The organism is Flavobacterium terrisoli (genome assembly GCF_030167905.1).
GTDB lineage: Bacteria > Bacteroidota > Bacteroidia > Flavobacteriales > Flavobacteriaceae > Flavobacterium > Flavobacterium terrisoli.
Map to the genome: position 1 here is coordinate 115,343 of NZ_JARGNA010000004.1, position 57,671 is coordinate 173,013.

57 protein-coding genes and 1 tRNA gene (2 of these 58 running past the window's edge) are annotated in these 57,671 nt (G+C 37.5%); 34 read left to right on the plus strand and 24 right to left on the minus strand.

Features of this window, described 5'->3' with window-relative positions:
* Positions 1-29: the 3' portion of a hypothetical protein gene (locus P1K33_RS06285; protein ID WP_284652061.1), read on the plus strand. 202 nt of this gene lie to the left of the window's left edge; 29 of the gene's 231 nt are visible here — the last part of the coding sequence; its start codon lies beyond the left edge, outside the window; the stop codon is at positions 27-29.
* On the opposite strand, the gene P1K33_RS06290 is transcribed toward P1K33_RS06285, so the two are convergent.
* From P1K33_RS06290 to rlmD, 3 genes are all read right to left on the minus strand, one after another.
* The gene (locus tag P1K33_RS06290) at positions 30-794 is read right to left on the minus strand and encodes a DUF6048 family protein (RefSeq protein ID WP_284652062.1); all 765 of its coding nucleotides are present in this window, start codon (positions 792-794) and stop codon (positions 30-32) included.
* Complete coding sequence (locus P1K33_RS06295; protein WP_284652063.1) at positions 766-1,263, minus strand: DUF6452 family protein; 498 nt, start codon at positions 1,261-1,263, stop codon at positions 766-768. Before P1K33_RS06295 ends, P1K33_RS06290 begins: the two co-directional genes overlap by 29 nt.
* Positions 1,264-1,338: 75 nt before the next feature.
* The gene (gene rlmD / locus P1K33_RS06300) at positions 1,339-2,757 is read right to left on the minus strand and encodes a 23S rRNA (uracil(1939)-C(5))-methyltransferase RlmD (RefSeq protein WP_284652064.1); all 1,419 of its coding nucleotides are present in this window, start codon (positions 2,755-2,757) and stop codon (positions 1,339-1,341) included.
* A gap of 76 nt (positions 2,758-2,833) precedes the next feature.
* Between rlmD and P1K33_RS06305 the strand changes: the two genes are divergently transcribed.
* The 6 genes from P1K33_RS06305 to P1K33_RS06330 all read left to right on the plus strand — a co-directional run bounded on the left by P1K33_RS06305 (position 2,834) and on the right by P1K33_RS06330 (position 6,868).
* Complete coding sequence (locus tag P1K33_RS06305; protein ID WP_284652065.1) at positions 2,834-3,382, plus strand: DUF1697 domain-containing protein; 549 nt, start codon at positions 2,834-2,836, stop codon at positions 3,380-3,382.
* Between the two features lie 29 nt (positions 3,383-3,411).
* Positions 3,412-4,113 (plus strand): DUF1003 domain-containing protein, encoded by a 702-nt coding sequence (locus P1K33_RS06310; RefSeq protein WP_284652066.1) that lies wholly within the window; start codon positions 3,412-3,414, stop codon positions 4,111-4,113.
* A gap of 112 nt (positions 4,114-4,225) precedes the next feature.
* Entirely contained in the window at positions 4,226-5,470 is a 1,245-nt protein-coding gene (gene rocD / locus P1K33_RS06315) for an ornithine--oxo-acid transaminase (RefSeq protein WP_284652067.1), read from the plus strand.
* Between the two features lie 132 nt (positions 5,471-5,602).
* Positions 5,603-6,082, plus strand: coding sequence for a DUF5362 family protein (locus P1K33_RS06320; RefSeq protein ID WP_284652068.1), 480 nt, complete (start codon positions 5,603-5,605; stop codon positions 6,080-6,082).
* A 62-nt stretch (positions 6,083-6,144) separates the two neighbouring features.
* A complete protein-coding gene (locus tag P1K33_RS06325; protein ID WP_284652069.1) occupies positions 6,145-6,336 on the plus strand; it encodes a hypothetical protein in 192 nt (63 codons plus the stop codon).
* Complete coding sequence (locus tag P1K33_RS06330) at positions 6,326-6,868, plus strand: DUF8465 domain-containing protein (RefSeq protein WP_284652070.1); 543 nt, start codon at positions 6,326-6,328, stop codon at positions 6,866-6,868. The genes P1K33_RS06325 and P1K33_RS06330 overlap by 11 nt, the downstream gene beginning before the upstream one ends.
* An 81-nt stretch (positions 6,869-6,949) precedes the next feature.
* On the opposite strand, the gene P1K33_RS06335 is transcribed toward P1K33_RS06330, so the two are convergent.
* Positions 6,950-7,321 (minus strand): hypothetical protein, encoded by a 372-nt coding sequence (locus P1K33_RS06335; RefSeq protein ID WP_284652071.1) that lies wholly within the window; start codon positions 7,319-7,321, stop codon positions 6,950-6,952.
* A 302-nt stretch (positions 7,322-7,623) separates the two neighbouring features.
* Here P1K33_RS06335 and P1K33_RS06340 point away from each other — a divergent pair, with 302 nt between their 5' ends.
* The 4 genes from P1K33_RS06340 to P1K33_RS06355 all read left to right on the plus strand — a co-directional run bounded on the left by P1K33_RS06340 (position 7,624) and on the right by P1K33_RS06355 (position 10,456).
* Positions 7,624-7,956 (plus strand): ribonuclease Z, encoded by a 333-nt coding sequence (locus P1K33_RS06340; protein WP_284652072.1) that lies wholly within the window; start codon positions 7,624-7,626, stop codon positions 7,954-7,956.
* A 6-nt stretch (positions 7,957-7,962) separates the two neighbouring features.
* Entirely contained in the window at positions 7,963-8,871 is a 909-nt protein-coding gene (locus tag P1K33_RS06345; RefSeq protein WP_284652073.1) for a ribonuclease Z, read from the plus strand.
* A 121-nt stretch (positions 8,872-8,992) separates the two neighbouring features.
* Positions 8,993-9,637: a pyridoxamine 5'-phosphate oxidase gene (gene pdxH / locus P1K33_RS06350; RefSeq protein ID WP_284652074.1), complete on the plus strand. Its 645-nt coding sequence runs from the start codon at positions 8,993-8,995 to the stop codon at positions 9,635-9,637.
* Positions 9,638-9,961: 324 nt separating this feature from the next.
* Positions 9,962-10,456 (plus strand): CAP domain-containing protein, encoded by a 495-nt coding sequence (locus P1K33_RS06355; protein ID WP_284652075.1) that lies wholly within the window; start codon positions 9,962-9,964, stop codon positions 10,454-10,456.
* An 87-nt stretch (positions 10,457-10,543) separates the two neighbouring features.
* On the opposite strand, the gene fumC is transcribed toward P1K33_RS06355, so the two are convergent.
* On the minus strand, positions 10,544-11,929 hold the full coding sequence (gene fumC / locus P1K33_RS06360; RefSeq protein WP_284652076.1) for a class II fumarate hydratase: 1,386 nt from the start codon (positions 11,927-11,929) through the stop codon (positions 10,544-10,546).
* 260 nt (positions 11,930-12,189) lie between these two features.
* Here fumC and P1K33_RS06365 point away from each other — a divergent pair, with 260 nt between their 5' ends.
* Complete coding sequence (locus tag P1K33_RS06365) at positions 12,190-12,363, plus strand: hypothetical protein (protein ID WP_171223207.1); 174 nt, start codon at positions 12,190-12,192, stop codon at positions 12,361-12,363.
* A gap of 55 nt (positions 12,364-12,418) precedes the next feature.
* Here the strand turns inward: P1K33_RS06365 and P1K33_RS06370 are convergent, their stop codons facing one another.
* Both P1K33_RS06370 and arsC read right to left on the minus strand, forming a co-directional pair.
* The gene (locus P1K33_RS06370; RefSeq protein WP_284652077.1) at positions 12,419-14,875 is read right to left on the minus strand and encodes a TonB-dependent receptor; all 2,457 of its coding nucleotides are present in this window, start codon (positions 14,873-14,875) and stop codon (positions 12,419-12,421) included.
* Positions 14,876-14,966: 91 nt separating this feature from the next.
* On the minus strand, positions 14,967-15,308 hold the full coding sequence (gene arsC, locus P1K33_RS06375; RefSeq protein ID WP_284652078.1) for an arsenate reductase (glutaredoxin): 342 nt from the start codon (positions 15,306-15,308) through the stop codon (positions 14,967-14,969).
* 72 nt (positions 15,309-15,380) lie between these two features.
* Here arsC and P1K33_RS06380 point away from each other — a divergent pair, with 72 nt between their 5' ends.
* Together P1K33_RS06380 and P1K33_RS06385 are read left to right on the plus strand one after the other, a co-directional pair.
* Positions 15,381-16,340 (plus strand): CPBP family intramembrane glutamic endopeptidase, encoded by a 960-nt coding sequence (locus tag P1K33_RS06380; RefSeq protein WP_284652079.1) that lies wholly within the window; start codon positions 15,381-15,383, stop codon positions 16,338-16,340.
* Positions 16,333-17,373 carry an AMP-binding protein gene (locus P1K33_RS06385; RefSeq protein WP_284652081.1) on the plus strand — a complete coding sequence of 347 codons (1,041 nt, stop codon included), beginning with the start codon at positions 16,333-16,335 and terminating at the stop codon, positions 17,371-17,373. Before P1K33_RS06380 ends, P1K33_RS06385 begins: the two co-directional genes overlap by 8 nt.
* Before the next feature lie 65 nt (positions 17,374-17,438).
* Here the strand turns inward: P1K33_RS06385 and P1K33_RS06390 are convergent, their stop codons facing one another.
* The 5 genes from P1K33_RS06390 to P1K33_RS06410 all read right to left on the minus strand — a co-directional run bounded on the left by P1K33_RS06390 (position 17,439) and on the right by P1K33_RS06410 (position 23,369).
* Positions 17,439-17,864 carry a DoxX family protein gene (locus P1K33_RS06390; RefSeq protein ID WP_284652082.1) on the minus strand — a complete coding sequence of 142 codons (426 nt, stop codon included), beginning with the start codon at positions 17,862-17,864 and terminating at the stop codon, positions 17,439-17,441.
* Positions 17,865-17,945: 81 nt separating this feature from the next.
* The gene (locus tag P1K33_RS06395) at positions 17,946-19,562 is read right to left on the minus strand and encodes a M1 family metallopeptidase (RefSeq protein WP_284652083.1); all 1,617 of its coding nucleotides are present in this window, start codon (positions 19,560-19,562) and stop codon (positions 17,946-17,948) included.
* A gap of 49 nt (positions 19,563-19,611) precedes the next feature.
* Positions 19,612-21,258 carry an RluA family pseudouridine synthase gene (locus P1K33_RS06400; protein ID WP_284652084.1) on the minus strand — a complete coding sequence of 549 codons (1,647 nt, stop codon included), beginning with the start codon at positions 21,256-21,258 and terminating at the stop codon, positions 19,612-19,614.
* A 40-nt stretch (positions 21,259-21,298) separates the two neighbouring features.
* The gene (locus P1K33_RS06405; protein ID WP_284652085.1) at positions 21,299-21,730 is read right to left on the minus strand and encodes a hypothetical protein; all 432 of its coding nucleotides are present in this window, start codon (positions 21,728-21,730) and stop codon (positions 21,299-21,301) included.
* A gap of 10 nt (positions 21,731-21,740) precedes the next feature.
* Positions 21,741-23,369 carry an acyl-CoA carboxylase subunit beta gene (locus P1K33_RS06410; protein ID WP_284652086.1) on the minus strand — a complete coding sequence of 543 codons (1,629 nt, stop codon included), beginning with the start codon at positions 23,367-23,369 and terminating at the stop codon, positions 21,741-21,743.
* Positions 23,370-23,560: 191 nt separating this feature from the next.
* Here P1K33_RS06410 and P1K33_RS06415 point away from each other — a divergent pair, with 191 nt between their 5' ends.
* The 4 genes from P1K33_RS06415 to P1K33_RS06430 all read left to right on the plus strand — a co-directional run bounded on the left by P1K33_RS06415 (position 23,561) and on the right by P1K33_RS06430 (position 27,765).
* Positions 23,561-24,205, plus strand: coding sequence for a DUF47 domain-containing protein (locus P1K33_RS06415; RefSeq protein WP_284652087.1), 645 nt, complete (start codon positions 23,561-23,563; stop codon positions 24,203-24,205).
* Positions 24,206-24,230: 25 nt separating this feature from the next.
* Positions 24,231-25,562, plus strand: coding sequence for an inorganic phosphate transporter (locus tag P1K33_RS06420; protein WP_284652088.1), 1,332 nt, complete (start codon positions 24,231-24,233; stop codon positions 25,560-25,562).
* Between the two features lie 127 nt (positions 25,563-25,689).
* Positions 25,690-26,913 carry a porin gene (locus P1K33_RS06425; RefSeq protein ID WP_284652089.1) on the plus strand — a complete coding sequence of 408 codons (1,224 nt, stop codon included), beginning with the start codon at positions 25,690-25,692 and terminating at the stop codon, positions 26,911-26,913.
* Positions 26,914-26,982: 69 nt separating this feature from the next.
* Positions 26,983-27,765, plus strand: a complete 783-nt coding sequence (locus tag P1K33_RS06430) for a dienelactone hydrolase family protein (RefSeq protein WP_284652090.1) — start codon at positions 26,983-26,985, stop codon at positions 27,763-27,765.
* A 187-nt stretch (positions 27,766-27,952) separates the two neighbouring features.
* Here the strand turns inward: P1K33_RS06430 and lpxD are convergent, their stop codons facing one another.
* On the minus strand, positions 27,953-28,951 hold the full coding sequence (gene lpxD, locus P1K33_RS06435) for a UDP-3-O-(3-hydroxymyristoyl)glucosamine N-acyltransferase (RefSeq protein WP_284652091.1): 999 nt from the start codon (positions 28,949-28,951) through the stop codon (positions 27,953-27,955).
* A gap of 80 nt (positions 28,952-29,031) precedes the next feature.
* Positions 29,032-30,130, minus strand: a protein-coding gene (gene prfB, locus P1K33_RS06440; RefSeq protein ID WP_284652092.1) for a peptide chain release factor 2 whose coding sequence is annotated in 2 segments (ribosomal slippage) — positions 29,032-30,066 and positions 30,068-30,130 — 1,098 coding nt in all. Because the reading frame shifts where the segments join, the coding sequence is not laid out codon by codon here.
* A 200-nt stretch (positions 30,131-30,330) separates the two neighbouring features.
* Here prfB and P1K33_RS06445 point away from each other — a divergent pair.
* From P1K33_RS06445 to capA, 3 genes are all read left to right on the plus strand, one after another.
* Positions 30,331-31,356, plus strand: coding sequence for a threonine aldolase family protein (locus P1K33_RS06445; protein ID WP_284652093.1), 1,026 nt, complete (start codon positions 30,331-30,333; stop codon positions 31,354-31,356).
* Positions 31,357-31,541: 185 nt separating this feature from the next.
* Entirely contained in the window at positions 31,542-33,605 is a 2,064-nt protein-coding gene (locus tag P1K33_RS06450) for a S9 family peptidase (protein WP_284652094.1), read from the plus strand.
* A gap of 80 nt (positions 33,606-33,685) precedes the next feature.
* Positions 33,686-34,726 (plus strand): cysteate synthase, encoded by a 1,041-nt coding sequence (gene capA, locus P1K33_RS06455; protein WP_284652095.1) that lies wholly within the window; start codon positions 33,686-33,688, stop codon positions 34,724-34,726.
* A gap of 52 nt (positions 34,727-34,778) precedes the next feature.
* Here the strand turns inward: capA and P1K33_RS06460 are convergent, their stop codons facing one another.
* The 5 genes from P1K33_RS06460 to fahA all read right to left on the minus strand — a co-directional run bounded on the left by P1K33_RS06460 (position 34,779) and on the right by fahA (position 40,607).
* Positions 34,779-35,198, minus strand: coding sequence for a hypothetical protein (locus P1K33_RS06460; protein ID WP_284652096.1), 420 nt, complete (start codon positions 35,196-35,198; stop codon positions 34,779-34,781).
* Between the two features lie 104 nt (positions 35,199-35,302).
* Positions 35,303-36,016: a YebC/PmpR family DNA-binding transcriptional regulator gene (locus P1K33_RS06465; RefSeq protein WP_284652097.1), complete on the minus strand. Its 714-nt coding sequence runs from the start codon at positions 36,014-36,016 to the stop codon at positions 35,303-35,305.
* Between the two features lie 110 nt (positions 36,017-36,126).
* The gene (locus P1K33_RS06470; protein ID WP_284652098.1) at positions 36,127-38,151 is read right to left on the minus strand and encodes a S41 family peptidase; all 2,025 of its coding nucleotides are present in this window, start codon (positions 38,149-38,151) and stop codon (positions 36,127-36,129) included.
* Between the two features lie 5 nt (positions 38,152-38,156).
* Positions 38,157-39,239 carry a glycine cleavage system aminomethyltransferase GcvT gene (gcvT, locus tag P1K33_RS06475; protein ID WP_284652099.1) on the minus strand — a complete coding sequence of 361 codons (1,083 nt, stop codon included), beginning with the start codon at positions 39,237-39,239 and terminating at the stop codon, positions 38,157-38,159.
* Positions 39,240-39,323: 84 nt separating this feature from the next.
* Positions 39,324-40,607: a fumarylacetoacetase gene (gene fahA, locus P1K33_RS06480; protein WP_284652300.1), complete on the minus strand. Its 1,284-nt coding sequence runs from the start codon at positions 40,605-40,607 to the stop codon at positions 39,324-39,326.
* 109 nt (positions 40,608-40,716) lie between these two features.
* Here fahA and glyA point away from each other — a divergent pair, with 109 nt between their 5' ends.
* Complete coding sequence (gene glyA, locus P1K33_RS06485; protein ID WP_284652100.1) at positions 40,717-41,991, plus strand: serine hydroxymethyltransferase; 1,275 nt, start codon at positions 40,717-40,719, stop codon at positions 41,989-41,991.
* Positions 41,992-42,045: 54 nt separating this feature from the next.
* Here the strand turns inward: glyA and P1K33_RS06490 are convergent, their stop codons facing one another.
* Positions 42,046-42,618 (minus strand): pentapeptide repeat-containing protein, encoded by a 573-nt coding sequence (locus P1K33_RS06490; RefSeq protein ID WP_284652101.1) that lies wholly within the window; start codon positions 42,616-42,618, stop codon positions 42,046-42,048.
* Between the two features lie 147 nt (positions 42,619-42,765).
* Between P1K33_RS06490 and P1K33_RS06495 the strand changes: the two genes are divergently transcribed.
* From P1K33_RS06495 to P1K33_RS06505, 3 genes are all read left to right on the plus strand, one after another.
* Positions 42,766-43,806 (plus strand): GMP reductase, encoded by a 1,041-nt coding sequence (locus P1K33_RS06495; RefSeq protein WP_284652102.1) that lies wholly within the window; start codon positions 42,766-42,768, stop codon positions 43,804-43,806.
* Between the two features lie 5 nt (positions 43,807-43,811).
* On the plus strand, positions 43,812-45,221 hold the full coding sequence (locus tag P1K33_RS06500) for an MATE family efflux transporter (RefSeq protein WP_284652103.1): 1,410 nt from the start codon (positions 43,812-43,814) through the stop codon (positions 45,219-45,221).
* An 81-nt stretch (positions 45,222-45,302) separates the two neighbouring features.
* Positions 45,303-45,376 (plus strand) — tRNA-Arg (locus tag P1K33_RS06505).
* A 133-nt stretch (positions 45,377-45,509) separates the two neighbouring features.
* Here P1K33_RS06505 and P1K33_RS06510 read toward each other — a convergent pair.
* Positions 45,510-45,743: a helix-turn-helix domain-containing protein gene (locus P1K33_RS06510; RefSeq protein ID WP_284652104.1), complete on the minus strand. Its 234-nt coding sequence runs from the start codon at positions 45,741-45,743 to the stop codon at positions 45,510-45,512.
* Between the two features lie 98 nt (positions 45,744-45,841).
* On the opposite strand from P1K33_RS06510, the gene P1K33_RS06515 reads away from it, so the two are divergent.
* The 9 genes from P1K33_RS06515 (at position 45,842) to P1K33_RS06555 (ending at position 54,447) form a co-directional block, all read left to right on the plus strand.
* Positions 45,842-46,195, plus strand: coding sequence for a hypothetical protein (locus P1K33_RS06515; protein ID WP_284652105.1), 354 nt, complete (start codon positions 45,842-45,844; stop codon positions 46,193-46,195).
* 6 nt (positions 46,196-46,201) lie between these two features.
* Complete coding sequence (locus P1K33_RS06520) at positions 46,202-46,813, plus strand: hypothetical protein (RefSeq protein WP_284652106.1); 612 nt, start codon at positions 46,202-46,204, stop codon at positions 46,811-46,813.
* Between the two features lie 158 nt (positions 46,814-46,971).
* Positions 46,972-48,141 (plus strand): site-specific integrase, encoded by a 1,170-nt coding sequence (locus tag P1K33_RS06525; RefSeq protein ID WP_284652107.1) that lies wholly within the window; start codon positions 46,972-46,974, stop codon positions 48,139-48,141.
* Between the two features lie 3 nt (positions 48,142-48,144).
* Complete coding sequence (locus P1K33_RS06530) at positions 48,145-48,453, plus strand: helix-turn-helix transcriptional regulator (RefSeq protein ID WP_284652108.1); 309 nt, start codon at positions 48,145-48,147, stop codon at positions 48,451-48,453.
* Positions 48,446-49,402, plus strand: coding sequence for a phage/plasmid replication domain-containing protein (locus P1K33_RS06535; RefSeq protein WP_284652109.1), 957 nt, complete (start codon positions 48,446-48,448; stop codon positions 49,400-49,402). The genes P1K33_RS06530 and P1K33_RS06535 overlap by 8 nt, the downstream gene beginning before the upstream one ends.
* A 575-nt stretch (positions 49,403-49,977) precedes the next feature.
* Positions 49,978-50,208, plus strand: a complete 231-nt coding sequence (locus tag P1K33_RS06540) for a DUF2188 domain-containing protein (protein ID WP_284652110.1) — start codon at positions 49,978-49,980, stop codon at positions 50,206-50,208.
* 20 nt (positions 50,209-50,228) lie between these two features.
* The gene (locus P1K33_RS06545) at positions 50,229-51,314 is read left to right on the plus strand and encodes a nucleotidyltransferase-like protein (RefSeq protein ID WP_284652111.1); all 1,086 of its coding nucleotides are present in this window, start codon (positions 50,229-50,231) and stop codon (positions 51,312-51,314) included.
* A gap of 1 nt (position 51,315) precedes the next feature.
* Entirely contained in the window at positions 51,316-52,236 is a 921-nt protein-coding gene (cap12, locus tag P1K33_RS06550; protein WP_284652113.1) for a CBASS system CD-NTase-associated NAD(+) hydrolase Cap12, read from the plus strand.
* A 306-nt stretch (positions 52,237-52,542) separates the two neighbouring features.
* The gene (locus P1K33_RS06555) at positions 52,543-54,447 is read left to right on the plus strand and encodes an ATP-dependent helicase (protein WP_284652114.1); all 1,905 of its coding nucleotides are present in this window, start codon (positions 52,543-52,545) and stop codon (positions 54,445-54,447) included.
* 320 nt (positions 54,448-54,767) lie between these two features.
* On the opposite strand, the gene P1K33_RS06560 is transcribed toward P1K33_RS06555, so the two are convergent.
* The 3 genes from P1K33_RS06560 to P1K33_RS06570 form a co-directional block, all read right to left on the minus strand.
* Entirely contained in the window at positions 54,768-54,908 is a 141-nt protein-coding gene (locus P1K33_RS06560) for an SsrA-binding protein (protein ID WP_284652115.1), read from the minus strand.
* Positions 54,909-54,994: 86 nt separating this feature from the next.
* Complete coding sequence (locus P1K33_RS06565) at positions 54,995-55,876, minus strand: hypothetical protein (protein ID WP_284652116.1); 882 nt, start codon at positions 55,874-55,876, stop codon at positions 54,995-54,997.
* Positions 55,877-55,977: 101 nt separating this feature from the next.
* Positions 55,978-57,671: the 3' portion of a M56 family metallopeptidase gene (locus P1K33_RS06570; protein ID WP_284652117.1), read on the minus strand. 187 nt of this gene lie beyond the right edge of the window; 1,694 of the gene's 1,881 nt are visible here — the last part of the coding sequence; the start codon falls outside the window, past its right edge; its stop codon occupies positions 55,978-55,980.

Genomic DNA, 57,671 nt, shown 5'->3' on the forward strand with positions numbered 1-57,671 from the left:
TTTTTATAAAAGGAGTGAAGCAGCTTTAATTAGTTCTTCTTAGTTGCTTTTGCCTTTTTATCTGCTTTGGCTTTAGCCTTAACAGTGGATTTGTACAACGGAATAAAATAGGAAACCGTATAGTTAAATCCAACCCCGAAATCACCATTGTAGGTTCGGTTGAAACCCGGGATATAAAGGTTTTCAAAGTTATCTGGTTGCTTTTGCGTTATCATTCGATTCAATCGAAGGCTGAAACCCACAAAAACATTGTTGAATACTTCGGCTTTCATACCGGCTACGACTTCAATCCATTGCGCTGATAATCCGTTGTAAGGACGGTTAGGATAAACCGTTGGTGCCTCGCCAAAATATTGATTGTTAGGATCATAAAGCTGATAACTATTTAGCCTTTGGCTAAAACTGCTCACACCATAGCGCAATCCAATGGAAATGATATTTTCCATATCCAGCCAATTCTGATAACTGTTATAATCAAAACCTGCTTTTAGGTAAGTTCCTTTGGTGGTAAAATTCACCTGATCATCGTCAACCGTTTTGTCTTCGTTCCCGATTTCTGCAGCCAAATAATATTTGCGCGTTAACCGATAATCGCCAACCAATTCCAGTCCACGATAGTCTTCTTCGTAAAACGAACGGGTAAGCTTGAATAAATCAACACCAACACGTAAGCCATAACGCTCCATTTTGGGAGGAATGCTGTCTTTCTTAGCGGTCGTTTGTTGCTGTGCATTGCTTGTCAATGACAGCAATACCAGGGCTATACTAAAAGTAAATTTTGATATGTACTTCATTTTCAGTGTCAATGTTAGTGGTTTGTATGCTGATCGATTCTATCCATTCTAAATCAGGTGTGGCAGCATCGGTATGGACAACGCCACCCGGAGAGTTCAATTCAAAAATGGTTTTGAAACCACAAGCCCTGGAAACATAAACTTCATTACGTGCATAATTGAATTCTAAAAAATCTTGATTAGTTGCTGATGTAGTGCTGTTATTTGTCAAACTGTATTTGGTAGTTTCTGCATTAGTCTTAAGCGGTAGGTATATTTTACTTACGCCGGTAAAAACTCCTAAGTCTATTCCACCTACTGATCCTTCACCATTTACTTTTAAGTTGGTTACATTTTTTAAATCGGCCGGGTTTGAGGCATTGTAAAATTCCAAAACCAAGCGTGGCGTGGTATCATCCACACAAATATCGTCTTTCTCACAACCGGAGAATGAAATGGCGATTAATAACAGTAACAGTATTTTTTTCATAGGTTTATATCTTTCAATTATGCTTGCCAACGCGCCGCCTGGCCTCTTCGCTAAAACAGTCCACAGGACTGTTTTTTAACGCTCGCGCCTCTCCAAAAGTACAACATTTTCCACGTGATGGGTTTGCGGAAACATATCCACAGGACGCACTCGCGTTACTTTGTATTGTTCATCCATCAAAGCTAAGTCGCGGGCTTGTGTCGCAGAGTTACAGCTGACATACACCACTTTCTCCGGTGCGATTTTCAGGATTTGTTCTACGACATCTTTGTGCATTCCGTCACGCGGCGGATCGGTGATAATCACATCCGGATGGCCGTGTTGCGCAATGAACTCATCGTTGAATACGTTTTTCATGTCGCCCACATAGAACTCACAATTGGTGATGCTGTTGCGTTTGGCATTTTCCTTTGCGTCAAAAATAGCTTCAGGAACGGCTTCCACACCAATTACTTTTTTGGCCTGTTTGGAAACGAATTGGGCAATGGTTCCGGTTCCGGTATATAAATCGTAAACCGTTTCATTTCCGGTTAATCCGGCAAATTCACGGGTGATTTTGTATAATTCGTAGGCTTGATCTGAATTGGTTTGATAAAACGATTTGGCATTGATGCTAAAGTGCAAGCCTTCCATTTCTTCCAAAATATAATCTCTGCCTTTGAACAACTTAATGTCCTGGTCATACAAAGTATCGTTGGCTTTACCATTAATCACATATTGTAGAGACGTAATTTGCGGAAACGTTGCGTGGATGTGGTTCAATAACAATTCGCGTTGGGCTTTGTTTTCTTTGTAAAACTGAATCAAGACCATAATTTCTCCGGTAGAAGCGGTGCGAATCATCAACGTACGCAACAAACCTTCGTGGTTTCTGGCATTGAAGAACTCCAATTCGTTTTCATTGGCAAAACGCTTGATTTCATTACGAATCGCATTCGATGGATCTTCCTGTAAATGACATTTTTCAATGTCTAATATTTTGTCCCACATTCTTGGAATATGGAAACCCAAAGCATTTTTGTTGTCAAATTCCACACCCGACTGGATTTCAGCATCGGTCATCCAACGTGTGTCGGAGAAGCCGAATTCCATTTTGTTGCGGTAAAAGAATTGCTTTTCCGAACCTAAAATCGGTTCAAAGGCTGGCAATTCAATTTTACCAATGCGTTTCAGGTTATTGAAAACTTCCTGGTTTTTGTAAAACAACTGTTTGTTATAATTCATATTCTGCCATTTGCAACCGCCGCAGGCACCAAAGTGCTGGCAAACCGGTTCCACACGGTCTTTGGAATACTCATGAAATTTAATGGCTTTGCCTTCAAAATAGGCTTTTCTTTTCTTAAGCGTTTGCACATCAACCACATCGCCGGGAACGACATTGGGTATAAAAATGACTTGGCCTTCAGGTGCTTTAGCGACCGATACGCCTTTGGCACCGGCATCTAAAACGGTAATCTTTTCAAAAATGACTTTGTTGGTTTGTTTTCTTCCCATAGCGCAAAAATAAACTATTGGTTAAAACTTAAATGGGATTTAAGAAAAAAATATAAATTAGTAGAAAAATATCAAGATGCACACTCACTTAGCCCTTCTCCGCGGTATCAATGTCTCCGGACACAAAATGATTAACATGGTCGCTTTGAAAAAAGCGCTCGAAGGCATTGGCTTTACCAATGTGGTGACCTATATCCAATCGGGGAATGTGTTTGTGGATACCGAAGAAGAAAGTCCGGGGAAAGTTGGTTTCCTCATTAAGCAGGAGATTTTCAAGGAGTTTGGTCATGACGTTCCGGTGATTGTCATTGGTAAGGAAGATTTGGCTGCTTGTTTGGAGCGCAATCTATTCCTCAACGAAGAAGGCGTCGATTTGAAAAAGCTTTATGTTTCCTTTATCTCTTCGGAACTGCCGGAAAATATGATTACCCAACTCAACTTAAATTTTATCAAACCCGACGAAATCCAGCTCGATGGCAAACGAATCTATCTCAAATATGACATCTCTCCCGCCAAAACCAGACTGGACAACAAATGGATAGAAAAGAGCATGAACGTGGTTTCTACCACACGCAATTGGAATACCGTTAATACTTTGCTCAAAATGTTTGAAGAGCGCGAATAGTCGTAAATTAGCTGATAAATAAAACCTGCATGAATTCAAAAGCCACTTTTAAAAGCGTTATTTCAGGAGAAGAATTTCCGGAACACGAGAGAGTTTGGGGAAAATCAATCCGCACCGGAATTTTTGATTTAATCAAGAAAGACCATCCCGATTTTACCAATGACGGTTGCATTGCCAATAGCGAACTCAACGTATATCGGGAGAAATACATTGCCCAGTTCCTGCAATCGGAAGTCGGCGAGTTGACCGATTTGCATAAAAACGTAATCAAGTCATTGACAGCGGATAAGTCTTTTGTTTCTAAAGTAGAAGACGAACCCGATAACCGTACTTTCGGGCAAATGATAGCCGATAAAGTAGCCGATTTTGGCGGAAGCTGGACGTTTATCATTTCGTTCTTTATTTTTATTATGATTTGGATTGGTTTCAATGTGTATCTTTTGATGAACAAAGGTTTTGATCCGTATCCTTTTATTTTATTGAATTTGATTTTGTCCTGTTTGGCAGCTCTGCAAGCGCCAGTCATTATGATGAGCCAAAACCGCCAGGAAGAAAAAGACCGCGAACGGGCGAAGAAGGATTATATGATTAACCTTAAATCGGAACTCGAAATCAGGATGCTTGATGAGAAACTCGATCACTTAATCATGCACCAACAACAGGAACTGATTGAGATTCAGAAAGTGCAGATTGAAATGATGAATGATATCTTGGAAAAGATTAAAAAATAATTCGCAATTAAATTATACTTTTGCCAAATACATGGATGATTTCTCTCCAAAAGAAGGAATAACGGTTTAAATAATTAATCTGCAGTGAGAGTAGATTAAAATTCAAATTACAATGTCAGTTTTAGAAAAATTAACTTCAGCAGATGCCATTGCATTAGAAAACAAGTATGGAGCCCACAATTATCACCCATTACCAGTCGTACTCAACAGAGGAGAAGGAGTTTACGTTTGGGATGTGGAAGGCAAAAAATATTATGATTTCCTTTCGGCTTATTCTGCCGTAAACCAAGGCCATTGCCACCCGAAAATTGTTGGTGCCATGATGGAACAGGCACAAACATTAACCCTTACTTCGCGTGCTTTTTACAATGATAAATTAGGTGTTTATGAAGAGTTCATTACCAAGTATTTTGGTTTTGATAAAGTATTGCCGATGAATACCGGTGCCGAAGCAGTGGAAACCGCTTTGAAATTGTGTAGAAAATGGGCTTATGAGAAAAAAGGTATTCATGAAAATGAAGCACAGATTATTGTTTGTGAGGGTAACTTCCACGGAAGAACGACTACGATTATTTCGTTTTCCAATGATGAAAATGCGCGTAAAAACTTCGGTCCATATACAGCCGGATTTATCAAAATAGCATACGATGATTTAGACGCGTTGGAGAAAGCAATCACGTCATCCAAAAATATTGCCGGTTTCTTAGTGGAACCAATTCAGGGTGAGGCAGGCGTTTATGTACCAAGCGAAGGTTATTTGGCGAAAGCCAAAGCTTTGTGTGAGGACCACAACGTATTGTTCATTGCAGACGAAGTGCAAACAGGCATTGCCCGCACAGGTCAGTTACTAGCCGTGCATCATGAGAATGTGCAGCCCGATATTTTAATCTTAGGAAAAGCCATTTCAGGTGGTGTTTATCCGGTTTCTGCGGTTTTAGCCAATGATGCCATCATGAATGTAATCAAACCGGGACAACACGGTTCTACCTTTGGCGGAAATCCAGTGGCAGCGGCTGTTGCCATTGCAGCTTTGGAAGTGGTAAAAGACGAAAAACTGGCCGAAAATGCAGAGCGATTAGGACAACTTTTCCGTTCGGAATTGGCCAAATACATCGAAACCTCAAACGTAGCTACTGTAGTCCGCGGAAAAGGATTGCTTAATGCTGTGGTCATCAATGACACGGAAGAAAGTGAAACGGCCTGGAATATCTGTATGAAATTGGCAGAGAATGGTTTGTTAGCCAAACCAACACATGGCAACATTATTCGTTTTGCACCGCCATTAGTGATGAATGAAGAACAATTGTTAGATTGTGTTTCCATCATTATCAAGACTTTAAAGCAATTTGAAAAGTAATCAATTAACCAATTTATAAACCAACCTTTGATATTAAGAGGAGGAAGCCCAGTGGGCTTAAGGTACACGAGCTTTAGCTCGTAAAAAGCAGTATAAACCAAAAATTAATTTATAAACCAACCTTTTTTATTTATGGAAGACCAGGAAAAATTATCTTTAAATCATTTGGCTATTGAATCCTTACGAGTAAGCGGCAAGTGGTGTATGTTTTTAGCTATTGTAGGTTTTATTTTTATAGCATTAATGGTAGTAGCAGGAATCGGCATTACTGCTATTATGAGTGCCATGCCTACCGAATTACCAAACGATCCTTACAATCAAATGGGAATGCAAAATCCTGTCTTGGGCATGGGAGCTTGGTTTGGGGCAATATACATCATATTTGCTCTTGTTTATTTCTTTCCGGTTTACTACTTATTTAATTATGCCAAAGGAATCAAGCAAGCGTTGGATTTTCAAAATGCTGATACTTTAGCCAAAGCTCTGGAAAGTTTAAAGTCACACCATAAATTTTTGGGTATTTTCACCATTGTTATGATTGCGCTTTACATTGTTTTTATCATTGGATTTGCGGCCTTTGCTGCTTCCTTTGCCAGTAGCATGAGAATGTAAAAACTTTAAAATATAATTACTTTAAAACCGGCTATTCCAGTCGGTTTTTTTATTTTTGACAAATGAAAAAGCTAATCCTTCCTTTTATGATTGTGGCGATTATTGTTGGCTTGTATGAGCAAAGCAAAGCGCAGCCCAATCTCTATATTATGATTATCGCGATTGTCATCTTTATGTATGGCATGATGCGTCTGATGGCCAAAACACCAAGCAAACATTCAGAAACTGAAGAAGACAAAGAAGATGATAACTAAAGGCGATAAGGTTTCGGTATTGGATGATGCTATCGATGGCATAGTGGTTGAAATCAATGGCAACGAAGTAACGATTGAAACTACCGATGGTTTTAATCTTACGTTTAAAAGCCACGAACTGATTAAGATTGGAACCGGCAGCGATATGAATTTCAGCTTTAATAAAAGTCAGGTTATATCAGAAAAGGAAGTTTCCAAACCTAACTATACCAATACCGAGAAAAAGGCCAAAAAAGAAATTCCCGTTCCGGAGTTTGATTTGCACATCGAAAAATTGGTCAAAAGCCACAAATCGATGAGCAACTACGATATCCTGACGATACAAACCGAAACGGCCAAACGCCATATCGAATTTGCCATTCGAAACAGAATCCCTAAAATCGTATTCATTCACGGTGTAGGCGAAGGGATTTTAAAATCGGAACTCGACTTTATGCTCGGGCGATATGATAACATAAGCTTTCAGGATGCCAATTATCAGAAATACGGTTCAGGCGCAACAGAAGTTTATTTCAAGCAAAACTCAAAATAAAAAAAGTCCCGACTGGGTACCGGGACTTTTTCTTTAAAACTAACCAATTATATTTAATCCAAACTTAAACTCAAATTTTGATTAGGCAACACTGCTTTCTGAACTACTAACTTTTTTCAAAAGCGATCTGATTAAAACGCTGTTAGTATTGATACCAGAGTTGATTAAGGCTTTTTTGCTGAAGCTAACATTTGACTTGCTATCAGAAGAAGTTTTGTTAGTTCCCATAAACCATACTGCGAAATCCATTGAAGCAACTGTTTTCTCAGTAGCGATAACAATTGAATCATTTTTAGAAACTGAAACCTCAGTTGAAGTAGTATTTGCTACAGTAGTAGTTTTAACTTCCTGACCGAAAACACCATTGCTTGATAAAACCAATAATACGAATAAAACAAATAATCTAACGTTCGTTACATTTTTTTGAGCTACTGTGTTATTTGTTGTTGTCATAATAAGTGTTTTAGTTTCGTTGTTATTTCTTTGTCAAAACTACTTCAAGAGTATTCCCGACTGAAATTTTTTCGATAACTAACCTCAAAAGTCGTTTAATCGACAAAATCAATGAATTCAAGGGTTTTCAGCGTTTTTATCGTGCAGTTAATCTATAAAATGTTAAAAAAACGTGTATTTCACCGATGAAAAACCAAAAATTTCTATGAACTGCACACTCAAAATGACAAACCTTTGTTCAAATGCCAAAAAATGGCAAAATCTTCCTAAATTAGCTTCGTATTAAATTATTTACTTCACTAATGAAAGTCGAACAAAAAGGGCATACTACTATTATTAAAGACACCAATGGGGAAACTGCAGCGTTTTTAGACGTGCTGACCCGTGAGTATAACAGTTATAAGAATGACAATCTCATTTTGGATTTGTCCTATGACAAGAATCTAAAAATGGAAGATGTAAAATCCTTTACTGAATTAATCAAGCTCCACAAAAAACAAAAGAAATCAATAGTATTAGTGTCTGGCAGCATCAACTTTAATGCAGTGCCTAAGAGCATCACATTGGTACCAACCATACTGGAAGCGCATGATATTATCGAGATGGAAGAAATTGAGCGCGATTTAGGATTTTAAACCACTATGAAATTAACCATATTGGGTTGCTATGCAGCCACGCCACGAACCATAACCAATCCAACCGCACAAGTCCTGGAAATCCGCAACCGGATGTTCCTGATCGATTGCGGTGAAGGAACACAGGTGCAGCTGCGTAAAAACAAACTCAAGTTTTCCAAAATCAACCATATCTTCATTTCGCATTTGCACGGCGACCATTTCTATGGATTGGTCGGGTTGATATCTACCTTTATGTTATTGAACCGCCAAACCGATTTGCACGTCTACGGCCCGAAAGGGATTAAAGAGATTATCTTGTTACAGTTGCGTTATTCTAATTCGTTTACCGGTTACAATCTGTATTTCCATGAATTGGAATCCAAAGAAAGCGAAGTGGTGTTTGAAGATGAAAAAGTAATCGTCAAAACCATTCCGCTCAAACACCGCATTTATACCAATGGTTATCTGTTTCAGGAAAAACCCAAAGAACGCAAGCTTAATATAGAAGCTGTAGAATCTTATGATATCGACATGGTTTATTACCGAAAGATAAAATATGGAGGCGATATTACTTTGGATGATGGCAGAATCATTTCCAATGTCGAATTGACTTTTGACCCGGAGCCGACAAAAAGTTATGCTTTTTGCAGCGATACGATGTATGACGAAAGCATTATTCCTATAATTCAGGATGTTGATGTTTTGTACCACGAAACCACTTTCCTCGAATCGGAAGCTGACAAAGCCGAGAAAACGATGCACAGCACCGCCAAGGAAGCCGCTAAAATCGCCAAGCTGGCCAATGTGAAACAATTACTACTTGGGCACTACAGCACGCGTTACAGCAGCATTGAATTGTTCAAGACAGAAGCGGAAACCATTTTCCCGAATGTGCTTTTGGCCGATGATGGGAAAGTATTTGACTTTGATTAATTTTTGAAGCAGTTCCCGCTTTCCGCGCTACACGGTAGCTTGCTTCAATCGGGGCTAAAAGTAATCCTTATTTATATTCTAAAAAACTTAGTAACTTTACCACATACAAGCATACTATATAATGAAAGATCTAAGCAACTACCGAAAATCCTATGAAAAGAGCGAACTTCTGGAAACCAATATTCCCGAAGATCCTATCAATCTTTTCCACAAATGGTTCTACGAGATGGAAGAATTTGGTGGGGTAGAAGAAGTCAATGCCATGACAGTTGCCACAATCGGTTTGGATGGATTTCCAAAGAGTAGAGTAGTGCTGCTGAAAAAATTCAATGAAGAAGGTTTTATTTTCTATACGAATTACAATTCCGAAAAAGGAAAAGCCATACTCCATAATCCTCATGTTTGTTTGTCTTTCTTTTGGCACAGTATGGAACGCCAAGTGATCATTAAAGGCATAGCCGAAAAAACTTCTGAAATCATCTCGGATAATTATTTTGATTCCCGACCGGATGGCAGCAAGCTGGGAGCAATTGTTTCCTCACAAAGCGAAACCATTCCATCGAGGGAATACTTAGACAACAAACTAAAAGAGCTGGAAAAGGGATTTGAAGGCAAGCCAATCCCCAGACCGGATTATTGGGGTGGATTTTTAGTGCGCCCAACAGAAGTTGAATTCTGGCAGGGAAGACCGAATCGTTTGCACGATAGAATCAGATATAAGCTAAAAGAGGAATATGATTGGCAGATTGATAGGCTTTCTCCTTAAATAATATAAATAATGTTGAAAATTATGTAAACCACTCTTAGGAGTGGTTTTTTAGTTTTGTCCACAGACGATGTAAATCATCGATGAAATGCATTTAAGTAGGAAAATATCTTATAATAAGCATAAAAAAATGCATTTTATCGATTTTATTTGTGTTTTAATCGATGATTGCACTAATATTGTCTAACCAAATCAAACAATACGTTCTTAAAAATAAAATCTATAAAGTGTTTGCCCCACATCTACTTTATTAAAAACTGTCAATAATTAATCAAATAAAGTGTTTGCCCCACATCTACTTTATTAAAAACTTAACCTACTACTATGAAAGCAAAAATGTTTAGAGCATTGTTGCCGTTAGCAATCGTGTTCACTATGGTATCTTGTTCTTCTGACACAGAAGAATCTACTTCAGACAAGCAAGTTGTAACTACCTACAATTACAACGAAACAGAGTTAAAATTAGTAACGCTAATTAACAACTACCGTCAAAGTATCGGACTAAATACCCTTGAAGTGATCAATCATATCTCTTACAAATCGGAAGAGCATAACTTATATATGATTGATAACAATGTGTTCAACCACGATTATTTCCAACAACGTTCTGATAATTTGATCAGAGTATTAGGAGCGGAAAGAGTAGGCGAGAATATCGCTTATAACTATTTGACTGCTGAGAGTGTATTTGCGGCCTGGTTAAACAGCCCATCACACAAAGCAAACATTGAAGGTGACTACACGCACTTAGGAATATCAGTTACAACAAATCCGGACACCGGAAGAAAATATTACACTAACATGTTTATGAGAAAATAGTTTGATTATTGTTTTGTTTGATTTTGACAGATCTAAAAAACCCGTTTCCCCAAACGGGTTTTTTTAGTTTATATCCTGCCTAAAACTTTAAACCATATCCTCGGGTTTTACCCAGGCATCAAAGTCTTCTGCCGAAACATAGCCTAAACGAATGGCTTCTTCTTTTAAAGTCGTTCCGTTTTTATGTGCGGTTTGGGCAATTTCAGCGGCTTTGTAATAGCCGATTTTGGTATTTAGTGCCGTAACCAGCATCAATGAATTATCAACCAACTCTTTAATTCGTTTATAGTTGGGCTCAATGCCTTGTGCGCAATGTTCGTCAAAAGAAAGACAGGCATCACCAATCAATCGGGCTGATTGTAAAAAGTTGGCTGCCATTACCGGTTTAAAAACATTCAATTCATAATGGCCCTGCATACCGCCAACGGAAATCGCCACATCGTTGCCGATGACCTGAGCGCAAACCATCGTCAAAGCTTCGCATTGTGTAGGATTTACTTTTCCGGGCATGATAGAAGAACCGGGTTCATTTTCAGGAATCAGGATTTCCCCAATTCCGGAACGCGGACCGGAAGCCAGCATTCTGATATCGTTGGCAATTTTATTTAAGGAAACGGCCAATTGCTTTAATGCACCATGGGCTTCAACAATGGCGTCATGAGAAGCCAAAGCTTCAAATTTATTGGGTGCTGTTACAAAAGGATGGCCGGTAAATTGGGCAATGTATTCGGCTACTTTGACATCATAACCGGCTGGTGTGTTCAATCCTGTGCCGACGGCGGTTCCGCCTAAGGCGACTTCTGATAGATGGTCCAATGTATTTTTCAATGCTTTTAAGCCGTAGTTCAATTGGGCTACATAACCGGAAAGTTCTTGCCCCAAAGTCAATGGCGTAGCATCCATCAGGTGTGTTCTTCCGATTTTCACGACTTTGTTGTAGGCTTTCGCTTTGGTTTCTAAAGTATCGCGCAGTTTTTCCACTCCGGGAATGGTGGTTTCCACGACAGCTTTATAGCAGGCAATGTGCATTCCGGTTGGAAAAGTATCATTGGACGATTGCGATTTATTGACATCATCATTGGCCTTTACCACCGGTTCACCTTCGCCGATTTTGAACCCGGCTAAAACTTGCGCTCGATTGGCAATCACTTCGTTGACATTCATATTGCTTTGTGTACCCGAACCGGTTTGCCAAATGACTAGCGGAAATTGGTCGTCCAACTTTCCGGCTAAGATTTCGTCACACACCTGGGCAATGGCATCGCGCTTTTCGGTAGAAAGCACACCTAAATCACAATTGGCATAAGCAGCGGCTTTTTTTAAATAAGCAAAACCTTCAATAATTTCTTTGGGCATGGATGCCGCCGGACCGATTTTGAAATTATTTCGGGAACGTTCGGTTTGCGCGCCCCAATATTTATCGGCAGGCACTTGAACCTCTCCCATTGTATCTTTTTCTATTCTAAATTCCATATTTAAAGGATAAATTATTAGTAATGTGAAGCCTAGCCCGGATGGTAGTGAAAATCCTTTTTGTTGCTTAGTAGAAAATTCCCTTCGACTGCGCTCAGGGTGACAAAGCAATAAAAAGATTGTAACGGACAGCCGGAAATAGCTCCTTAAAATTACGGCAAAAAATGTGGATAAACTATTTAATAAAAAAGGTTTTGTTTTTTGGTAGGCTTAATTATTACTCATACATTTGCGTATAATTCAAAAAAATTCCGGAAAACATGTTTGAATTTCAACAGTATTTAGGTTTCTTAGCTTTCTTGACCATCTTAACGATTGGTTTTTGGCTGATGATTTTCTTAATCACTTTCATCGTTCCTTATTGGATTTTTGGTGGTGTTAAAGAATTATTGGCAGAAAGAAAAGCACAAAAAGAAGCCGAACAAACAGCCTAGTTCTGTACTAGATGTTCCATAAAAAAGCCCCGAATTTCGGGGCTTTTTTAATTTATTATCCTGGGAAATCTCCACCGTCATCTTGTTGACCGTTACGTGGTTTTCTTTCTTTTTCGTTTTTCTGTACGTTGAAACGATAGGTAAACGAGAAGTTAACTTGTCTCACTCTCCATTGCATTTCGCCATAAGAATCGACTTGACCCGGAAGGTATGTTTCAGAAATTCTTTTTCTGGAATTGAATACATCGCTCACGTTTAGCGCTATTGTTCCTTTGTCTTTTAGAATATCTTTGCTGAAGGCCAGGTTCATTCCGAAGTTTCCTAAGCTTTTTCCTTGTGCTTGTTTTTGCTCACCATTATAAGTAGCGTTGGTTTGCCAATCTATTTTATAAGGCAACGATATTTTTGAACTGATTCTGGTAAACCAAGAGTTGGCACTAAAGTCAAAATTTTGTGTAACCGGATTGTTATTTGAATCGGTATAAGTGTAATCACCATCGGTTTCATTGTAATAGAAGTTGAAATTACCGTTTATTTTCCACCATTTGTAAGGCGAATAGTTTAGGGTAAATTCAAATCCAACCCTGTATTCTGTTGATAAATTGATTGGTGAACTGATGATTACCGGAATGCCGTTTTGAAATTCGCCGTTTGGTCTTCTAACAAATTGAAACACATCGGTGGTTTTGTTTCCGTAAAGCGAAGTATTGAATGTTAGTTTGTCCCAACGTTTGATATAACCCAAATCGATGGCGTCGGTAAAGGCCGGATTTAAATCGGGATTTCCCTGAAAGATGTTTACGTTACTCGATAAATTGTTGAATGGATTCAATTGTCTTCCTCTTGGTCTTTGAATTCTTCGGCTATAGCTGATAGAAGCACTGGTTTGGTCACCAATTTCATAAGTAAAAAAGGCACTCGGGAAAAAGTTATTGTATTTTTTATTGTTGAAATCAGCGGTTGCCAATTGGTTTACGTCAATATTGGAATCTTCCCAACGCACACCAAAAAGGAAAGAGAACTTGCTCAATTTGAAACCATAATTGGTATATAATGCATTTACTTTTTCTTTGTACTCCAGCGTATTGGTAAATTCGGGCGCAGGAACACCGTCGTTGATTACGCTGTAATCAGTAACGTTTTTAAGAAAATCACCTTTATAACCCATTTCAAACTGGCTTCCTTTTCCGATTGGGTAAACGTAATCTGCCTGAATTAAATTTCTGTTTTGCTTTTGGATATTGGTCGTTTCATCTAAACCAACAGTAGCTGAATTGGTTGCTTCATCCGTAATCAAAGCGAAATTTTTATCTGAATTGTCAGAGAACGAGCCGTCTATGGTTAGCTTGTGACCTTCTTTTTTGAAGTTTTTGGTGAAATTGGTTGAATATTCAATGTTCTTGCTTTTGCTGTCTTCATAGTTAATACGATTACGGGTGTAATCATAAACATAGTTTTGGTCATAATATTTTTGCAATACATTGTCGGTATTATCGCCAAGACTTCTTCTGTAATTTACGGTCTGTGTCCAGGTCAATGATTTGGTCAAAAACCAGTCTATACCAAAGTTTCCATTGTATGATTCATTCAAACGTTCGTTTTCACGGGTTTCGTTCATATAATTTCTGGTGCTGTTATCAGCGTTTAAATATCTTGAATTGGTCAATGCATTACCGGGACTGTTTCTGTTGCTGTAGCCTTGCGTAGTGAAGAGGTTAAATTCCTTTTCTTTATAATTGATGGTTCCGCTCAAACTGTTGTTTTTTGGATCTCCAACCGCACCAATAAAAGTTCCATTGATTCCTCTGTTTTTTCCTTTTTTGAGGATGATATTTAATAAACCGCCACCGCCTTCAGCATCATAACGCGCTGATGGATTGGTGATTACTTCCACTTTGTCGATAGCATCTGCCGGAATCAAGCGCAAAGCTTCAGTGATATTAATCGCATTGGATGGTCTTCCATCAATTAAGATTCTCACGTTCTCATTACCACGAAGGCTCACATTTCCTTCCACATCCACAGAAACCGAAGGAATATTGTCTAATACATCGCTGACCGTTCCGCCTTTTACCATTAAATCCTGTCCAACATTATAGACTTTTTTATCAAGCTTAATTTCAACGGTTGTTTTTTCGGCTCTTACGACTACTTCATTCAGTTGTGTGGCGTCTTCTTCCAAAGCGATAGTTCCAAGATTGGTACTCTCAGTCAATTGTTTGGCCTTAATTTCTGTAGGTTTAAAAGAAATAAATTCGATGATGATATCAAATTCACCAGTACTTGCATCAACAGTGAAGTTTCCTTTATTGTCTGTGATTCCGCCAAAAATCTGTTTTGGGTTCTTGGTGTTTTTTAAAGTAATCGTCGCATATTCAAGCGGCATCTTACTCGTTTTCTCAATAACATTACCTGTAATAATGATTTTGGCGCGTTCCGGTCTTTGTTGGGCAAATGTTATAATTGAGCAACAAAGCAAAAGTAACGTTGAGATAATCTTGATTTTTTTCATGTATAAGGTTTTAATCCATGCCTAAGAATGCAAAAGTACGCTTTGGTTTAAGCGTGATTTCACAAATCTTTGTTAAAAATGTGTGGGTTATTTAAATGAATTTGCCCAATTTTTCAAGGTCTCTGCCAATGACAGCTTGGTTTCCTTTTATAACTATCGGGCGTTCAATGAGAATGGGATATTTTACCAACGCGTTGATGATTTGAACATTAGACATTTTTTTCTCTTTGAAAAGCTCTATCCAAACCGTTTCTTTTTGACGCACCAATGCTATGGGTTTGATTCCCAGTTTCTGAATTAAATCTTTTAATTCTTCTTTTGATAATGGATCCTGAATGTAATTCCTGATTTCAAATTGGGCTTTAGAATCATCAAGAAAAGCCAGGCAATCTCTCGATTTTCCGCATCTTGGATTGTGGAGTATCTGCAACATATTTTTTTTGCAAAGTAATAGATATTAATAGAAAAAACTTAATTTAGGCGAAACAAAAAAATTGCAAAACACATGTTTATAGAAAACGGTTTTTTACCTCAAAATAAATTTTGGAAATATATTGTAGGCTCATTAATCATTATTGTTGCTTCAACCATCGGGCAAATTCCTTTAGCCATTGCAGTTGCGGCTAAGGCGATGTCTTCGGGGAAAAGCTATCCGACAACCGATGAAGAAGTAATGAGTTTTTTGGAACCTAACACGACTTTGTTTCTCTTGCTGATATCATTTGTTTTTGCCTTTGTTGCCATTATTTTGGTGGTCAAGCATTTTCACAAGCAAACCTTTTTATCGGTAACGACTTCAAGATCCAAAGTAGATTGGGGACGAATCTTTTTTGCCTTTGCTGTATGGGGAATTTTTACCGCAGGTTCAACTTTGGCGTTGTATTATTCGGCTCCTGAAAATTTCGTCTGGAATTTTAAACCTATTCCTTTTTTGATATTGGCTGTTATCGGAGTGCTTCTGATACCAATACAAACCAGTACCGAGGAATATGTTTTCCGCGGTTACCTGATGCAGGGCTTTGGTGTTTTGGCGAAAAACAGGTGGTTTCCGTTGGTCATGACTTCGCTGATTTTCGGGACAATGCACATCGCTAATCCTGAGGTGCAAAAAATGGGATATATCATTTTGGTTTATTATATCGGAACCGGTTTTTTTCTTGGAATCATCACTTTGATGGATGAAGGAATGGAATTGGCGCTTGGTTTCCATGCGGCTAATAATTTAATTGCAGCTTTATTGGTTACTTCCGATTGGACTGCATTTAAGACACATTCAATATTAAAAGATGTTTCAACACCGTCAGTTGGGTATGAAATTTTGACACCGGTAGTTGTTATTTTTCCATTACTATTATTTATCTTTAGTAAAAAATACAAATGGACCAACTGGAAAGAGAAACTTACCGGTGATATTGTAATTGAAAGCGAAGAAAAACCATTGCTAAACAGCGAAAATCATGAATAGCCCAACCTACGAAAATGTGCACAATCAATTTAAATTGAATGGTTTCCATCTCGATAAGTATGATTTATGCCGTGTGGCTTATAGTTTTATCAAAGAAGGCGAAGATTTTGAAAAGCCGGTGGGAGATTTTCTTTTGGATTGGTTTGACAGCAAAGATTATATCGAAATGCAGACTTCGGGCACGACCGGTACGCCAAAACTGATTAGCGTAAGCAAACAGGCCATGGTTGAATCGGCATTAGCTACCGGAGATTTTTTCGAATTGCAGCCCGGAAATGTTGCCTTGCATTGTTTGCCGGTAAAATATGTCGCGGGTAAGATGATGTTGGTTCGTGCGATGATTCTGGGGCTCGATTTGGAATTTGTAGCGCCGAGTTCGCATCCGTTGCGCAATAATGAGATTGACTATGATTTTGTGGCGATGGTTCCGTTACAGGCTCAAAATTCAATTCCTGAATTAAAGAAAGTAAAGAAAATGATTGTTGGTGGCGCAGCCATTAACAAAACACTGGAAAAGCAATTGTTGAAATTACCGGCTCAAGTCTTTGAAACGTATGGTATGACTGAAACAATCACACATATTGCTGCCAGAAAACTAGGTGAAAAAGCCTTTACTGTTTTGCCAGGTGTTACGATATCTTATGACGACAGAAACTGTTTGGTAATTCATGCGCCAAGAATCTCGGATGATGTCATCATAACCAATGATATAGTGGAATTGGTCAACGAGAATCAGTTTGTTTTCCTTGGCAGAATGGACAACGTCATCAATAGTGGCGGAATCAAGTTAATTCCGGAACAAATAGAGGAGAAGTTGGCACACAAGATTCACCAACGATTCTTTATCGCTTCAAAACCCGATACGGAATTAGGGGAAAAAGTGGTTTTGTTGGTTGAAGGTGACAAAGAGGATTTAGGAGATGATCTTTACGATGATCTGGATAAATATGAAAAACCCAAAGAAGTTATTTTCATTTCCAAGTTCAAGGAAACTGGCAGTGGAAAAGTAATGAGGAAAGAAACCTTAAAATAAATCAAAAACGCACTAGAGTAAAACCTTAGTGCGTTTTTTTCTGTTGTTATGGGAATTACAACATTTTATTTTTGCATTTTGAAATAATAATCAGCCGAATGTTTACCGCTTCCGTAAATGGTGTAAAAAATGCTAAGTGCCAAAGTTACGGTTGCTATCAGTAGATTCATCACATTCATATCTCCAAAGAAATTGATTAGAACGGCACCAAGTAGAATAGGCAGTTGCGCAATCAATGCCCAACGGGTCAATAAACCAAAAATAATCATGATACCGCCCATAATATGAGCTGAAGCGATGTAATGAAATACAAACATACCGCCGAGAAAATTACTGACAGGAGCGATTAAATCTTCAAATTCTCTGCTGTTACTAACGAAATATCCGCCTTTGTAAATTAGAAATACGCCCAAAAGAACTCTGAAAGTGTCAAACCATTTCGTCGAATGAGCGTTAGCCCATTTGTTCAAACCTTTTACTGAAGTATCCATAAATAGTGAGTTTAAAAGTTTAGTCTAATTTACTATTTATTAATGAGATACGGAATAGTTGAACGTTTTTTTTTGAACGGTCTACGGTGTTAAAATGTAGAATTTATTGGACAATACCTTAACTTGATTGATTTCCTTGACTTTTTGGTTTGTGTTAATCCAATCTTTTTTAGGGTAAATTCTGATAGTTTTGCTGTCTGAGACAATGTCAACCGGCATGTTGAAATCGGCATCAACATTGGACCAACGCGCCTGTAGTTCTCCATTTTCAACCTTTAAATCAAGCTTTGGAATCGTAGTTTTTCTCAAATACTGATTGAAAATCGGCGTCAGATTCATCCCGCTTTCTTTGTTGAAAAAAGCAATCACCGTTTCGGTGTCAATGATTTTATGCCTGAAGGTATTGGAGTAATCCAAAATCAATTTCCACCATTTAGCATCATCATTGATGACATGTCTCAAAGTATTGAGTAGCAAAGCACCTTTTGGATACATATCGCCAGAGCCTTCATTGTTCACGCCATAATGCCCGATAATTGGCCTGTCATTTTCCACATTAAAACGCAATCCGTTAGTGTATTGCATAGCCTTGTCATAGCCTAATGTACATTCAACATACACAATTTCTGTATATTGGGTAAAACCTTCATGCACCCACATATCTGCAATATCTTTGGTTGTAATGCTGTTTCCAAACCATTCATGGCCACTTTCATGTATGGTTATATAATCAAAAGTCAGTCCTATTCCGGTTCCTGATAAATCCATTCCAAGATAACCTTTTAAATATTTATTTCCATAAGCTACAGCGCTTTGGTGTTCCATACCTAAATAAGAAGTTTCAACTAATTTATAGCCATCTTCCTTGAATGGATATTCGCCAAACTTACTTTGATAACAATCCATCATCGGTTTTACTTCGGCAAAATGAGTGCGTGCCTTTTCTTCATTTTCACGCAATACATAATAATCCAAATCCAGTCCTTTGTAATTTTCATGCAAATGGGCATAATCGGCAATATTTACCGTGATGTCATAAGTATTGATTGGATTTTTAACTTCCCAATCCCAGCGCGTATAGCCATTTTTTAAATCTTCCGAACCCATAAACCTTCCATTGGAAACATTCATCAATCCATTAGGAACAGCCACTTTGATACTCGCGCCTCTGTCAGGCTCATCGCTTTGCGAATCTTTTACCGGATACCACAAACTTGCTCCGGTACCTTGAACAGCTACACCAATCCAGTCCTTGCCGTTTGAATCTTTATCGAAAACAAATCCGCCATCCCAAGGTGCACGACGGGCAACAATTGGTTTACCGGAATAATAGAATTTTATCGATTGTTCAGGCATTTCCTTGAATAATGGTGTAGCAAAATTGATAAAGACCGCATTGAATTCGCGGGTATAATTTACCTTTTTCTTGTTGTAAACAATACTATCGACTTTCATGTTTTCGAATAAATCCAATTGGATTGTCGTTGCATTTTCAACGACTTTGAAAGTGATTTCATTGTAACCTACAATTGATTTTGCTTTTGTATCAATCTTGATATTCAAATCATAACGCATCACGTCATAACAGGTGCGTTCCGGACGCAATCCGCCTTGAAGCGAATCTTTACGGGTAAAATTTTGAGCCAATAAACTTTGAAAACTCAGCAATAAGAAGGAATAGCAAATCAATTTTTTCATAATGGAAGTATTTCACAATGAGTCTCAAAACTCAAAATTTGTTACGAGATTAAAAATCAGCACCTACAGTTATTGTCAGCATCTCTTTTGAAATGGGATGACTAAAAGTAATGCTTTCGGCATGCAAATGCAAACGATTGACCTTTGTGCCGTATAAATCATCACCAACAATTGGCGTATTCAAACCCAAATTATGTGCCGCGTGTACACGAAGCTGATGCGTTCTTCCGGTAATCGGGTAGAAGTAGACCAAAGTTTTATTGTCTCTGCGCTCAATGACTTCCCATACTGTTCTGGCTGGTTTTCCATGATCATAGCAGACGATTTGACTCGGACGATTGTCTAAGTCAACACGCAAAGGCAAATCTATGGTTCCGTTATCTTCCTTTATTAAGCCATCAAGCAAAGCAACATAACGCTTTTTGACTTTTCGTTTGATAAATTGTGATTGCAGGTTTTTATGGATTTCACTCGATTTGGCAATCAAAATCAAACCCGAAGTTGACATGTCCAAACGATGCACTACTAACGGTCCGGTGGCATTGGGATAAAGCGCTCTGACTCTGGTAAAAACAGAATCGGTCACTTGTTTTCCGGGAACGGAAAGAAATTCAGCCGGTTTATTGACCAAGGCGAGATTGTCATCTTCAAAGACAATTTCAAGCGTCTTGCCTTCCGCAGGGTTAATTTGAAACGGATTGTCTTCTATTGGAATATCCTTGAGCATGTGCAACAATATCGGTTCGCATTTTCCGGTACAAGCCGGATAAAACTGGCCGTGTTTTCTAACTTCAGACTTTGGTGATTGTCCCCACCAAAATTCCGCCATGGCAATGGGTTTCAAATGGTGTTGAAATGCATAATGCAATAGCTTTGGTGCCGCACATTCTCCTGCGCCGGCTGGTGGATTGCCGTTAAAAATTTCGCCTAAACTTTTTAATTCCTTATACTGATTCAGGAAAGCGTATTCCGCAAATAACTGTTGTTGCAGTGCTGCCGACTTTTGTCGGCGTTCGTCTTTGAGTTGGTTGATTTTGGTCGCAAATGTTTCAAATTGTTCCAAAGCCGCCTGAATATGATGGCTCCAGTATTGTGTCATTTTTTTGAGCAAAATACCTTCTTCCTGACTTTCTTTGTTGAGTTGGTCCAATGCTGATACAGGAAGCGATTTTCTCTTTTCAGCTCTCAGTTTTTTACCGAGTTTGATCTTTTCTTTCTGCTCCCGGATTTCTTTCTCAGCCTGCTGTTTGGTTTTTTCCAAATGTTGAATTGAAGTCAGGTAATCAGCGTCATTTTCAAGCTTTTCAATTTTGCGGTTGTATTGATTGAGGAGTATTTCTTCTTTTTTGAAAAAACTGTTTTCCTCGAGCATGTCGAAAACCGTTGGTACAAATAACGGATGATGATTGCGTTCGGCCAGTTTGCCAGAAAATGCCCAGAGATAGCCCAATTCGCTATCAGCATTTTGCACCACTAAAACACCAAACATTTTTCCTATCACCAAGCCCTCCTGTTCCGTATCTAAGCCAAAATTATGTTCGAAATCGGTTTGGATTTTGAGATAATTTTGCAGTTCATTTGCTGCAATGACGCTCAGTTCATGTGGTTCATAATAAAAAGGAAAGGTAAATTTTTCGGGTAGCGAAATACCTGAGATGTTTTGTTTGAAAGCGATAAAATGGGTTTTGGATTTCATCGTTGCAAAGCTAAAAAAGGAAATCTTATTAAATTATGTTTTATTCCTTCAACAAAAATTTCAAATTGGCAATCGTAGAAATTTCAGATTTGTAAAACTGAAGCGCCGTTGGCACCAACTTATCAGATTTGTCACGAGGTGATTTCTTAATCACTCTGGCGGTTGTACCGTTGAAATTTAAAGGATAATCTTTATCCAAATCATTTGGTTCAGAGCTGAATTTGATGATTTTATTTTCTACTTTCCAGATTCCTTTGCTGTTTTTGTGAGTATCATGATTACCGCGAATATCTACCACTCGCTGAAAACTTGTAAAAATAAAGGTGCCATCTGGATTTAATTGCATTTTGTAGTCAAGAATATTGCCATCTTTTCCTTCTATTAAAAAGACATAAGTTCCCGAGTAATCTTCGGTCTGTGCCGTAAGACTAAAATTTAGAGTTACCAAAAGAAAAAGCAATAGTTGTTTCATAAAATTAGTTTTATACCTGAATCACACCCAAATTAAATTTCTTTTCAATCGGCGCGTGATTGGCAGCTTCAATTCCCATCGAAATCCAGGTACGCGTTTCTAACGGATCTATGATTGCGTCAGTCCATAATCTGGCCGCAGCATAATAAGGGGAAACTTGAGCGTCGTAACGCGCTTTGATTTTATCGAATAGTTCTTGTTCTGTTTTTTCATCAACCTTTTCGCCTTTGGCTTTTAAGGACGAAGCTTCAATTTGGGCCAATACTTTAGCGGCTTGTGTTCCGCCCATCACAGCAAGTTCCGCACTTGGCCAGGCAAAGATTAACCTCGGGTCATAGGCTTTGCCACACATGGCGTAGTTTCCGGCACCGTATGAATTTCCAACAATCACCGTGAATTTGGGTACCACAGAATTGGAAACGGCATTCACCATTTTAGCACCGTCTTTGATGATGCCACCGTGTTCACTTTTGGAACCAACCATAAATCCGGTTACGTCTTGCACGAAAACTAACGGAATTTTCTTTTGGTTACAATTGGCAATGAAACGGGTAGCTTTATCGGCAGAATCAGAATAGATTACACCGCCAAATTGGATTTCGCCTTTTTTGGTTTTGGAAACCGTACGCTGGTTGGCAACAATTCCGACGGCCCAACCGTCAATTCGTGCATAACAGGTAATCACAGATTTCCCGTAATCAGGTTTGTACATGTCCATTTCGGAGTTGTCCACCAAACGCTTGATGATTTCCATCATATCGTATTGATCGGTGCGCAATTTGGGTAAAATGCCATAGATTTCTTTTTCGTCCAACACCGGTTTTGTTGCTTTTTCACGGTTGAAACCTGCTTTCTCATAATCGCCAATTTTACCAACGATACTTTTAATTCGGTCCAAAGCGTCTTTATCGTCTTTGGCTTTATAATCGGTTACACCTGAGATTTCGCAGTGCGTTGTTGCACCGCCAAGCGTTTCGTTGTCTATGTTTTCACCAATGGCAGCCTTCACCAGATAACTTCCGGCGAGGAAAATACTTCCTGTTTTATCAACTATCATCGCTTCATCACTCATAATCGGAAGATAGGCACCACCGGCAACACAACTTCCCATTACGGCGGCAATTTGGGTAATTCCCATACTACTCATGATAGCGTTGTTTCTGAAGATGCGGCCAAAGTGTTCTTTATCGGGGAAAATTTCGTCCTGCATCGGTAAATACACACCGGCAGAATCAACCAAATAGATAATCGGTAAACGATTTTCCATTGCTATTTCCTGTGCGCGTAGGTTCTTTTTAGCAGTAATCGGAAACCAGGCACCGGCTTTTACGGTCGCATCATTCGCCACAACAATACATTGTTTGCCTTTGATGTAACCCATTTTCACCACAACGCCGCCGGAAGGGCAACCGCCGTGTTCGGCATACATTCCATCACCAACAAATGCTCCGATTTCAATGTTATTTGCTTTGGCATCCAATAAATAATCGATGCGTTCACGAGCGGTCATTTTGCCTTCGGAATGTAATTTTTCGATGCGTTTTTCTCCACCGCCAACTCTGACTTTGGCAAAGCGCTGCTTTAAATCGGTGAGTAAAAGTTTGTTGTGATCTTCGTTTTTATTGAAGTTGATGTCCATGTTATGTTGCGTGTGATTGTATTTGTTTTATTTGGACGCTAAGCTACGAAAACGTTTTCAATAAGAGAAATCAGCGTTATATTTGCTTGATTTTTTATGTTAACAAATTGTAAACTTCTGCTCCAATACTAATTCGATATTTAATATTCACTTAACATTAGAGTGATACATTTGCAGCAAATTTTAACACTATGTCTATAAACAGTATTTTCCAGTTTTTAGTTCCAAAAGATAAAAAATTCTTTCCTCTTTTTGAACAAGCGTCATCAAATTTAGTTTTATTAGCTGAAACACTTCACGAAGCCGTAAATGCACCTAAATCAGAGCGTGAAGATTATTTCAGAAAAATTGAAGAATTAGAAGCGACAATCGAAGAGATTACCCATAAAACACACTTGGAATTAAGCAGAAACTTTATCACGCCTTTTGACCGTGAGGACATTCACTCATTGATCAAAGCAATTGATAACGTAGCCGATTATATGCACGGTGCAGCAAGTAGAATGCGTTTGTATCAGGTAGAGAAAATTACCAAGTCTATCCGTAAATTAACAGAAATCAATTTAGAAGCTTGTCAATTGATTAATGTTGGTATCAAGGAATTGAAAGACATGAAAGACCACAAAGCGATTAAAGATACTTGTAAAAAAATCAACAAATTGGAAAGCAAAGCGGATTCGGTTTTTGATAAAGCAGTAGCTGATATCTTTGAGAACGAGACTGATGTTAAAAACATTATTAAATACAAAGAAGTGCTTTCAGCTTTGGAATCAGCTTCTGATAAATGTAAAAGTGTTTCCAATGTGATGGAACAAATTTCAGTAAAACATTCATAAATAGTTTTAATCAAAATCGACTTTTATGGATTTTACTTTATTATTAATTATCATTTTTCTTGCCTTAGTTTTTGATTACATCAATGGTTTTCACGATGCAGCCAATTCTATTGCAACGATTGTAGCGACCAAGGTTTTGACACCTTTTCAAGCCGTACTTTGGGCAGCGCTTTTCAACTTCTTGGCCTATTGGGTTTTCGGATTTGGAGTAGCCGATACAGTGGCCAAAACAGCCCATACCAGTAGTATCGATTTGACGGTGATTTTGGCCGGAGTCATTGCAGCGATTATTTGGAACTTAATCACTTGGTGGAAAGGAATTCCATCCTCATCATCCCATACTTTAATTGGTGGATTTGCCGGAGCAGCGATTGCGCATGGTTTCCGTGATGTAACTGATCCTGAACATGCCGGGTTTAAAATTGTAAACTGGTTAAAAGAGGCTAAAGAAGGTGAATTATTGCCCTCCGGTGTAGTTATCGTAATCTTGTTTATTGTATTTGCACCACTATTGGGAATGTTAATTTCTTATTTTATTTCCCTATGGTTGATGTATTCTTCTAAGAAAAACGTTTGGCCAAAAGTATTGACAGTCGTTTTAATGGTCTTGGCTATTTGGTTTTTTGCCAGTGTTATGACACCTTTTGAAGATATCAAGAAACCAAGATTTGAAAGTCATTTTTGGAGTTTTATGACAGAACCGGCAAATATAAAATGGTTTTTAGTAGCGATTATCTTCTTTTCTTTAGCCGTATTTAATTTATTGTTCAGTAGTTTTTCTACCGCTAAAGCCGAAAAAGTATTGAAGAAAATGCAGTTGTTGTCTTCAGCAGCCTTTAGTTTGGGTCATGGTGGAAACGATTCGCAAAAGGTAATGGGTATTATTGCGGCAGCTGTTGCAGTTTATATCAAATCAAATCCGAATATTGACATGTCTGCCGGTTGGCTTGATTTAAATGTAGTTTTACCTTCAGAAAAAGATGGTGTGAAAATCGACGGTGTAATGCCGGGTTGGATTCCGTTGACCTGTTATACTGTAATCGCTTTAGGAACTTTGAGTGGTGGATGGAAAATCGTAAAAACGATGGGTTCCAAAATCACTAAAGTAACTGCTTTTGAAGGCGTTGTTGCTGAATCTGCAGGTGCCTTAACTTTATTCTCCACAGAACATTTCAAAATTCCGGTTTCCACGACACATACCATTACAGGTTCAATCATTGGAGTTGGCGTAACCAAAAGGGTTTCAGCTGTTCGCTGGGGTGTAACCGTAAAACTATTGTGGGCTTGGATTTTGACTATTCCGGTTTCAGCCGTTTTAGCTGCTTTAGTTTATTATTTGCTAAAACTATTTTTATAAACTTTTTATATACTGAAAAGCCGACTGTAATGTTGGCTTTTTTTATAACTAAACCTTATTTGTTATTAAATCATTTTGATAACATCAAATAATTGTAAAAATCAATACAACTACATACAAACCTAACATGAAAAAATTATTAGTAATCATTGCTTTATTGCTTGGAATATCATTACAGGCGCAAATTTCCATTGAACAAACCAAACACGACAACGACATTAAATTGTCGACTTTGCCTTACTACAGTTATGGTAAAGGAATCGGAATGACTTCTCCGGATAGTTTGTTCCAATTGAACATTCGTTTCAGAATGCAGAACCGTGTCACTTATATAGAAAATGATGGTGAAAATGGTGCTTATGACGGACAGGTTCGCCGTTTGCGTTTGCGTTTGGATGGTTATGTTGGTAGCCCAAAATTCCTTTACGCCTTGCAATTGTCTTTTGCTCCGGGCGATGTTGGTGAAGTAAAAGAAGGGGAAAATATCAATATCATCCGTGATGCGGTTGTTTTTTACCGTCCGAATAAAAATTGGAACATCAGCTTTGGTCAAACCAAATTACCGGGAAACCGTCAACGCGTGAATTCTTCCGGAGGTTTGCAATTAACCGACAGAACCATTAACAACGCTAAGTTTACTATCGACAGGGATTTTGGTTTCCAGGTTCACAACTTAAACGAGTTCAAAGACAAATTCTCGTATAATTTCAAAACCGCACTTTCCGGCGGAGAAGGAAGAAACCAAACCGGTAAAGCTGATGATGGAATTGCCGTGACCGGTAAAGTGGAATTGTTCCCTTTTGGTGCTTTTGCCAAAGACGGAACTTATTTTGAAGGCGATATCATGCGCGAAAAGAAACCAAAGTTAATGTTGTCCGGTGCTTTCCAGCAAAACAATCACGCTCAACGTACACAAGGTCAATTAGGGAATGATTTATTCGAAAGAAGAACCATGAAATCGGTTTTGTTGGATGCCATGTTCAAATACAATGGCTGGGCCGCGATGATGAGTTATATGTCGAGAACCACGAATGATAATGCAATAACAATCAATCCTGATGATATCACAGAAAGCAATTATGCGTTTGTCGGTAACGGATTTGACTATCAGGCAAGTTATTTAACCAAATCCAATTACGAATTCATTGCCCGATATTCAATCCAGAATGTTGGCGAAGACATTGAGGATTTGACTCCAAACACAAGAGAGTATTCTATTGGAATTACCAAATACATTTGGGAACACGCTTTTAAATTGCAAGGCGAACTAAATTTTGATACGCTGAAATATTTTGACGGTACTACCAAAAACAATTGGTACCTACGTTTTCAGGTTGAAATCGGAATCTAATTTATCGCTTACTTAACAGCTTCTTATTGCTTTATTCTTTACTTTTATATGAATTTTAAATCAGTCAAGATGAAAAGTAAAATCGCTTTCCTGTTCGTTTATATGTTATTTATTGCAAATAGCTTGGCACAATCAAAAGCATTAGAAAAAAAAGATGTTGAATACAAAGATGGAAGCCAAGTACTTAAGGGAGTTTCTATAAAACCTGCAAAATTACTCGAAGGCAAGCCAGGTATTTTAATTCTTCCAGCCTGGATGGGTATCCAAAAGCATGAGAATGAAGTTGCTGATCTTTTAGCATCAATGGGCTATTGTACTTTTATTGCAGATATCTATGGTGTTGACCAACGTCCAACGAATACAAAAGAAGCCGGAGCAAAAGCCGGATATTACAAAAAGAACATCACCGAATACCAAAAAAGAATCCAATTGGCTTTAGACGAATTGGTAAAAATGGGTGCAAATCCTGATAAAATAGTAGTTATTGGCTATTGTTTTGGCGGAACCGGAGCAATCGAAGCGGCGAGAGCCAATTTTAAAGTGCAAGGTGTGGTTTCTTTTCACGGTGGTTTAGGAAAAGATGCTACGAGAGCAAACGCAAAAATTAATCCTAAAGTTTTGGTATTACACGGCGCTGATGATCCATTTGTTTCTAAGGAAGAAGTTGATGCTTTTCAAAACGAAATGAGAAGTTCGGGTGCCGATTGGCAAATGGTTTTTTATGCCAATGCCGTTCATGCCTTTACCCATAAAGATGCGGGAAGCGATAATTCTAAAGGAGCTGCTTATAATGAAAAAGCGGATAAACGTTCCTGGGCAGCGATGCTGACTTTTCTAAAGGAAGTATTATAAAATACAAAAGTCGATCTGGAGCGATCGACTAGTGCGGTGAGGTGTAACTTCCTTTCGGAATCCTCGTTGCAAATATAGAACTTAATTATGAGTTATGAATTATGAGTTATGAGTTATTTTCAAAAAAAAATAAACTTCATTCTTCAAGGCTATATTTCCTATTATAATTGCAATTTATAACTCATAACTATTTATTACAATCTCTTACCATTCTTTTTAAAATGGCCCATTGTTTTAGTGCGTCACGGGCATCAATAGCAGGATAACCTAAAACCGTTTTTCCGGCTTCAATGTCACCGGCAACTCCGGAACCTGCGCCAACAATAGCACCATCGCCAATGGTAGTATGGTCTTTAATCGAAGCACTACCGCCAATGATTACGCCATTGCCTAAAGTTACCGAACCGGCCAAACCTGAATTTCCTGCCATAATGCAGAATTTTCCGAGTTTGGAATTGTGTCCGATTTGAACTAAGTTGTCAATTTTGCAGCCGTCACCCAATACAGTAGAACTGAATTTACCCCGATCAACACATGAATTGGCTCCAATTTCAACACCATTTCCGATAATCACATTACCAATTTGTGGAATTTTAACCAAGCCTCTTTCCGGACAAGGCCTGAATCCAAAACCATCAGCACCAATGGTACAATTAGGATGCAGAATACAATGGCTTCCAATATGACAGCGTTCGCGAATAACCGTTCCCGACCAGATAATGGTATTCTTTCCGATTGTACATTCGTCTAAAATAGTCACATTCGGATAAATCGTAGTGTTTTCGCCAATGATAACATTTGGACCGATATAACTACCGGCTCCAATTTTAACACCATTTCCGATAGAAACAGAATCATCAATCACAGCAGTCGGATGAATGTCTACCAGAAATACCGGTGCAGCAGGAGCAAACATGTTCAGCACTTGCGTCATCGCCAAATCGGCATTTTTTACTTTGATAAAGACACAATTTTCACCGGGTTCAATACTGATATCCTGGTTGACCACTGCTGCGCAAGCTTTGGAACTCTCCCAGAATTTTTCGTATTTTTTATTTCCAATAAAGGATATTTCTGTTTCGGTGGCTGTATCCAGTTGTTCCGGAGCCGTTATTTTGTGGGAAGTAGTTCCAATGATTTCTCCCTGTAATACTTCATTTATTTCCTGAATTGAGAAAGAAATCATAGCAGATTTGGTTTAGTTATTGTTCTCAAATAACCGAAAACGGATTTGAATATCCTAATTAAACCAAAACAGAATGCTGTTTACTCTTCTTCTTTTTGTCCCATCATCATCAAATAGGCTTTCAAAAATTCATCCAGATTACCGTTCATCACGCCTTCCACATCGCTGGTTTCATAGCCGGAACGCACGTCTTTCACCAATTTATATGGATGCATAACATAGTTTCGGATTTGTGAACCCCATTCGATTTTCATTTTTCCGGCTTCAATATCGCTGCGTTGTGCCTGTTGTTTTTTTAGCTCTATTTCATACAATTGAGACTTCAACATCTGCATCGCGCGCTGGCGGTTGTCTTGTTGCGAACGTGTTTCCGAACATTGAATCTGTATTCCAGTCGGTTTATGGAACAGTTGAACTTTGGTTTCCACCTTATTGACATTCTGTCCACCGGCACCGCTAGAACGGGATGTGATAATCTCGATATCGGCAGGATTGATCTCAATTTCAATCGTATCATCAACCAAAGGATAAACATAAACCGAAGCAAATGATGTATGGCGTTTAGCATTGCTGTCAAAAGGCGAAATCCTCACCAAACGATGCACGCCGTTTTCCCCTTTCAGATAACCAAAAGCATAATCACCTTCAATTTCCAAAGTCACAGTTTTAATTCCGGCTACATCGCCTTCCTGAAAATTCAGTTCTTTTACCTTGTAACCTTGATTTTCGGCCCACATCAGGTACATACGCATCAGCATCGAAGCCCAGTCACAGCTTTCCGTTCCACCGGCGCCAGCGGTAATTTGAAGCACCGCACTCAAACTATCTCCTTCATCAGAAAGCATGTTTTTGAATTCCAAACCTTCAATATGAGTATTGGTTAGTTCATATTGATGATCCAGTTCTTCTTCGGTAGCGTCGCCGTCTTTGAAAAATTCGTATACAATCTGAAGTTCTTCCGCCATGGCGTTACCTTTTTCAAAATCTTCCACCCATTTTTTCTTTGAGCGCAAGTTTTTTACAATGATTTCGGCTTCCTTGGCGTTGTTCCAAAAGTCGGGAGCAAAGGTTTTTTCCTCTTCGTTGGTAATTTCTATAAGCTTGGCATCAATGTCAAAGATACCTCCTCAACGCACCAAGGCGTTCTACAATACCTTTAATTTGTTCGGTATTTGTCATAAATAATGTAGTTTTGTGTTTTATTATTTGGAGCTAATCCCGCTATCCGTTTCAATCTTTTTAATTTATACCTTGATATTTGCCGAAAGCTTTGCTTTCTCCTCTTAATATCAAATGCTCAGTATGACAATTAAAAAGGATTTTCACTACTATCGGGGCTAACACAACAATTCAACAAAAGTAAGCTTTACAATCAAAATATGGAAATTAATTTAATCAGCGATACCGTAACCAAACCATCTCCCGAAATGTTGAAAGCCATGTTCAACGCCAAAGTAGGCGATGATGTGTTTAAACAGGATCCAACTGTGAATGCTTTTGAAAAAATGGTTGCTGATTTATTCGGAAAGGAAGCAGCGCTGTTTTTTCCTTCGGGAACGATGGCCAATCAAACGGCCATTAAATTGAATACCAATCCCGGAGACCAAATTATTTGTGATAAATGGTCGCATATTCATTTGTATGAAGCCGGTGGCGCTTCTGCAAATAGCGGTGTCAATTTTAATTTATTGGATGGGAATCGTGGTATGATTACGGCTGAACAAGTCAAAGCCGGAATTAACGATCCTGAGTTTTACCATGCGCCATTATCCAAAATGGTTGGTATTGAAAACACGACCAACAAAGGTGGCGGTGCTTGCTATGATTTGGAAGAATTGAAAAAAATCAAACAGGTTTGTACCGATAATAATTTAAAATATCATTTAGACGGCGCGCGTTTGTGGAATGCGATTGTCGAAAAAAAGCAGCATCCGAAGCAATTTGGGGAATTGTTTGATACGATTTCCGTTTGTTTTTCAAAAGGATTGGGTGCGCCAATCGGTTCGGTTTTGATTTCAGATGCAGAGACGATGCATAAAGCTTTGCGTATCCGAAAGATATTTGGCGGTAACTTGCGCCAGTCTGGTTATTTGGCGGCAGCCGGCATTTATGCTTTGCAAAACAATATCAACCGATTAGCCGATGACCACCGAAGAGCCAAAGAACTGGGGCAAGCTTTACAGCAATTGTCCTGGGTTGAAAAAGTAGAACCTGCTGAAACCAACATCCTTATTTTTGAAGTCAACAAAGCATTAAACGAAAAAGCGGTTATCGAAAAACTGAAATCCAAAGGCATCCTAATCAGTTCTATGGGACAAGGCAAACTCCGTATGGTTACCCATTTGGATTACAAACAAGTATTGCACGAATATGTTTTGGAAGCCTTAGGAAAGATTGAATTCTAAGCTCAAATGTTAATTTCTAGGTATTTGATATTAAGAGGAGAATGTCCGGTGGACATTCGGTCTTTATGAATGTTAGCATAACATAATCACGCTCAAATGTTAATTTCTAAGTGCATAACTTCCCGCAACATTAAAAACTTATGCCTGCATAATAGTTATTTTTGTAGTTGATAATAATTCAATCAATGCCCAAAACTTTACTATTACCACCAAAAGCCACTATTATTCCACATCCAATGGAAAAGCACGGTCATGTTCGTACTGATGATTACTATTGGCTAAACCAAAGAGAAAAGCCTGAAGTAATTGATTATCTCAATCAGGAAAACGAATACTACCAACAATCAACTGCGCATACTAAGGATTTTCAGACGGCTTTATTCGAAGAAATGAAGGCCAGAATCAAGGAAGACGATGAGTCTGTTCCTTATTTCTATAACGGTTACTACTATATCACACGTTTTGAAAAAGGCAAAGATTACCCGATTCATTCGCGTAAAAAAGGCAATTTGGAAGCGGCAGAAGAAATCATGTTTGACTGCAATGAAATGGCGAAAGGGTTTACCTATTTCAATTTGGCCGGATTGAGTGTGAGTGAAGATAACGTTTGGGCAAGCTTTGGTGTTGATACGGTTTCCAGAAGACAATATGTGATTCAGATTAAAAACCTGATTACCGGTGAAATACTTCCGGTGAAGATAGAAAATACTACCGGTGGTGCCACTTGGGCCAGTGACAATAAGACTTTGTTTTATTCCCGCAAAGACGAGCAAACCCTGCGTGCAGATAAGATATACAAACATAAAATAGGTACTGATTCAGCCAAAGACAAATTAGTGTTTTTCGAAAAAGATGAAACTTTTGATGTTTCGGTGTACAAATCGAAATCAAAGAAATACATCATCATCAATTCGAATAGCACTTTAACAACAGAATACAGAACGGTTTTATCGGCTACGCCGGATGCTAAGTTTACTGTTTTTCAAAAACGAACACGTGGTTTAGAATATTCGATGTCGCATTTTGGGGATCATTTTTACATTGTAACCAATAAAGACAAAGCGACCAACTTTAAGCTAATGAAAACGCCTGAAAACGCGACTTCAAAGGAAAATTGGGTTGATGTCATTCCGCATAGGGCAGCAGTGCTATTGGAAGATATTGATATTTTCAAAAATTATCTGGTCGTGACCGAACGCTTTAATGGGTTGAACCAAATCAGAATCATGCCATGGAGTGGGAAAGGAGAGTACTATCTGCCTTTTGACAGTGAAACGTATATGGCTTATACCACAACCAATCTCGATTTTGATACGGAAATCCTTCGCTATAGCTTTCAATCCTTGGCTGTGCCGTCATCGGTATTTGACTTTAACATGAAAACCAAAACCAAAACCCTGTTGAAAGAACACGAAGTTTTGGGTGGGAAATTTGATAAAAACAATTACACCGAAGAAAGAGTTTGGGCAACCGCCAAAGATGGCACCCAAGTCCCGATTTCGATGGTTTACCGCAAAGGAATCAGGAAAGACAGTAATAACCCAACGTTGTTGTATGCTTACGGTTCCTATGGCGTAACAATGGATTGCTATTTCTCTTCGGTGCGTTTGACATTGCTGGATAGAGGATTTATTTATGCCATTGCACACATTCGCGGTGGTGAAGATTTAGGCCGACAATGGTATGAAGACGGGAAGCTGTTGAAAAAGAAAAATACCTTCACCGATTTTATCGATTGTTCCCAATTTTTGATAGACAACAAGTATACATCAACACAACATTTGTATGCTGAAGGCGGTTCGGCAGGTGGACTTTTAATGGGTGCGATAGTAAACATGGCACCATCTTTGTACCATGGAGTCATTGCTCAGGTGCCGTTTGTGGATGTAGTGACGACGATGTTGGATGATACAATCCCTTTAACAACGGGAGAATACGACGAATGGGGCAACCCGAATGTGAAGAAATATTATAATTATATGCTTTCTTATTCGCCTTACGATAATGTAATTGCACAAGATTATCCGAATATGTATATATCGACCGGATTGCACGATTCTCAGGTACAATATTGGGAACCAGCAAAATGGGTAGCCAAATTAAGGGTTTTGAAAACTGATAATAATCAGCTATATTTGGATACCAACATGGACGCAGGTCATGGTGGCGCATCGGGAAGGTTTGAAGCCATTAAGGAAATCGCCAAAGAATACAGTTTTTTGTTAGATTTAGAAGGAATAAAAAGATAGTTTAAAATATTTTATTAAATTTGCAACGTTTAGAAGTCTGTAATTCGGGCTTCATAAATACGCCTTGACTAATTTATTTTATGAAAGAAGATATAAAAGCTCACGATAATGTGTTAAGTTTAATAGGGAATACTCCACTAATTAGACTTAATAAAATCACAGAATCTTTACCGGGAAATTTTTATGCTAAGGTTGAAGCCTTCAACCCTGGTCACTCCACCAAAGACAGAATTGCATTATATATTATTGAAGAGGCAGAAAGACAAGGAATCTTGACTCCGGGCGATACCATCATAGAAACAACTTCGGGTAACACCGGATTTAGTTTGGCCATGGTAAGCATCATCAAAGGTTACAACTGTATCCTGGCAGTAAGTTCTAAATCTTCTAAAGATAAAATTGACATGTTACGCAGTTTGGGTGCCAAAGTATATGTTTGCCCAGCACACGTTTCAGCTGATGACGAGCGTTCATACTATAACGTAGCCAAGCGTTTACACGAAGAAACAAAAGGTTCTATTTATATCAATCAATATTTTAACCAATTGAATATTGATGCGCATTACAAATCAACAGGTCCTGAAATTTGGGAACAAACCAACGGAAAAATTACCCATTTGATTGCGTGTAGCGGAACCGGAGGAACAATTTCCGGAGCGGCTAAATATTTAAAGGAACAAAATCCAAACATTAGAATTTTAGGGGTTGATGCTTTTGGATCGGTATTGAAAAAATACCACGAAACCAAAGAGTTTGATGCCGATGAAATTTATCCATACAGAATAGAAGGATTGGGGAAAAACTTAATCCCAACCGCTACCGACTTTGACGCTATCGACCATTTTATGAAAGTAACGGATGAGGAAAGTGCTCACACGACCCGTGAGATTGCCAAGAAAGAAGGATTGTTTGTAGGTTATACTTCAGGTGCAGTAATGCAAGCCATTAAGCAATATGCAGAGCAGGGTGAGTTTGATGAGAACAGTAATGTAATTGCTATTTTCCCTGACCACGGTTCTCGTTATATGAGCAAAGTATTCAGCGATGACTGGATGAACGAACAAGGTTTCTTTGACAGCGTGAATGCTGAGGAAGCCCAAAAAATTGAATTTATCAAGTAATCTGATTACTTTTAAGATATAAAAAACGCCAAGCATTGCTTGGCGTTTTTTATTAATGCATGGTCTTGTTTACTATGTTCTCGTCATATTTTGCCTTAAACCGCTTTAGATTCTCAATATCGATATCTCCTTTTAGGTCAATTACCTTTTCCTGAAGCAGCAACGCTATCAGGAAATCCCATTTTTGTTCGCGGAAGTTTTTGGATTGGATTGTGGTATTTTGTTGGGCAAAAACAATTTTCTTGCTGTCATCTACTTTACTTTCCGTTTTGTTGTTGTCAACGATGATATTGAACAATTCTTCTTTGGTGTTGAGTTTGTAAACATAAAACTCATTACCCATTGCCTTTTTAGCAAAGTTGAAAGCCGGTACATCGCCCTGATAAACAATATTGTCTTTTAGTTTGATTTCCTGTGCGGTGAGTGTTGTAGCTGTTAGAAGCAATGCCGCAATATAATTTAGATATTTCATGACTTTGTATTTTGATGATAACTAAGGTACAAAAAAATTACAATAAAAAACTCCGGGCATTGCCGGAGTTCTATATCTAAATTCTGCGTTCTGCAGTCTGAAATCTATTCCTGCATCGTATGATAGACGTTCATCACATCATCGTCTTCCTCAATTTTCTCCAATAGTTTTTCTACATCAGCCACTTGGTCTTCTGTCAGTTCTTTGGTAATCTGCGGAATTCTCTCAAAGCCGGAAGATAAGATTTCCAAACCACGGTTTTCCAATTCTTTTTGGATAGCGCCGAAGCTCTCAAATGGTGCATACATCAGGATGCCGTCTTCCTCATCGGCGAAGATTTCTTCCACACCAAAGTCGATCATTTCCAATTCTAATTCCTCTACATCCTGACCGGCTGCCGGAATACGGAAGTTACAGGTGTGATCAAACATGAATTCTACTGAACCCTGCGTTCCCAATGTTCCGTTGCATTTATTGAAATAACTTCTGATGTTGGCCACCGTTCTGTTGTTGTTATCGGTAGCGGTTTCAATCAGGATAGCGATGCCATGTGGTGCATAACCTTCGAATAAAACCTCTTTATAGTTGGCTGTATCTTTATCGGTTGCTTTTTTAATCGCACGTTCTACGTTGTCTTTTGGCATATTGGCCGCTTTGGCATTTTGCATTACTGCACGCAAACGGGAGTTGGCTTCCGGGTTTGGTCCGCCTTCTTTCACCGCCATTACGATGTCTTTTCCAATTCGGGTAAACGCTTTGGCCATCGCAGCCCAACGTTTCATTTTTCTTCCTTTTCTAAATTCAAATGCTCTTCCCATTTCTGATAGAATGTTTTGTTTTAATGATTGCAAAAATAAGGGTTTATTCGGTTATTGCAAATGATACAAACTACAAATTAATCGGGAGTAATTTATTTGACAGTCGGAAGTTATGGCGTAAGTTTTTTGACATCGCTTAAAACGTTGGCTGCTTCCAAAATATGGTAGTTTTGCCTGATGTCTTTAACTCTTTCTGTATTAAAACTTTTGAGGTAATCGTCAAATCTTTCGTTTTCCAAATCCACAGAATTTTGCTCAACGATGATGGCATGTTCTTTTTCGGAAGCCGCTTTGATGGCTGCCCACAGCTTGTTCATCTTATTCACATCATCAAAAACCATATTGAACTGCAATTGTACCGGTGGCAAATCGTTATCGTATAAAGGATTGATTTTATCATTCAATGCCTTAATGTCATTGGCTTCGCTGCTGAGTTCAATTCGTTTTTTACTCATCGCAATGACTTCGTCTTTTATAACATTATTCAGGCGATTGTATTTGACAATAACACTGATTTCGTCGTTGCGTAAAGCAGTTTCATTACTGTCTTCTTTTGGCATTTGTTTTTCAAACAATAACGGAATTTCAATGTCAGGAATGGTGCCGATGTATTGGTTGCTTTTTCCTGTGATGCGATAAAATTTTTCCAGCGTCAATTTCAAAAATTCATCATTTTTGCTGCTCAACGGAAATATTCGCTGCATCGAGGCTTTTCCTAAACTGCGGTTGCCAACCAATATCGCGCGATTGTAGTCCTGCATCGCATTGGCAAAAAACTCACTGGCAGAAGCCGAAAATCCATTAATCATCACGACCATCGGTCCGTCATAAATGGTACCGCGGTTCATGTCTCTCAGAATTTCCTTTTTATTGATGTTGTCATTCATAATGGCCAATGGACCGGCATCGATAAACAACCCCGAAAGCTTAATCGCTTCTTCCATCGAACCGCCGCCATTGTTTTCCACATCGATAATGATTCCGTCAATATGATCTTCTTGGAGTTTAAATACTTCTTTGGCCACATCATTGCTCGCGCTTGATTTTCCGTTTTCAAAAGTAGAGTAGAAGCTCGGAATCCTGATATAGCCAATGGTGGCATTAGCTGTTTTCAATTTAAAACTAAAGACATTGTTCTGGTAATCTTTCAGTATCATTTTTTTCAACTGAACGCTGTAAATCTCGCCACTTTTTTTTCTAAAGGTAAAATCGGCAGTTCGGTATTCATCTGAAGTAATGATTTCGTCAATTTTTTTCATCGAAGAACAGGCAATCTCATATTCATCATTTTTGTGTTTGACTTTTAATAGTTGGTCACCTTTGTCAATTTTCTCTGTAAAATAAGCCGAACTTCCGGGAATGATGTCATCCACGGTCATTTCGTCTTTTTCGGTCATTGAAACATAAAGCCCAAAAGTCAGGTTGTCTGAGCTAACGGTTGAATAAAAAGAAGATTTTTCACTTTCGGAGAAATATTCGGTATGCGGATCAAAATAGGAGCAAAAGACTGAAAAGAAAATGGCATTGAATTCTGTTCTGCTCAATTCGTAGCTTTGAATTTTGCACTCACTTCTGTCAAAGGCTTTGGCTTTGCTTTCTGCAGCTAATGTTTCAAAATGGGCCGTAAGTGAATCTTTATTGGTGCTCAGTTCTGCTACATCTCTTAGTATGTTGAAGAGCATTCTTTTTTTGTACAAATGCTTTAATTCCTTTTCATCTTTGACATAAGGAAATGCTTCTCTTGAGAATTGCACTTTTTCGGTACTGCTCAACGGAAAAGGCTCATTCTTTATCGTTTCAAGCAGCGTTTTGTATCGCGTTACGGTTTTGGAGTAAGCCGCATAAAAGTCATCCAGAAAGCTACAGTCTTTAGCAGCGATATAATCGTCAATCTTTAATTTGTGCTTTTCAAGAATTTTGATTTCCGGTTCGGTGAAGAGTCGGTTTTCCTCATCTAACCGACTGAGTAGTTTTTTAAAAACATAAACCGATAAACTGTCGTCTACCGGTTTTGGCTTATAATGGTTTTCCTGAATGAGCGTGTTGATTCTTGATAGTGTTTCGCAAGGATTTTTTTCAGTTTGCCCGAAAAGGAATAGCGGAAAAAGCCCTATGCTCAATAAGAATCGGTTCACATCAATTATTTTTTATAAAAGGGCAGCTTGGCCACTTTAGCTTTTACTTTATTGTTTCTGATTTGGATATAAATGTCACTGTCCACAGCTGAAAATTCAGTTTTCACATAACCCATTCCAATTCCTTTCCCCAAAGATGGTGCCATAGTTCCCGAAGTCACAATCCCGATGTTGTTTCCGTCAGCATCTACAATTTCGTAATCATGACGAGGAATGCCTCTTTCAATTAACTCGAAACCAACCAATTTGCGGGTAACGCCTGCTTCTTTTTGTTTCTTCAGGTTTTCTGAATTGGTAAAATCTTTGGTGAATTTGGTAATCCAACCCAAACCAGCTTCCAATGGAGAAGTCGTATCATTGATGTCATTTCCGTACAAACAGAATCCCATTTCAAGTCTTAAAGTATCACGAGCCGCCAATCCGATTGGTTTGATGCCAAAAGCCGCACCGGCTTCGAATACTTTGTTCCAAACCTGTTCTGCCACGTCGTTTTTGCAATAGATTTCAAATCCGCCTGAACCGGTATAACCTGTTGCAGAAATGATTACGTTGTCCACTCCGGCAAAAGGCCCAACTTCAAAATGGTAATATTTAATCGCCGATAAATCAATAGAAGTCAAGGATTGCATAGCTTCCACAGCTTTTGGTCCTTGAATCGCCAATAAGGAATAGTCTTCTGAAATGTTGCGCATGTCAACACCCAAGTCATTTTGAGCTGAAATCCAGTTCCAGTCTTTCTCAATGTTTGAAGCATTAACTACTAATAAATATTGGTCTTCTTTCATTCGGTAAACGATTAAATCATCTACGATTCCACCGTCATTATTAGGCAAGCAAGAATATTGTGCACGCCCGATTTCAAGAACCGAAGCGTCATTAGAAGTAACTTTTTGAATCAGTGCCAAGGCATTTTCGCCTGAAAGTAAAAATTCACCCATGTGTGATACATCAAAAACACCTACGCCATTTCTCACCGTTTCGTGTTCGGCATTCACGCCTTCATATTGTACCGGCATATTGTATCCGGCAAATGGCACCATTTTCGCTCCTAAACTTTCGTGAATATGTGTTAATGCTGTATTCTTCATTGTAAATTGTAAGTTGTGTTGTTGTTATTTTTGTTTGTTTGTTCTTTGTTATTCTGTCCCGATAATTATCGGGATGTCGAAGGATTATTTTCTAACGAATGGAGGTAAAAGTTTGGTTTCCACTTCACCAAAACCGATTCTCACTGAACTGTTTTGGCAATAGCCTTTCATAATTACCGTGTCATTGTCATTGATGAATTTACGTTCGCTGCCATCATTCATGATGATTGGATTTTTTCCGCCCCAAGTCAATTCGAGCATCGAACCAAAACTATCCGGTGTCGGACCAGAAATCGTTCCTGAACCCATCATATCTCCTGAATTGATGCGACAACCGTTAGAGGTGTGATGCGCCAATTGCTGTGACATTGACCAATACATATATTTAAAGTTGGATTTAGAAACCAGTTTAGGCTCTACATTTTCCGGTTCGATATAAACTTCTAAATTAATGTCGAAAGCATTCTTCCCTTTTTGTTGCAAATAGGGAAGCGGCATTGGTTCTTGGTTTGGCCCTTTGCATCTAAAAGGTTCCAAAGCATCCATCGTCACGATCCATGGTGAAATCGAAGAGGCAAAGTTTTTAGCCAAGAAAGGTCCAAGCGGCACATATTCCCATTTCTGGATATCACGCGCACTCCAGTCGTTTAGCAATACCATTCCGAAAATATAATCCTCTGCCTCAGCGATCGGGATATTTTCTCCCATGATGTTGGCATCAGTCGTAATAAAAGCGGTTTCCAATTCGAAATCGACTAAGCGTGACGGACCAAAAACAGGAGTGGTTTCTCCGTTTGGCAAAGTTTGTCCCATTGGTCGATGTATCGGAATTCCCGAAGGAATAATGGTAGAGCTTCTTCCGTGGTAACCCACCGGAATGTGTAGCCAGTTAGGTAACAAGGCATTTGCCGGATCGCGGAACATTTTACCTACATTGGTGGCGTGTTCTTTACTCGAATAAAAATCGGTGTAATCACCAATCAAAACCGGAAGCTGCATTTCGACATCTTCCATTTTGAAAATAACTATCTCCCTGTGTTCTGCGTTGTCTCTTAGTGTTGGATTATTGTGGTCAAAAATATCACCAATGCGGTTTCTTACCAAACGCCATGTCTTTTTTCCGTCAGAAATGAAATCGTTTAGCGTATCCTGCATAAACATATCGTCAGTCAATTCTATACCTTCAAAGTAATTTAGTTGTTGTAATGCGCCTAAATCGATAGCGTAATCACCAATTCTTGTTCCAATGGTAATAACGTCTTCTTTGGTTAAGAAAACACCAAAAGGAATATTCTGGATTGGGAAGTCGCTGTCTGTAGGGACATTAAGCCAGGATTTTCGACTGGGATTGTTTGTGGTTAATGGCATCATTGTGTTGATTTAGTTGTTGAAAATTTAGCAATCAAATATATCATTAACTATTAATTTAACAAACGATTTTTGTAATTTTGAACTCAATTTAACGAAATAATTTCAAATGCAACGCGACGAACAAATTTTTGACTTAATTCTTGAAGAACAAGAAAGACAAATTCACGGAATTGAACTAATTGCCTCTGAGAACTTTGTGAGTGATCAGGTGATGGAAGCTGCGGGTTCCGTATTAACAAATAAATATGCCGAAGGCTATCCGGGCAGAAGATATTATGGTGGCTGTGAAGTAGTGGATGTGATTGAACAAATCGCCATCGACAGAGCCAAGGCCTTATTCGGTGCCGATTATGTGAACGTGCAACCACATTCAGGTTCACAAGCCAATACAGCGGTTTTTGCTGCTTGTTTAAAACCAGGCGATAAAATCCTTGGTTTTGACTTGTCTCATGGTGGTCACTTAACCCACGGTTCTCCTGTAAACTTTTCAGGGAAATTATATTCTCCTGTATTCTATGGTGTAGAAAAGGAAACCGGTGTGTTGAACTATGATAAAATTCAGGAAATTGCGACCAAAGAGCAGCCTAAAATGATTATTGCAGGTGCTTCTGCTTATTCCCGCGATATGGATTTCAAACGTTTCAGGGAAATTGCAGACAGCGTTGGTGCTTTATTATTAGCAGATATTTCGCATCCTGCCGGTTTGATTGCCAAAGGATTGATGAATGATCCAATTCCACATTGTCATATAGTAACGACAACTACACACAAAACATTGCGCGGACCAAGAGGCGGAATCATCATGATGGGTAAAGATTTCGAAAACCCATGGGGATTGACTACGCCAAAAGGAGAAATCAGAATGATGTCTCACGTATTGGATATGTCGGTCTTCCCCGGAAATCAAGGCGGTCCATTGGAACATATCATTGCCGCGAAAGCAGTAGCGTTTGGCGAAGCTTTATCGGATGAGTTCTTTACTTATGCGATGCAGGTGCAAAAAAATGCTAAAGCCATGGCAGCAGCTTTCGTAAAAAGAGGTTATGACTTAATCTCAGGCGGTACGGACAATCACATGATGTTGATTGACTTAAGAAACAAAAATATTTCAGGTAAAGATGCCGAAATTGCTTTGGGCAAAGCCGAAATCACGGTAAATAAAAATATGGTGCCATTTGATGACAAATCACCGTTTGTTACTTCCGGAATCCGTGTGGGAACACCTGCCATTACTACTCGTGGTATGGTGGAAAGCGACATGGAAACGATTGTGGATTTAATCGACAGGGTTTTGACCAATTCTACTAATGACGAATTGTTAGCCGAAATAGGAGATGAAGTAAACGATATGATGAGCGAAAGAGCGATTTTCGTGTACTAATCACTTCAAATAATTATAAAATCAAACCTTCAGGAATTCGTTTCTGGAGGTTTTTTATTTTACCACAATATCATACTTCTCCAACAATCCTTTCAACCCATCAACTGAAAAAATCGCTTTCTTGATCTTATTCTTTTCCGGATCAAAAGTGTAATCGTAACTGGTAGAAAAATCGGCTTTGTTGGCAATCGTATCAATAAATACAGCTCTTCGAAGGTTGCAGTTGTCGAATAAGACTTCGGTTAAATCACTCGCCATAAAATCAACCGCAATCATACTGCAGTTGATGAACTGCATTTTCTTCATTTTCAGGGCGTAGAATTTGGCATAATCCAACAAACAATCCTTAAAGTGAAATTCAAAAATCACCTGGTCTGTCATCGCGAAGTTGACATTGGTAAAGTTACATTTGGTAAACCAAACGCCGCGCAGCGAAACATAATTGATTTTGGTATCTTTAAAATTGCAGTCAAAGAAATTACAATCGACAAAAGTGACCGTTTGAAACGTACAATCGGTGAAGTCGCAGAAATGAAAGGTACAGTTTTCATATTCTTTGAATTTGATGTCAGCGTCTAGAAAAAATTCATCTTTAAATTCCTTGTCTAGGATATAATCTGAATGCATATGTGATTTATTGGTGCGTAAAACTACTAAATAAAATCGCAATGGCTTACTAACAATTGTTGATAAATTTTAAGTGGCAAAAATGATTTTTTCAGATAAGCAAAGGCGGAAAAACGATACATTTGATTGTTATGAAAATATTGAATTATGAGAATTGAAACCGACTTAAAACTGGGCTTTAAAGATGTAATGATACGACCAAAACGCTCTACGCTAAACAGTAGGGCGCAAGTATCTTTAGAAAGGGAATTCAAATTTTTGCACAGCACCCACACCTGGACAGGCGTTCCGATTATGGCAGCCAATATGGATACTGTCGGGACTTTTGAAATGGCATTGGCATTGACCAAAGAGAAACTTTTCACTGCGATTCACAAGCATTATTCGTTGCAACAGTGGAATGATTTCATAAAAAATGCACCAAACGATATTGCCGATTATATCGCGGTCAGTACGGGAACCGGCAAAAGTGATTTCAAAAAGATAGACGAAATTTTCAGCCATAATCAACAACTGAAATTCCTATGTATTGATGTGGCCAATGGCTATTCGGAGCATTTTGTAGAGTTTCTGAGACAGGCGCGTAAAAAGTTCCCTGACAAGGTAATTATCGCCGGAAATGTCGTTACCGGAGAAATGGTAGAAGAATTATTACTCGAAGGCGCCGATATTGTCAAAGTTGGCATTGGTCCTGGTTCGGTTTGTACGACCAGAGTCAAAACCGGCGTGGGTTATCCGCAGTTGTCGGCGATTATTGAATGTGCCGATGCGGCTCACGGTTTGGGCGGACACATCATCAGCGATGGCGGTTGTGCAACTCCCGGCGATGTAGCCAAAGCTTTTGGCGCCGGTTCCGATTTTGTCATGTTAGGCGGCATGTTGGCCGGACATACAGAAAGCGGCGGAAAGTTAATTGAAGTCAATGGTGAACAATTCAAACAGTTCTATGGCATGAGTTCGGAAACTGCCATGAAAAAGCACGTTGGAGGAGTAGCCGAATACCGGGCCAGCGAAGGTAAAACCGTTCAGGTGCCGTTTAAAGGCGATGTGATTAACACGCTGCAGGACATACTTGGCGGTATCAGAAGTACCTGTACTTATGTTGGTGCCTCAAAACTAAAGGAATTGACCAAACGCACCACATTTATCAGGGTTTTAGAACAGGAAAACACCGTTTTCAGCAAATAGAAATTATGTCTAAAAATAAAATCAGCAGAATATTTCAGTTAATAAAGCAATCGCTAAAAGGCGAGGAGCACGATTATACACAGGGCAATGTCAAAGTGGCAATATTGTTGCTTGCGATCCCGATGATTTTGGAACTGAGCCTCGAATCGGTTTTTGCAGTCGTTGATATTTATTTTGTTGGGCATTTGCCCAATGCCGATGTTGCAGTAGCAACCGTTGGTCTGACAGAAGCGGTAATTTCTTTGGTTTATACCTTGGGAATTGGTCTGAGTGTCGGCGCAACCGCTATTGTTGCCCGAAGAGTTGGTGAAAAAGATTTTACTGAAGCTTCCAAATCGGGGGCGCAGGCCATTATGGTTTCTGTGGCTGTGGCCATTTTAGTGGCATTTGCCGGCGTTTATTTTGCTTCGGATATTTTATCCTTAATGGGTGCCCAGCCCGAAGTAATCAAAGAAGGAACTTCATTTGCCCAAATCATTTTTGCCAGCAGTCCGGCGATTATTTTGCTGTTTTTGATTAACGGGATATTCCGCGGTGCTGGTGATGCTGCAATGGCGATGCGAAGTCTTTGGCTGGCCAGTATTATCAATATCATTTTATGTCCGATTTTGATTTACGGTTACGGACCATTTCCTGAATATGGTTTGGTTGGTGCTGCGATTGCTACAGCCATCGGAAGAACGACCGGTGTATTGTACCAGTGCTATCATTTGTTTGTCAAAAACAGAACCATCAAAATATACAAGACGTATTTCAAACCCAATTTTGAGATTATAAAATCCTTACTGAGTATTTCCACACCGGCAATGCTGCAGTTTTTTATCCAAAGCGGTAGTTGGATTATCCTGACTTATATTGTTTCCATCACCGGAAGTACTGATGCAAGCGCCGGTTATCAGATTGCCATCAGGAATGTGGTGTTCTTTATCCTGCCGGCTTGGGGATTGAGTAATGCGGCAGCCACATTGGTTGGACAGAATCTTGGTGCCAAGCAACCTGAACGCGCACAACAAAGCGTTTTGCTTACGACGAAATACAATATCATTTTCATGAGTTTGGTGACTTTATTGTTTGTCTGTTTCTCCGAATTCATCATTAGTTTTTATACCGCTGATAAAATCATTTTGGCTTATGGTAGTCAGGCGCTCAGAATAATTGGCTTTGGCTATATTTTTTACGGAATCGGAATGGTAATGATACAAGCGTTGAATGGTGCCGGTGATACCAAAACACCAACATGGATCAACATTTTTTGTTTTTGGATGATACAAATTCCCTTAGCCTGGTTCTTAGCCGTTTATTTGGATTTTGGTCCAATAGGCGCGTTTGTAGCGATTCCGTCCGCGGAAACGGTATTGGCAGTCCTGGCATTTTATTTTTTCAAAAAAGGGAAGTGGAAGACAGTGCAGGTTTAAGTATTGCTCGATTTTTTTAAGTTTTAAATTAAATTTGATTTGCAAGTTTATCAAATATAACTATATTTGCACCCACAAAAAGGCCTCGTGGCGCAACTGAATAGCGCATCTGATTACGGCTCAGAAGGTTACTGGTTTGAATCCAGTCGAGGTCACGAAAATAAAGAATGAAAATTTCTTAAACCGTCTAGAAACCCGCTATTAGCGGGTTTTTTGTTGGACAATAATGGACTTTATTAGACAATAATAGACTGTTTTATTCTCCCTATAGTTTCCCTTCTGTAAAATTTATAAATCTTTGAAGAATTCTTCTAGGGAAATTTTATGAATATCCAAAACCTTGATTAAAGTCCTTAGCGTTATATTTTGTCCTGATTCTATACGCCAATACTGAACTCTATTTAATTCGTTTTCAAATGCAAATGTTTCGTAGCTTGTATAACCTCTTGATATTCGGAGTTCTTTAAGCTTTTGAGATATTTCTTTGATTTTTAATTCGATATTATTGTCTAAACTTTCCATAGACCGGAAAATTGTAAATAATACCGCTTAAAATTTACCGCTTATATTATACAATTTATTATTTTCGCTTAAGCTAAGATTGTAAATTTATTCTTGTTATGGAAACGGAAGTTACGTTCGAATGGAAAGCACTGCTTTTTATCTTTGTAGTTCTTTTGATTTTGAGTTTTATTATACTCTTACTCGTTGTACCAGTTAAAATGGCTAATAGACGTGGAAGAAGTGCTTTTGTATGGTTTTTGGTTTCGCTTTTGATTTCTCCTTTTCTGTCAATGTTATTTTTGTATCTGTTGGGAGAAACTGACGAGAAAAAAAGAGAACTTGTAATTGAAGATGAAAGATTAAGAAATCAATATAGAAATCCTGTAACTACTAATTCCGAAAGTAATTTTGAAATTTGGTTAAAAGAGAATCCGGGAAAAACGATTAACGATTATTACCGAAACAAATAATTTTAGATGGAAATTAAAATTGTAAAAGTGATTTGTATTGCTTTATTATCTGTATGCTGTAATGCCCAGACGGATAAAAAAAAGGTTGGAGATAAAATATATGGCGATTTTAACGGCGATGGAAAGTTTGAATATGCTTTTAGTGTGCTAACTAAAAAAGGTAAAGGTAATCCGGTTGAAGATGGAGTTCCCGATGGATATCAAATACAATTTAGTGATAAAAAAATTAAATCTATAAAAGTAGATTGTTGTTCGTTTAGATTAATAAATGAAGGGGATTTGAATAAGAATGGCTCTGATGAAATTTCTATCGTTCAAGCCCCAATGAATGGATGTAGCGGACTTGTAAGTACATTTACAATTAAAAATGATAAAAGCTATTATTTGTTTGAACCGTTTTCGATATTTATCTGCGCTGAACTTAGCGATGAAGAAATACAAAAATTAGTTTTTATTGAAAAGGACTATGTCTATTATTTAGAAGCTGATCCAAATGATGAAAATCTATTGAATGAAAGTGGAGAAAAAATTCGATTTGAACGATTGAGAAAAATTAAAACGAATGTGAAAGCTATTTCTAAAAATGCTCAAGATGCTTTAGATAGTATTAAGCACTAAACGAAAAATCCTCTTGTAATTAAAGCGACTGTAACTAGGTCGCTTTTTTCATGCCTAAATCCGATATGTTAAAGAAACGTTAAATGTGCGTTTTTGCCTGACGAAAAAATAACCATCCTGCTATTACTATAAAATAACACTAATATAAATTTAATTCTATGAGAAATTCATTTTCAGTAAAAACCGTTTTGAGAAAAGATAAGTGTAAAGCCGATGATGTAAATAAACATCCGCTCTATTATCAGATAATCTTTCGAAAGGGAAAAACTCAATTGCCCTCCGGTAAATATGTTCATATAAATCATTGGGATTTGAAAAAACGATGCGTCAAAGATGCTTTGCTAAAAAATATCCTGATTAAAGAAGAAAACCGGATATACAATGTCCTTTTGGAAATGGATAACAACGGAGAAGAATTTACAAAGGATTCCGTGAAGAACCGTATAAAAGGTATTGTTGATGAAAAAATAAATCCTGATTTCTACTATCACTTTGATAATTTTTTTAAACTGAAATTTGGAATAGAAGAATTGAGCGAAGGAACGAAATATCATTACGAGCTTTTTAGAAAACAATTGAGTGAATATAAACCTAAAATATCCTTGAATGAAATTAACTCTAAATTCATTGACGATTTTGTTTACTATTTGAAAGTTGATAAAAAAGTTGGGAATAGTGGTATCAATACAAGGCTTAAATGTTTTTCTGCGGTACTCAATAAATTTGTTATTGATAAGATTGTCTCCGAAAATCCTTGTAAGCATGTCAAAAGACCTAAAGAAAATAAACGAATTGTTTTTCTTAACCCAGACGAACTAAAAAGAGTTGTCGATGCTGACTTAAAATTGGGTAATCTAACCAAAGGATTAGAACTTACCCGAAAACTATTCTTGTTTAGCTGTTACACTGGGCTTAGATTTTCCGATGTAATGAACTTAAAGAAAGAGAATATCATTGAAAATAAGAAACTCGTTGTTAAAATGATTAAAACAAAAGATACCGTAGAAGTTTACCTAAATAGCTACTCACTTAAGATTCTTGGAAGTGCTGATCTGAAATCGAAGAAAAGTACCGAATTCGTTTTTAAAAAAAGAGAAAATGTTTCTGTAAACCGTGATTTAAAAATTATTGGAAAATTGGCTAAAGTTAATAAGTCGATTTCCTTTCATGCGGCAAGGCATACGTTCGGTTCGATTCTAGCCTTGAATAATACGCCAACTCAAATTATAATGAGTAGTATGGGACATCGAGATATAAGAGTTACCCAAATATATATGAACTCCGACGAAGCTACTACTTCAAAAATAATGAAATCGATAAAATTTTAGAATATGGAAAAAAAGTATGTTTTGAATCAGAAACTTGTAAAGAGAAAATTGCTTGAATTGGCTAGAACCAAAAAAGAATTATTGTTTGAAAGAACTAAAGATAGTATCGCTATAAGAAAAGCGTTGATGCCTAGATTAGACTCTGATATTTTGAATCTGAAAACGATAAAAGAAGAATACGGCTATTGTTCAAAGACGATTTATCGGTATAGAGCCAAAGGTTTGAAGTTTGTAAAAAACTCGTCCAGAGGTTTTGTTTTTGTAATACGTAAAGACTTAGAAGATTACATTAAAAAGAATATGTATGATTGATAGAATTAAAATTATGGCTAACGATTTTAGTCCTGAGTTTCTACTAAACAATTATCATTGGAGAGAAACTCCGATTGAAAATGAGCCTTTTAAATTAGGACAAATATCTTATTTAGTAAATAAATCGAGATTGTTTAGATTGAGAATGTTGCTAACTGAAAATCTTAAAACCGGGAAATATTCTTTGTCTATTGATGGAAGTATTAGAAAATGGTATTTTGGTAAAAACTCTCGAAGTGATTTGACCTTCACTGAGTTTTATGATTGTATAGAAGTACTTGGTAGAAAACTAGGCTTAAAGAAAAACGAAATCTGGAAAGTGTTTAAGGTTACTCAGTTGGAAATTGGTGTAACACTTATGTTAAAGGCTTTATCTAATGACGTTTTAGACTGTTTTGTTAGATGCCGAAATGCTAAAATAGATAGAAGGTATGAAACTACACTCAACTTTAATTTTGGAAATTATAGCCTGAAGATGTATGATAAATTTATTGAAATGAATCAGAATAAGATATGGTCGAAAAAAATGAAAGTCGTACTAGACAAATACCTAATGTTAAGATTTGAAATTAACGTAGATAAAATGTCCGGTACAACTTTGCGACGAAAATTCGATACGCTTGAACTAATTAAAACTGATTGGAATAAGTTACCTCAGATGCTACATGATTACGTTGATAAAATCGAGTTTGTGGATTTACTATCGCAAGAGCGAAAATTAGAAAGAGCCACCGGAATTGATTTTTATAATAGCTTATGTTATTCAGAAATGAAATCTCGTGGAATACATAAGACAATAATGGACTTTAATGAAACGGTTGTCTCGAATAATAAGTCTAAAGAATTCCGAAAATTAATGAGTATATATAAATCGAATATTACCAGCGAACGAGATTATAAAGGCGAAATTATGCTTGGATTAACAAAGAAGACTGCTAGACTTATATAATAAGAGTAATATACGGTATATATGAAACTAATAAATCTTAGTAAATAATGTAAGCCAAATAAATAAACCGAACTACTTATTGAGCCAAAGGAAACTTATAAAGCGGTCTAAGTAGTACAAAGGAAACTAAATTAAAGCGCCGGATTTGTCCTTCTACGCCCGGATATGTCGTTTACACTTGATTTTAAGAAATAATATAAAGAATTGATATAGAATTGTGGGCGTTTTGTGACAAGTGTTTAAAAAATGGGTTATATGACTGCCAAATATGTAACTTGACGATTAAATTTTTCTGCCATATAGGAAAAAACGGTTAAAAACTATGACAACATGACATTTTGTGAACCTTGGTATAATCCTTGTTAATTTTTTCCTAATAAAAAAGTCCTAACCTCTGACCGATAGGACTTTTGTAAAAATAGAAATCAAGGATAGTTCGTTAGAAAAGGAAAACTATCCTCTTTTTGTAGGCGCAAAAATACTCTTTTATTTTACTTCTGCAAATCTTGTTATTCTTTCCTTTCTCCGGTTATTGTTAGCACCGGTTAACGCTGATATTATTTAAAATTAAAAAAATGGAAAATTTTCATTTAGTCCATGAGGACGGCAAGTACAAGTTAAAAAGAGAGGATGCCGAAAGAGCGTCTAAAGTGTTTGATTCCAATAAAGCGGATGCTATCAAGGAATCGAAAGAGTTTATTGTTAATCAAGGCGGAGGTTCTTTGAAAATCCATAAAAATGATGGTGGATTTCAAGAGGAACGAACTTACCCGAAATCGATTGACCCGAAAAAAAGTAAAGGATAATTAATTTAATGTAAAAGTGTATGCCAAAAAATTACGCAAGTTTAGTAGAAAATGTAAAAAGAAGAAGTAACCCGGATTTACTTAATGAATCGCTTCTTTTTAGCAAGTCATTTAGTGATGAATTAAGAGGAATAACTGATTCCGGTTCAAAACTTTTGGAATATATAAAAAGGTCTATGCAAGGTGTTGAACCTCGCTATACTGAGAGGACTTTTGAAGCTGGGGATAAAATAAAGGAACAACTTCGAAAGAATAATCCTGGTTTGGATTATAAATACCAAGGCTCTGTTATGTGTAATACTCATATAAAAGGTCATAGTGATATTGATTTGGTTCAAATAACTAATTCTTTTTATTCACATGAAAGTATAACTAAATTTAACGAAAAATATAGTTCCGGTTATTATCTGACTTTGCCTCAAAAACAAAATTTATTGGAGGTTATTAACGGAACACCTTATCAAGGTGATACTAATGCTGACTTGAAAAAGATTCGTACTGATGCTGAAACTGTTTTGGTTAGTACGTATAAAAATGTAGATACTTCAAAACCAAAATCTATCGAAGTTAATCCTACTAATCCCGATAGAGTTGTTGATGTTGTTACGGCTTCTTGGTATGTAAATGTTAATTCCGCAATGAATGATGACGCTGATTTGAAAGGAATTCAAGTTTATGATAAAGCGAAAAATACTAGGTTGCCGGTTGACTTTCCTTTTTTAAAAATACGTTTATTGAATGAAAAAGATAAATCTGTAAATGGACGTTTGAAGAAAATGATACGTTTTGTAAAAACTCTTAAAGCTGATTCGGAATACGACTTAAAGCAATTATCTAGCTTTGATATTAGTTCTGTATGCTATAACATTAACGCTCTTGATTATTATGATAAATCCTACTATGAATTAGTTTTTGTTTTATATAGCGAACTTAAGAAAATTATTGAAAACGAAACCTATAGAAATAGTATAATGTCTATTGACGGTTCCGAGCCGGTTTTTAGAGGAAAAGATGAAAAAGTGCGTTTGTTGGGATTAATATTTACAGAAATTGCATCGCTTTATCAAGACTTGCTATCTAGAACTTCTAATGTGAAATTTTTATAACATGAAGAAGAAAGTTTTTATTGGTAGTTCCTCTGAAGAATTAGGAACCGCAAAAATTGTAAAAGCGATTTTGGATAAGGATTTTGATGTAGTTATTTGGAATGAAAATTTATGGGATAAATCTGTTTTCAAATTGAATAATAATTTTTTGAGCGATTTGTTAAAAGCTCCGCTGAAGTTTGATTTTGGAGTCTTAATTGGAACTCCAGATGATAAAGTTGTTGTTCGCGGTAAAACTCATCTTCAAGCTAGAGATAATATTTTATTTGAATTAGGACTTTTTATTGGGAGGCTTGGTTTACAAAAGAGTTGCTTTTTAGTTGATGAAAAAGTAAAAAAAGTGAGTGACCTCGAAGGCATTTTTCTTTCGAGATTTAATTCAAGTAACTTAGTCGAAAAGGTTGAAGAAATTAAAAATCACTTCTTACTTATTGAACCTGATGATTTTAATTTCTTCCCATCAAACACTCTGGCTTATGGTTATTTTGAGAATTTTATAAAAGCGATATGCTCAAAAATAGTTAGCGAGGGTAACTTAGAAATTGATGGGGTAAAATATTCGAATTGTACTTTTGAAATTATGATTCCAAGTAAAATCGATGATGATATAAATCTACAATTTGATGCGATAAAAAATAAGGTTGGTGTGAAAGAAACAGTAATTAAATGTTCTGGAAGAGATAGGAAGTTTCAAGTAAATGTTGAGAGACTTAATTCAGGAGAAATAAAAATACTTGACTTCCCATCAACTTTAACCGGTATAAATTATGCTATCAGAGAATTACTTCCTGATGAGTATAAAAAAAATGGGGATGAGTATAAAAATATTCTTAGCCGTGAATTGGATAAGTTCGTACATACTTTAGAAAATCTTATAGAGAGAAATTCTTTTGATGATTTTGTAAAGATTGTAAGGCGATAATTTCCCCTATAATTCCCCTTTACAAAAGCTGATTTTTGTTAACCCCTATAAATAAAGGGAAAATTAAATAAAGTTGGGACTCAGTCGAGGTCACACTTTTTTAAAAGCATAACTTATTGATTTTCAATTCGTTATGCTTTTTTATTTGAAGTAAAGCTTTAATCGCTTTATTATTTTTGAAATTTTAGTTTGCTGAAATACAGCAAGTTAAATATAATTTTGCAAGGTCACTAAAATATTCATTAGTTTTGATTTACAAACAATCACTGTCGTGCCCCCAACAGTTAATAAATAACTCACACAATTATGGCTTGGAATGATGGACTACAAGGACAAGGATTAGAAATTGCATCTTCTGATGAAGGCAGAATCAGAGTGATTGCTGGTCCTGGCTCAGGAAAAACATTTACTTTGATGAGAAGAATTGCTCGCTTGCTTGAAAGCGGAATAGATCCAAAAAAAATACTATTGGTAACGTTTACTCGAACAGCTGCACATGATTTAAAAAAGGAATTAATGAAACTTGGGGTTCCGGGTGTACAAGAAATAAAAGCTGGAACACTTCACTCATTTTGCTATGGTTTATTGCTAAGAGAATCCGTTTTACAAATTACAGGAAGAAATCCAAGGCCTCTTTTCAAATTTGAATTAGAATTTGCTAAGGCAGATCTTCAAAAAAAAGCAAATCTTGGAAAAAAGGCAATATCAAAAAAGATTAAAGCATTTGAATCTGCTTGGGCAAGGCTACAGTCAGACGAACCAGGTTGGCCTCAGGAGGATGAAGATAAAATGTTTCAACAAGTTTTGATTAATTATTTACGTTTCCATAAATCCATGCTAATTGGCGAAGTAATTCCGGAAGCTTTAAAATATCTTAGAAATAATCCACAAGCTGATGAAAGGAAAGAATTCAAGCATGTTTTTGTTGATGAATTTCAAGACCTAAATAAAGCTGAACAAGAGTTAATCAGTATACTTGCTGAAAAAGGTGATTATATGATAATTGGAGATGAAGACCAGTCAATTTATGAAATCTTTAGAAACTCACATCCTGAAGGAATACGTACATTCCATCTTTCACATGAGAATACCAAAGACTTTCCGTTAACTGTTTGCAGAAGATGTCCAACGGATATAGTTAAAGCGGCTGACTCACTTATTCAAAACAATTTAAATAGAGATAAGCGTAATCTCGTCCCAAGAGAAGAAAATCCGAAAGGCAATATTCACTCAATACAGTGGCCAACTTTGAGCGATGAAAGAGAAGGAATAGTTCAATTTATAACTAAAAGAATTAAGGACGGTGTAAGCCCTGGAGATATATTACTTATGTGTCCAAGAAGAGAAATAGGCTATGAATTAAGAGACCGATTAATAGAGAATGGAATTGAAGCTCATAGTTTCTTTACAGAGGAAATGTTCGAAAGTATGAATGCTCAGAAATCAATGACTCTATTAAATTTATTGATTAACAATTATGACAGAGTTGCGTTGCGATGCTGGCTTGGTTTTGATAGCACCACTTTTAATGCTAGTGGATATAGCAATCTTGTTGAACTTTCTATTGAAAGCAAAAAAGAGCCTTTCGATGTGCTTAAAGATGTTGTTGAGGGTAAGGCATCATTCAAATACTCTAGTCATTCAATTGAAAAATTTAATGAATTGCAGCAATTACTTGATGAATTTAGTAAATATGGAGTATCCGAAGTCATTGAGAAACTATTCTCTAAAGATGAGGATTGGGCTCTTCAGTTTAATGAAATGCTTGTAGAATTAAACGATGAAAATCATAAAATAAAAGATATTCAAAAAACAATTCTTAATAGTGCAATAAATCCAGAAATGCCCCTCGATGTTGACTATGTACGTATAATGAGTATTCATAAGTCAAAAGGTCTTACTTCTGAAATTAGCATCATTTGTAGTGCTATAGAAGGTCTTTTGCCACAAATTGATCCTGATCTAGAAGGCGAGGAAGCTATTCGTCATTTAGAAGAACAAAGAAGATTGTTCTTTGTTGGCATAACAAGACCTAAACAAGAGCTTGTTGTTTCAACAGTTAGCAGGATTCCAAAATCATTGGCGTACACAATGGGAGTAAAAGTACCATTTACACAAAGCCAAGAAACAAAAGCAATTGCGTCTTCTTTTTTAACGCAACTAGGTGAAACTTTTCCAAATCCCATCTCGTCAAATGATTGGGATTATTGAATAATAGAAGGTCACAAATTAAAATTACAACTAATAAAAAATCAATATTTTAACTAAAATTTTACTGTCACAAAAATGACACGTAAATTAATAACTAACTGTCAATCAGATGTGTTTTAAGTCCGAATTAGTCCAGTCGAGGTCACGAATGAATTCATTCAAACAGGAAAAATGACAAGTTTACTTGATCATTTTTTTTGTTTTAAGGGATTCTCAAAGCGGGGCTTTGAAGGATTTTCAATCCCGTCGAGGTCGCCGAAAAAAGAAAAGGCTACATGAAAATGTAGCCTTTTTTGTTTTTATGAAATGCTGAAATTGGATTAGTCCAGCGCTTTGGTCGTCACATAATAACGCCAGGCAATAATCGCCATTTGCCATTTTTTGGCTTTAGCCAGATCCAGGCCGCGCTTGGTAAAGCTGGGCAATAGTAGTTTATTGATTTTGGCTAGTAGTTTAAACATGTTAATTTGTTTTACTTCGTCAGTTCGGTCATTCGGACCTCGTGTGTGCTAAAATAAAAAAAACCGCTGAATTGCGGTTTCTTTATTTATGCTTTCTGAGTCTTCACAGTCGATTTTGCCTTTTGGAGTTCCTTTTTGGCGTTTTCCAGTTCTTCTTTGGCTTTCTCCAATTCTTTTTTGGCGTCTTCCAAATCTTTATCTCCGGAATGTTCATTGCTATGGTTTCGATGCTTCATTAAACCATCCATTTGTTCCTGCATTTTTTTCATTTGGTCAGCCATACTGCTACTGCCATTGAAATTGAAGTGATAAATGTCATCATGGTTGAAATTTTCTGTTTTGTTATTTTTCTTTATTTCTTCAATTTCTTCAGCGGTGTAATCATCGCCGCCTTCAACTACTTCGCCATCTTCAATTACCAAAGGCTTTTTGCCATCTTTCTTGATGATAATTTTTGATTTGTTTTGCCCAAAAGTTTGTCCTTCCGGAAACTTAAATTCAAAATGTTTATTGGGTAAATTGTCGTTGTCAAAATTGAAATTGTATTCTTTTATAAAATCTTCATTTCCCGAAAACCCTGAAAAGAAAGGATTGTCTCCAAATGAAGCTCCTGAATCCCCAAAACCAACTTCATCACCTTGCTTGAAAAATTTAATGGTGGCGATTGGTTTTTTATTGTCGTAGCTCAAAGAACCTTTACTGCCGTTTTTGTCCTCAAAGGAAACATCAATAGCGATAATTTCGTTGTTGGAATTGCGTTTTACATTGGAGTATTTGATGGTAACACCATAGTCACTCAATGCCTTGACATCATCTTTCATTTCCTGCTCAGGGGTATTTTTATTCCAGGTCATGACTACGTTGTCTTTCACCGGAATATTGTTCCAGGTTTGGGGTTTACTGGTTTGAGCAAAACTAAAAACAGTGGATAACAGTAGCACAACTGCTAAACTCAATTCTCTTTTCATAATATAAAAAATGGTTTAAAATTAAATTTCTTTGATATATCAATTCAAACTTATGAAGTTCTTGAATTCTGACATAACAGATTTGCAAAACTTTAACTTTTCTATTTGTCTTTTTTCAAATCTGCTTTGGCTTTTTCAAGCTCAGCTTTGGCTTTCAGCATTTCCTCTTTGGCTTGTATCATTTCTGCTTTGGCTTTTTCAATCTCCGCTTTGGCTTTTTCCATTTCGGGTTTAGCATCATGGTATTCTTTTTTGGCGCGTTCCATTTCCGGTTTTCTTTTATCCATTTCAGCGCGTACTTTGGCCATTTCTTCTTTTACCTTTTCTTTCTCCACGCGAACCATTTCCATTTGCTTTTTGATTTCAGGTTTCATGCGCTCTACCTGAGCTTTCGCATCCGCTTTGAATTTGGCTACATCCTTTCCGTTGATGATCACTTTGCTTTCTTTTCCATCTTCATTGTCAATTGAAATACTATACTGGCCTTTAACATCGGCTTCTTTCAGCGCTTTTTCTATTTCAGCATCGTCGCTCAAAACTTTACCATTAACGATTACCATTGGTTTTTTATCGCCACCTTTTTTGATTATGATTTTCGAATTCTCATCACCGCTCCAGGCAAAGGCTTCTCCGAATTCAGGTATCTCAGGCATTTCAGGAAGTTCTGCCAATTCGGGCAATTCCATATCCAAATCAATATCAAAACTTTTCAATGATGGTAAAGAATCATTAAAGCCATAAGCGAAAGCTTCTCCTTCACTGATCCTTACACCCGGTACATTGGCATATACTTTAACGCCTCTTGGTCTTCCAAACCCAATAGATTCATTGTTTTTGTAGAAATGAATAGGAGCAATCGGCTCTTTGCCATCAACATGCGAAACCCCTTTATTACCGTTTTTGTCTTTGAATTCCACTTTGATTCCGGTGATTTCACCTTTGTCATTTCGCTTGATTTTAGAGCATTTTAAAGTAACGCCGTGTTCTTCTTTCAGTCTTTTTACTTCTTCTTTTAATTCCGCTTCAGAAGTGTTTTTGTTGATAACCAATCGAACTTCCTCACGGTGTTGCAAAGATCGGGCAACTTCTGCGTCGGATTCTTTTTCCTGTGCAATGGTTTTGATTTGGAATAAGAACACAAAACCGATTAAGGCCGGAATTACCAAGGTGTATTTCCATGAATTTCTTTTGTGGGATTGATGTGTGTTTAACATAACGATTCGTTTTTTGATTAATGATTGATAAAAATTATTAGTGATTGATAAGCAATTTTGATGAGAAATCGCTTTTAAAAGTGCTCTTTGGTACACTTTCGGGTCTTGTAATTGTTGTACCGCTTTTTGATCGGCGATATATTCTAAATTCTGGATGATGGCTTTTTTGTACAACCAAACAAATGGATTGAACCAAAAAAGGATGCAGAATATTTTGGCGACCATCACATCAAAAGAATGCTTCTCCTGACTGTGCACTTTTTCGTGTAAAAGGATGCTCTGCAATTCTTCCTCAGTATATAAAGACGAATTGAAAACAATATAATTAAAGAACGAAAAAGGCGCAATGTCATGGTTTAAGTCGACAAGCGTAAAACTTTCATTTTTAGTTTTTTGCTGCTGATAAAGCATTTGAAATAATGACATGAAATTGATGATAATCTTAGTCAGTAAAAGTAAAGCAATGATGATGTAACTAATCCAAACAAATTGCATCCAATCAAATGCTTCAGCAGCGGGAACTTGTTGCACCGGAGTATTGGTATTGGCATACGCAACCAAATCTTCCAAGGCTATTTTTG

Bases quoted from the DNA above. Each gene is read 5' to 3' on its own strand.
- P1K33_RS06445 (WP_284652093.1), top strand. From the start codon at position 30,331: ATGGAAATTAATTTAATCAGCGATACCGTAACCAAACCATCTCCCGAA.
- P1K33_RS06400 (WP_284652084.1), bottom strand. From the start codon at position 21,258: ATGAAATCCAAAACCCATTTTATCGCTTTCAAACAAAACATCTCAGGT.
- P1K33_RS06525 (WP_284652107.1), top strand. From the start codon at position 46,972: ATGAGAAATTCATTTTCAGTAAAAACCGTTTTGAGAAAAGATAAGTGT.
- P1K33_RS06390 (WP_284652082.1), bottom strand. From the start codon at position 17,864: ATGGATACTTCAGTAAAAGGTTTGAACAAATGGGCTAACGCTCATTCG.
- P1K33_RS06310 (WP_284652066.1), top strand. From the start codon at position 3,412: ATGAATTCAAAAGCCACTTTTAAAAGCGTTATTTCAGGAGAAGAATTT.
- capA (WP_284652095.1), top strand. From the start codon at position 33,686: ATGAAAGAAGATATAAAAGCTCACGATAATGTGTTAAGTTTAATAGGG.
- fumC (WP_284652076.1), bottom strand. From the start codon at position 11,929: ATGGAATTTAGAATAGAAAAAGATACAATGGGAGAGGTTCAAGTGCCT.
- glyA (WP_284652100.1), top strand. From the start codon at position 40,717: ATGCAACGCGACGAACAAATTTTTGACTTAATTCTTGAAGAACAAGAA.
- P1K33_RS06355 (WP_284652075.1), top strand. From the start codon at position 9,962: ATGAAAGCAAAAATGTTTAGAGCATTGTTGCCGTTAGCAATCGTGTTC.
- cap12 (WP_284652113.1), top strand. From the start codon at position 51,316: ATGAAGAAGAAAGTTTTTATTGGTAGTTCCTCTGAAGAATTAGGAACC.
- P1K33_RS06370 (WP_284652077.1), bottom strand. From the start codon at position 14,875: ATGAAAAAAATCAAGATTATCTCAACGTTACTTTTGCTTTGTTGCTCA.
- P1K33_RS06325 (WP_284652069.1), top strand. From the start codon at position 6,145: ATGAAAAAGCTAATCCTTCCTTTTATGATTGTGGCGATTATTGTTGGC.
- P1K33_RS06335 (WP_284652071.1), bottom strand. From the start codon at position 7,321: ATGACAACAACAAATAACACAGTAGCTCAAAAAAATGTAACGAACGTT.
- pdxH (WP_284652074.1), top strand. From the start codon at position 8,993: ATGAAAGATCTAAGCAACTACCGAAAATCCTATGAAAAGAGCGAACTT.
- P1K33_RS06395 (WP_284652083.1), bottom strand. From the start codon at position 19,562: ATGAAAAAATTGATTTGCTATTCCTTCTTATTGCTGAGTTTTCAAAGT.
- P1K33_RS06535 (WP_284652109.1), top strand. From the start codon at position 48,446: ATGATTGATAGAATTAAAATTATGGCTAACGATTTTAGTCCTGAGTTT.
- P1K33_RS06465 (WP_284652097.1), bottom strand. From the start codon at position 36,016: ATGGGAAGAGCATTTGAATTTAGAAAAGGAAGAAAAATGAAACGTTGG.
- gcvT (WP_284652099.1), bottom strand. From the start codon at position 39,239: ATGAAGAATACAGCATTAACACATATTCACGAAAGTTTAGGAGCGAAA.
- rlmD (WP_284652064.1), bottom strand. From the start codon at position 2,757: ATGGGAAGAAAACAAACCAACAAAGTCATTTTTGAAAAGATTACCGTT.
- rocD (WP_284652067.1), top strand. From the start codon at position 4,226: ATGTCAGTTTTAGAAAAATTAACTTCAGCAGATGCCATTGCATTAGAA.
- P1K33_RS06430 (WP_284652090.1), top strand. From the start codon at position 26,983: ATGAAAAGTAAAATCGCTTTCCTGTTCGTTTATATGTTATTTATTGCA.
- P1K33_RS06365 (WP_171223207.1), top strand. From the start codon at position 12,190: ATGTTTGAATTTCAACAGTATTTAGGTTTCTTAGCTTTCTTGACCATC.
- P1K33_RS06305 (WP_284652065.1), top strand. From the start codon at position 2,834: ATGCACACTCACTTAGCCCTTCTCCGCGGTATCAATGTCTCCGGACAC.
- fahA (WP_284652300.1), bottom strand. From the start codon at position 40,607: ATGCCATTAACCACAAACAATCCCAGTCGAAAATCCTGGCTTAATGTC.
- P1K33_RS06330 (WP_284652070.1), top strand. From the start codon at position 6,326: ATGATAACTAAAGGCGATAAGGTTTCGGTATTGGATGATGCTATCGAT.
- P1K33_RS06565 (WP_284652116.1), bottom strand. From the start codon at position 55,876: ATGAAAAGAGAATTGAGTTTAGCAGTTGTGCTACTGTTATCCACTGTT.
- P1K33_RS06345 (WP_284652073.1), top strand. From the start codon at position 7,963: ATGAAATTAACCATATTGGGTTGCTATGCAGCCACGCCACGAACCATA.
- P1K33_RS06340 (WP_284652072.1), top strand. From the start codon at position 7,624: ATGAAAGTCGAACAAAAAGGGCATACTACTATTATTAAAGACACCAAT.
- P1K33_RS06515 (WP_284652105.1), top strand. From the start codon at position 45,842: ATGGAAACGGAAGTTACGTTCGAATGGAAAGCACTGCTTTTTATCTTT.
- P1K33_RS06540 (WP_284652110.1), top strand. From the start codon at position 49,978: ATGGAAAATTTTCATTTAGTCCATGAGGACGGCAAGTACAAGTTAAAA.
- P1K33_RS06420 (WP_284652088.1), top strand. From the start codon at position 24,231: ATGGATTTTACTTTATTATTAATTATCATTTTTCTTGCCTTAGTTTTT.
- P1K33_RS06560 (WP_284652115.1), bottom strand. From the start codon at position 54,908: ATGTTTAAACTACTAGCCAAAATCAATAAACTACTATTGCCCAGCTTT.
- P1K33_RS06500 (WP_284652103.1), top strand. From the start codon at position 43,812: ATGTCTAAAAATAAAATCAGCAGAATATTTCAGTTAATAAAGCAATCG.
- P1K33_RS06290 (WP_284652062.1), bottom strand. From the start codon at position 794: ATGAAGTACATATCAAAATTTACTTTTAGTATAGCCCTGGTATTGCTG.
- P1K33_RS06545 (WP_284652111.1), top strand. From the start codon at position 50,229: ATGCCAAAAAATTACGCAAGTTTAGTAGAAAATGTAAAAAGAAGAAGT.
- P1K33_RS06320 (WP_284652068.1), top strand. From the start codon at position 5,603: ATGGAAGACCAGGAAAAATTATCTTTAAATCATTTGGCTATTGAATCC.
- P1K33_RS06295 (WP_284652063.1), bottom strand. From the start codon at position 1,263: ATGAAAAAAATACTGTTACTGTTATTAATCGCCATTTCATTCTCCGGT.
- P1K33_RS06380 (WP_284652079.1), top strand. From the start codon at position 15,381: ATGTTTATAGAAAACGGTTTTTTACCTCAAAATAAATTTTGGAAATAT.
- P1K33_RS06450 (WP_284652094.1), top strand. From the start codon at position 31,542: ATGCCCAAAACTTTACTATTACCACCAAAAGCCACTATTATTCCACAT.
- arsC (WP_284652078.1), bottom strand. From the start codon at position 15,308: ATGTTGCAGATACTCCACAATCCAAGATGCGGAAAATCGAGAGATTGC.
- P1K33_RS06460 (WP_284652096.1), bottom strand. From the start codon at position 35,198: ATGAAATATCTAAATTATATTGCGGCATTGCTTCTAACAGCTACAACA.
- P1K33_RS06490 (WP_284652101.1), bottom strand. From the start codon at position 42,618: ATGCATTCAGATTATATCCTAGACAAGGAATTTAAAGATGAATTTTTT.
- P1K33_RS06530 (WP_284652108.1), top strand. From the start codon at position 48,145: ATGGAAAAAAAGTATGTTTTGAATCAGAAACTTGTAAAGAGAAAATTG.
- P1K33_RS06495 (WP_284652102.1), top strand. From the start codon at position 42,766: ATGAGAATTGAAACCGACTTAAAACTGGGCTTTAAAGATGTAATGATA.
- P1K33_RS06425 (WP_284652089.1), top strand. From the start codon at position 25,690: ATGAAAAAATTATTAGTAATCATTGCTTTATTGCTTGGAATATCATTA.
- P1K33_RS06410 (WP_284652086.1), bottom strand. From the start codon at position 23,369: ATGGACATCAACTTCAATAAAAACGAAGATCACAACAAACTTTTACTC.
- P1K33_RS06510 (WP_284652104.1), bottom strand. From the start codon at position 45,743: ATGGAAAGTTTAGACAATAATATCGAATTAAAAATCAAAGAAATATCT.
- P1K33_RS06385 (WP_284652081.1), top strand. From the start codon at position 16,333: ATGAATAGCCCAACCTACGAAAATGTGCACAATCAATTTAAATTGAAT.
- lpxD (WP_284652091.1), bottom strand. From the start codon at position 28,951: ATGATTTCTTTCTCAATTCAGGAAATAAATGAAGTATTACAGGGAGAA.
- P1K33_RS06415 (WP_284652087.1), top strand. From the start codon at position 23,561: ATGTCTATAAACAGTATTTTCCAGTTTTTAGTTCCAAAAGATAAAAAA.
- P1K33_RS06520 (WP_284652106.1), top strand. From the start codon at position 46,202: ATGGAAATTAAAATTGTAAAAGTGATTTGTATTGCTTTATTATCTGTA.
- P1K33_RS06555 (WP_284652114.1), top strand. From the start codon at position 52,543: ATGGCTTGGAATGATGGACTACAAGGACAAGGATTAGAAATTGCATCT.
- P1K33_RS06405 (WP_284652085.1), bottom strand. From the start codon at position 21,730: ATGAAACAACTATTGCTTTTTCTTTTGGTAACTCTAAATTTTAGTCTT.